Source organism: Qipengyuania sp. CAU 1752, assembly GCF_054482615.1.
On the sequence record NZ_JBTLRE010000001.1, the window covers coordinates 559,486 to 615,437 of the forward strand.

A 55,952-nucleotide genomic window follows, 5' to 3' on the forward strand; every position below is an offset into this window, starting at 1 on the left:
CTGCTGCTTGTAGAAGCGGCCAACGCGATGCTGGCGCAGCAGGTCTTTATTCCCCTTGGTGCTCCGCTGCGCTGGGGCCTGGTGCGCGGCGGCGTCGATGGGTTCGCCGAGAACAGGTGGGGGCGGCATCCCTTGTTTCCCATGGCAATTGCTCCCATTTCGTAATCAAAGGAGCGTTTAATATGAACGAAGAGCCGCGCGTCACGCGGATGGGGGGCATCGATCTGCCGACCGGAAACGATCCGGCCTCTATCCGCAAGCGGGTCGAATCAATCGAGATGGTCCTCGAGCGCAGTTTTCGCATTCCCGGTATCAACATGCCGGTCGGGCTCGATTCGATTGTCGGCCTGATCCCTGTCGTCGGCGATCTCATTACCGCGGCCATGGGCGCTTATATCGTGTGGGAAGCACGCAATCTCGGCCTGCCGAAATGGAAGCTGTGGCGGATGGGGGGACACATCGCCATCGACACCGCGCTGGGTGCAGTGCCGCTGGTGGGCGATGCCTTCGACCTCGTCTACCGCTCCAACACCCGCAATCTGAAGATTATCCGCAAACACCTGGACAAGCACCATCCGCAAACGCGGATCATCGAGGGGTAGTTTCCTCTGCAACCGCTTCGCGCTAGGGCAGCAGCCATGGCGCAAGACGTAACCTATTCAAGCTATCTTGATCTCGATCGCATCCTCTCCGCGCAGCACCCGGTATCGGGCGCGCATGACGAGATGCTATTCATCATAGTCCACCAGGCCAGCGAGCTGTGGCTCAAGCTGTGCCTGCACGAGCTGTTTGCTGCGCGCGATCACTTCATGCGTGACGAGTTGCGACCATCGTTCAAGATGCTTGCCCGTGTCGCCCGCGCGCAGACCCAGCTGATTCAGAGCTGGGACGTGCTGAGCACGATGACCCCGCATGACTACTCGCAGATTCGTCCGCATCTGGGCGGATCGAGCGGGTTTCAGTCACCGCAATACCGGATGATGGAATTCCTGCTCGGCGGGCGCAACCCCGACATGGTGAAGATGCACGAGGCGACCCCAGAGATCGCCAGAGAGCTACGCGAGGAACTGGCTCGAACCAGCCTCTACGACGAGGCGATCCGGCTGCTGGCGCGGCGCGGATTCGCCATTCCTGCCGATGTGCTGGAGCGCAAGCTCGACGATGTGTGGGTGCATTCCAAAGCGGTCGAGGCGGCCTGGGCCGAGATCTACCGCGACCCGCAGAAACACTGGGACCTTTACGAACTGGCCGAAAAGCTGGTCGATCTCGAATACCACTTCCAGCGCTGGCGTTTCGGCCACCTCAAGACGGTCGAACGTATTATTGGTTTCAAGCGAGGCACGGGCGGGACGCCGGGCGTGCCCTATCTCGAAGGCGTGTTGAAGCAGGCGTTTTTCCCCGAGCTGCTGAGCGTGAGGACCGCGATATGAGCAGCTGGAAGTCCGCGCGCCGGATCTGGGATATCTCGCAGACATTGCGCCCCGGACTACCGGTGTGGCCGGGTGATACCGCCTTCGCTTTCGAGCGAAGCTGGCGGATGGACGAGGGCTCGCCGGTCAATGTCGGCCGGATGACGATGAGCACCCATTCGGGCAGCCACGGCGATGCGCCGCTGCATTATTCGGAGACCGGGATCGATGCCGCCAGCATGGAACTCGACCCTTACATCGGCGAATGCCTGGTGATCGACGCGCGCGGTGTCAGTGGCCAGATCGACGTCGCCGACCTGCCGCACCTGGACAGCGTCGACCGGGTATTGTTCCGCACTTACGATACCTTCCCGCATGACGAGTGGCGCAGCGATTTCACGCCCATCGCGGCAGAGACTATCGAATGGCTGGCGCTGCAAGGGGTCAAGCTGGTCGGCACCGATGCGCCCTCGGTCGATCCGCAGGAATCGAAGACCATGGCCGCGCACAAAGCGGTGCTCGAACATGACATGCGGATCCTCGAAGGGCTGGTTCTCGATGACGTCGCGGAGGGGCGCTACGAATTGATTGCCCTGCCGCTCAAGATAGCCGGCGGCGATGCCGGGCTGTGCCGCGCCATCCTGCGGGAACTGGACAATGGTTGATGCTATGATTGCTAGGGCGCGCGAACTCGACGCGGCGGACGAACTCGCAACCTATCGCGAGCGTTTCGACCTGCCCGAAGGCGTCATCTACCTCGACGGCAATTCGCTCGGTGCGCTGCCCAAGGCGACGCCGGCGCGGCTCGAACAGGTCATGCGCGGCGAATGGGGCGACGGGCTGATCCGGAGCTGGAACGATGCTGACTGGATCACCCTGCCGCAACGCGTTGGCGGCAAGATTGCGCCGCTGGTCGGGGCGCAGGCTCACGAAGTGATCGTGGCCGATAGCGTTTCTGTGAACCTGTTCAAGCTGATCAGCGCAGCGCTGAAGATGCGGCCGGGTCGTAAGGTGATCCTCAGCGAACCCGGCAATTTCCCGACCGATCTTTATATGATCCAGGGGCTGGAGGGGCAGGGCCTCGCCACCCAGCGACTGGCAGATCGCGATGCCATCATCGATGCACTGGAGGAGGATGTCGCGCTGCTGCTGCTGACCCATGTCCATTACAAGTCGGGTGCGATGTTCGACATGGCGGCGCTGACCAAAGCGGCGCACGATGCCGGCGCGCTGGTGCTGTGGGACCTGTCGCACACCGGCGGCGCGCTGCCGGTTGATCTCGATGGTTGCGAGGCAGATTTCGCGGTCGGCTGCGGCTACAAATATCTCAATGGCGGCCCCGGCGCGCCGGCCTATGCATTCGTTGCCGAGCGACACCATGAGGCGCTGAAGCAACCCCTTACCGGCTGGATGGGCCATGCCGCGCCGTTTGAGTTCACCGACGCCTATACTCCCGCACCCGGCGTTGACCGCTTGCTGTGCGGTACGCCCTCGATCCTCGCCATGTCGGCGCTCGAAGTGGGGGTCGACCTAGCGGCAGAAATCGGGGTCGAGCGCCTTTGGGCCAAGTCTCGTGCGCTCAGCGAGTTCTTCCGCGAATGCCTCTCCGATGTTGGCGTCGACCTACCGCTCGTCAGCCCTGCAGACCCGATGCAATGCGGCAGCCAGCTCTCCTTCCGTCACGATGACGCCTACGCCCTGTGCCAAGCCCTGATTGCCCGCGGCATCATCGGCGACTTCCGAGCCCCCGATATCTTGCGTCTCGGCTTCGCGCCCGCCTATCTCCGCTTCGAGGACGTGGCGCGGACGGCGAATGAATTGGCTGATGTTCTGGCGACGGACGCCTGGGATACGCCTCAGTTCAAGCTGCGGGCCGCGGTAACCTAAGCCTCCAGCTCGATGTCCCAATAGAGCCAGTCCCGCCACGTCTCGTGCAGGTAATTGGGCGGGAAGCTCTTGCCGTATTGCTGCAATTGCCAGTGGGTCGGGCGGATCAGCTCGTAGTGGAGGTGCATCTGCGCCTCCTTCGGCGTGCGGCCGCCCTTCTTCATGTTGCAGGGCGCGCAGGCGGTGGCGATGTTCTCCCAGGTTGTCCGGCCACCTTGCCGGCGGGGAATCACATGGTCGAAGGTCAGGTGCTGGCCGCTGCCGCAATATTGGCAGGAGAACCGGTCACGCAGGAACAGGTTGAAGCGGGTGAAGGCGGGAAATTCGCTTGGCCGGACATATTCGCGCAGCGCGATCACGCTGGGAATCTTCATGTCGAGGCTGGGCGAATGGACCTCGCGGTCGTAGCTCTCGATGATGTCGACCCGGTCGAGAAACACCGCCTTGATCGCGGTCTGCCACGGCCACAGGCTCAGCGGGTAATAGGATAGCGGCGTGTAGTCTGCGTTGAGCACCAGCGAGGGGCACGACTCGAGACTACGGGTCGGGTCCTCCCCGGCGCTGCGGAAATTCGCCGCGCGTTCGATCAACTCGGCCTTGAACAATTCGTCCTCCCCGATTGAACTTACAGGAATCATTTACCGCGAAAAGCGTCAACCCCGAAACAAAGATGCTATCCACAGCCAGATTTTGCGAGTCGCCCTGATTTGGACGCAAACGAGTCAACCATGATCGTCACCCGTTTCGCCCCCAGTCCCAATGGCCCGCTGCATTGGGGCCATGCCTATTCGGCCATTGTCGCGCATGACCTGGCGCGGGCGGCGGGCGGACGGTTCGTGCTCCGCATCGAGGATATCGACGGGCCGCGCAGCCGCCCCGAACTGGCCGACGAATTTCGCCGCGATCTGGAGTGGCTGGGCCTCGAATGGGACGAGGTGCTGCCGCAATCGACTCGGCTGGAGCATTATCGCGCAGCGGCGGACGATTTGCTGGGGCGCGGGTTGCTTTACCCTTGCACCTGTACCCGCAAGGAAATCGAGGCGCTTGCGCCAGAGAAGGGGCCGGAAGGGCTGGTCTATCCCGGCACATGCAAAGGGCAGCAGATCGATTCGGCGAAACCGGCAGCCTTGCGGCTCGACGTCGAACGGGCGCTGGCCGAGGTGGGCGAGCTTGCATGGCACGACGCGCTGGCCGGAGAGCAGCAGGCGGATCCACGCCAGCTTGGCGATGTGGTGCTGGTGCGCAAGGACCTGCCCGCCAGCTATCATCTCGCCGCAACCCTCGACGATGCCGCCGATGGGGTGACGCTGGTCACGCGCGGGCAGGACCTGTTTGCCGCTACCCATGTCCACCGGCTGTTGCAGGCGCTGCTAGGCCTGCCGGTACCCCAATGGCACCATCACGGCCTGCTGCTCGACGACGACGGGAAAAAGCTGGCCAAGCGGCGCGGTTCGAAAGCGCTTGCCGATCATCGCGCAAACGCCGAAAATGGCCGCGAATGGGCGGATCGCCTGCGCATGGACCAATGGCCGTGTGGAATAACGCTACGGAGTACCTAACTAATAGCCATGACCTGGATCCTTATCATCGCGCTCGCTGTCCTCATGGGGCTGGTTCTCTATTCGCTGGTTCGCGGTATTATCGCCTTCCTGCGCAGCACCAAGATCGACCTCGAAACCGGCGAGGGCCACAATTCGACCGAGATGCAGTTGCTGCAGAACAAGATGATGTTCAACCGCATCAAGTACCAGGCGCTGGCAATCGTGGTGGTCGCCATCCTGCTGGCGATTTCGCAGTAACCGCGCTAGCAGCCTTGACCGATGGTCAAGCTCAACAAGATTTACACCCGCACCGGCGATGACGGCACCACTGGCTTGGTCGACGGTTCCCGGCGGCCCAAGCACGATGCCCGTATGACCGCCATCGGCATGGTCGATGAAGCCAATAGCGCGCTCGGCCTAGCCGCAGTCGCTTTGGCAGGGGGCCATCATGCCGACCTGCTGTTCCGCATCCAGAACGACCTGTTCGATCTCGGGGCGGACATTGCTACGCCGCTGGGCGAGATCGGCGGCGAGGATTTCGAACCGTCTGAAATGGTGCTGCGGATGGTTCCGGCGCAGACCCTATGGCTTGAGGAGCAGATCGATGCGCTCAACGAGTGGCTCAAGCCGCTGACCAGCTTTGTCCTGCCGGGCGGCAGCGAGGCGGCGGCGCGCATCCATGTCGCCCGCGCAACGACTCGTGCTGCGGAACGCGCGATGGCGGCACTGGCCGACAGCGAACCCGTCAATCCGGCGGCACTGGCCTATATAAACCGCCTGTCAGACCTGCTCTTCGTATTGGCCCGCGTGGCCAATAATGACGGGGCGGGGGACGTCCAATGGCTGCCCGGCGCCAATCGCTAGCATCGGGCCGCTAGCCAGTGGCTGCTAGCCCCGCTAACAGGCCCGCCTTGCTGCAACTGCGAACAGAAAGCGTATCCAGATGAAGACGATCGGTGTCATCGGCGCGGGCCAGATGGGTTCGGGCATTTCCCAGACGATAGCCTCCCACGGCATCGACGTGATGCTGGCGGACATCTCGCTCGAAGTCGCCGAGGCGTCAAAAGCTAGAGTCGAGAAAGCCCTCGCCAAGCTGGTCGGTCGCGGCAAGATTGAAATCGAAGACGCAGAGCAGGCATTGGCCCGGATTACCCCGGTGGCCGATTACGGCCCAATGCGCGATGCCGACATGATCATCGAGGCCGCGACCGAGAAAGAAGAGATCAAGAAGGCAATCTTCGAAAAAGCCGGCAAAGTGCTGAATGACGGTGCCATCATGGCATCGAACACCAGTTCGATCCCGATCACGAGAATGGCTAATTATACGGGCGATCCGGCGCGCTTCATCGGGCTGCATTTCTTCAATCCCGTCCCCGTGATGGGACTGATCGAAGTCATCCCCGGCCTCGCCACCGCCAAGCAGGTCGAGGAGCGGACCATCGCCTTCGCGGAAGCGCTGGGCAAGCAGGTGGTGCTGTCGCAGGACGAGCCAGGCTTCGTCGTCAATCGTATCCTGCTGCCGATGATCAACGAGGCAGTCTTCGTGCTCGGCCAGTCGACCGCCAGCATCGAGGATATCGACAAGGGCTGCAGGCTCGGCCTCAACCACCCGATGGGCCCGCTTGAATTGGCCGATTTCGTCGGTCTCGACACCTGTCTCGATATCATCATGGTGCTCTACAACACCACTGGCGACAGCAAGTACCGCCCGGCGCCGCTGCTGCTAAAATATGTCGAGGCCGGTTGGCTGGGACGCAAGAGCGGCAAGGGATTTTACGATTACTCGGGCGAAGCGCCCGTTCCCACACGCTAACGTTCGGAACCGGCACGGCGCGCCATCCGTTTACCCTGCAAAGGAGATTACAGATGGCCGATGCAAAGAACTTTGACGGCGAACGTCGCCAGACCGATGCGCTTGCACCCGAAAACGAGAATTCCGAACAGGTCGACAGCTATTCGCAGGCTCAGACCGTGACCGAGCAGGCGAAAGACCGCGCAACCACCATTCTCGGTACCAACAGCGAGCATGTAGAAAGCTCGATGAACGCACCCGATGCGCAGGATCTCGTCGATCACATGAAACAGATGGATAACGGCAACACGGTCGACATGTCGGCCTATGCCGGCGAGCCTAATCACGACGACAATGTCGACAAATACGGCAAGCCTTCGAAGCTCGATGGTCTGCGCGGCGACGGAACCTAGACCTTCGCGATATTCCCGTCGTTGAGGATCCACAGCCCGGCGATTAGCAGGCCAGCGCCGGCAGCAACCGCGTAGCCGATCCAGCGCATTTGTTTCTGTCGCGGTCGGTGGATCGCGTGTTCGCGCATCTTGCCGAGCGCCTCGCACGTCCGGCTGGATGCGTTGAGAGCGATCCAGATCGCTAACAACATGAACATCGTGGCAATGGCCTTGGCGAGCCAAGGCGGCTCCAGTTCGCCGAACAGCGCACGTAAACCCAGTCCGATCGCCATGGCGGCGAAAGATGTGCGGATCCAACCTGCGAAAGTCCGTTCGACTGCCATGATGGTGCGATCCTCGGCCATATCGGTCCGGTCGATGGCAAGTTCGGTATTGTTCTTTTCGTCGACGTGGCCTTCGCCCTTGTCGTAGCCACCATTGGAGCGGCGCTCTCTGCGGTTCTCGTTGCTATCTGACATCGGCAATGGGTCCTGTTGCGTTGGGGGTTCAACGTAGCAGGAGCGGCAAGGGTCCGGTCAATCCTGGATCAGGATTACTTCGCCTTTGGCCGGGTCTTCGATGATAGGCGTCGGATCGATGCCGATAGGATCGACCACCAATTCCTCTTCCGAAGCAAACTCGACGACTTCGGAGCCGGCGAGATCATATTGCATGTCTCCATCGCTGGAACCGTTTTCGGCTTGATCAGGCTGCGAGAACCCGGCTGCCTGCTCTCGGTAATCCGCGCCTTGCTGTTCCAGCTGTGCCGCAGCTTCGGCAAGTGTGCCTTCGGTATCCTCGGTGCCCACGAGACTGGCAGCCCCGATCAGCGTCAGACCGACGAACAACAGCGCACCCCAGCGGTTCTGGAATATGTAGCCCTTCATGGAGAAGCAGCTTGGCAGCGATAGGTTAATCTTGCGTGTTGTCCGCTTCGATCTTCAATCGATAGAGTATGTCGAGCGCCTCGCGCGGACTGAGCGCGTCGATATCGAGCGCAGCAATGGTTTCGCGCAAATCGTCTCTGGCTGCGGGTGCTGTGTCTTCCAGCGCTGCAGCAAACAGCGGCAATTCTCCCAGCCCGGCAGCAAGTCCCCCGGTCTCGGAGCGGCCTTTCTCCAGCTTGTCGAGCACGGATTTGGCCCGCTTGAGCACCGGAGCGGGGATACCCGCTAGCTTGGCAACGGCAAGGCCATAGCTGCTTTTTGCCGCACCCTCGGCCAATTCGTGTAGCAACACCAGCTCACCCTTGTACTCGCGCGCCCGGACGTAATGCAGGGAAAGCGATTCGCAAGTCTCCGCCAGCCGTGACAGCTCGTGATAATGCGTGGCGAAAAGGCAGCGGCAGCGCAGCGTCTCGTGAACCGCCTCGACCACGGCCCAGGCAAGCGCCAGCCCGTCATAGGTTGATGTGCCGCGGCCAACCTCGTCGAGGATAACGAAGCTGCGCTCGGTCGCCTGAGACAGGATGGCCGCAGTTTCGACCATTTCGACCATGAAGGTCGAGCGGCCGCGCGCTAGGTTGTCGGACGCTCCGACGCGGCTGAATAGCCGGTCGACCAAGCCGATCTGCGCTGTGTTCGCCGGGACGAAGCCACCAGCCTGCGCCATCAGTACGATCAGTGCGTTCTGCCGCAGGAAGGTCGATTTGCCGCCCATGTTTGGCCCGCCGATGAGCCATAACCGGTCGTTTTCAGACAGGCGGCAGTCATTGGGTACGAAGCGCTCCCCAGATTTGGAGAGCGCGGCCTCGACCACAGGATGGCGACCGGCCTCGATGGCGAGGCCCGGTTCCTCGACAATCGACGGGCGGCACCAGTCGCCCTCGGCGGCCCGCTCGGCCTGTCCGGCAGCGACATCGATGCGGGCGAGGGCTGCTGCGGTATTGGCGATGGCCTCGCGCGCGGCGTACACGGTCCCTGCCAGATCCTCGAAATGGGCTTCTTCGGCCGCCAAGGCGTGCCCGCCAGCTTCGCTGATCCGGCTCGCTTCCTCGTGTAATTGCAGTGAATTGAATCGCACCGCGCCGGCCATGGTCTGCCGGTGGGTGAAGCCGCTGTCGGGCGCCATCAGGGCATCGGCGTGCTTGGCGGGTACTTCGATGAAATAGCCGAGCACGCCATTGTGCCGGATCTTGAGCCTGTCGATGCCCGTCTCGCCGCGATAGCGGGCCTCCAGGGCGGCAATGGCGCGCCGGGCATCGCCAGAAGTTGCACGCAGTTCATCAAGCCCTGCATCGAAGCCTTCAGCGATATAGCCACCCTGGTCGCGCGAGGTCGGAGGCGCGGGAACGAGAGCGCGAGACAAGTGATCGACTAACGCGCCGTGTCCACCTAGCGCTGGCAGCAACTTGTCGAGCAAGGCGGGGAGATCGGAAGACCCGGCCAATCGGTCACGGATGCGCGATGCCTCGGCCAATCCGTCGCGGATCTGGCCGAGATCGCGCGGGCTGCCCCGCCAGGCCACCACGCGCCCAAGTGCACGAGCCAGATCTGGCACGCCGCGCATCGATTCGCGCAAATCGGCCCGCAACAGTGGATCTCCATGGAAGAACTGGACTAGCGCCAGCCGCGCCTCGATGGCTTCGCGGTCAGTTAGTGGCGCCGCAAGGTCGTCGGCCAATAGTCGGGCACCTGCACCGCTAACGCAGCGATCTATCGCGGCCATCAGGCTGCCGCTTCGTCCGCCCTGCTGCGATTCGAGAATCTCGAGTGAAACGCGCGTGGCCGCATCCATCGCCAGCCGCGTGTCGCCCTCGACCGCGACCGGGGGCAGCAGGAATGGCAGGGTGCCGCGCCCGGCGTGGTCGAGATAGCCTATCAGACCGCCGGCCGCCGCTAGCATTGCCCGCGAGAAATTGCCGAAACCATCGAGCGTCGCGACTTCGTGGATGGCCTTCAATCGCGCTTCGCCCTCGTCGCTGGCAAATTGGCTACGGGGCCGACCCGACGTCCCATCGGGTGCGTTATCCCAATCCTCCGGAGCGACGACCTCGCTTGCGCCGATGCGCGCAAGGGCCGCATCGACCGCGTGCGGAGCGCATTCTTCCAGCACCATGCGTCCGGTCGAGATGTCGCAATGGGCGATGCCGATCGCGCCGCGCAGTTCGCACACGGCAACCAGCACATTGGCCTGCCTTGGTTCGAGCAGGGCATCCTCGGTCAGCGTCCCGGCGGTTACGAAACGAACGATGTCACGCGCCACCAGCACCTTCGACACCGGCGATCCTTCGCGCTTGGCGCGGGCCTTGGCTTCGTCGGGCGTTTCGACCTGTTCGGCGATGGCCACGCGCTGGCCGGCCTTGATCAGGCGGGCGAGATAGCCTTCAGCCGAATGAACGGGCACGCCGCACATCGGGATCGGCTCCCCGCCATCTTTGCCGCGCGCCGTCAAGGCGATGTCAAGAATGTTCGCGGCAATCCGCGCGTCGTCGAAGAACAGCTCGAAAAAATCGCCCATGCGATAAAACAGCAGACAGCCTTCGGCTTCGGCCTTGAGCGCGAGATACTGCTTCATCATCGGGGTCGATTGGCCGGCCATGGTCCATGCCGTAGCGGCGCTATCCACGATTCGGGAAGCGACGCGGAGAAGCTTTCCCCCTATCGCAGCGCAAAGGCATACGGTAACGGGCGCCGTAGTCGTAAAAGGGAGCCAGCCTTGGCCGAAGAGAAGCAGACCGGATTCACCACTCGCGAGGCACTGTTTTACCACGAGACGATCCGTCCCGGTAAAATCGAGATCATCGCCAGCAAGCCGATGGCAACCCAGCGCGACCTCAGTCTGGCTTATTCGCCGGGGGTTGCTGCACCGGTCGAGGCCATTGCCGCCGATCCCGCTATGGCGGCGCGCTACACGATTCGCTCGAACCTTGTCGCCGTCATCTCCAACGGCACTGCCATCCTCGGCCTTGGCAATCTTGGCGCGCTGGCTTCGAAGCCGGTGATGGAAGGCAAGGCGGTCCTGTTCAAACGCTTCGCCGACGTCGATTCGATCGACATCGAGCTCGATACCGAGGATCCGGACAAGTTCATCGAGGCGGTGGCGCTGATGGAGCCGACCTTTGGCGGCATCAACCTGGAAGATATCGCCGCGCCCGAATGCTTCATCATCGAGCAGGCCCTGCGCGAGCGGATGAACATCCCGGTCATGCATGATGACCAGCATGGCACCGCCATCATCGCTGCTGCCGGGCTCATCAATGCCTGCCACCTGACCGGGCGCGAGCTGAAAGATTGCCGCATGGTAGTCAATGGCGCGGGCGCCTCCGCGCTGGCGTGCACGGCGCTGATCAAGGCGCTCGGCGTCCCGCATGAAAACGTCATTGTGTGTGACCGCTCGGGACCGATTTATCCCGGCCGCGAAGGTGTCGATCAGTGGAAGAGCGCACATGCCGTGCCGACCGAGGCCCGCAGCCTGGAGGAAGCGCTGGTCGGGGCCGACATTTTCCTGGGCCTGTCAGCCGCCGGCGCTCTCAAGCCGGAATGGGTCAAGGACATGGCCGATCAGCCGATCATCTTCGCGATGGCCAACCCGGTCCCGGAAATCATGCCGGACGAAGCCAAGCGGGTTCGTCCCGATGCGATTATCGCCACTGGTCGCAGCGATTTTCCCAACCAGGTCAACAATGTGCTGGGCTTCCCCTTCATCTTCCGCGGCGCGCTCGACGTGCGCGCGACTGCGATCAATGAAGAGATGAAAGTCGCCGCCGCCGAAGCGATTGCCCAGCTTGCCCGCGAACGCGTGCCCGAGGAAGTCGCTGCCGCCTATGGCATGAACCAGAAGTTCGGCACCGATTACATCATCCCCGCGCCTTTCGACCCGCGCTTGATCGAGATCGTCTCCTCCGCCGTCGCCAAGGCGGCGATGGACAGCGGGGTGGCACAAGATCCGATCGAGGATTTCGAGGAGTATCGCCTCAGCCTGAAGGCCCGGCTCAATCCGACCACCTCCGCGCTCACCCGCGTCTACGAGGAGTGCAAGGCCAACCCCAAGCGGATGGTCTTTGCCGAGGCGGAGGAAGACGTCATACTGCGCGCGGCGATCCAGTATCGCGACTTCGGCTATGGCAAGCCGATCCTTGTCGGACGCACTAAGAACGTTGTCGATCGGCTGCACATGCTCGGCGTGTCCGATCCGGACAGTTTCGACATCCAGAACTCGGCGGACTCCGAGTATGTCCCGGCGATGGTCGATTTCCTTTACAAGCGGCTACAGCGCAAGGGATATACCGAGCGTGACGTGCGCCGCATGGTGAACCAGGAACGCAACGTCTTTGCCGCGCTGCTGGTCGCGCTCGGCCATGGCGATGCGATGATTTCGGGACTTACCCGCACCTTCTCGCAGACCGCACGCGAGGTGAACCGGGTGCTCGACCCCAAGGTCGGATCGATCCCGTTCGGCATCCACATGATGATCGGCAAGAACCACACCACCTTCCTCGCAGATACCACCATCAACGAGCGGCCGAGCGCCGAACTTCTCGCGCATATCGCCAAGGAAACCGCGCAGGTGGCGCGGCGCATGGGCCATGAACCGCGGGTCGCATTCCTCAGTTATTCGACCTTCGGCAATCCATCCGGCCAATGGCTCGGCAATATTCGTGACGCGGTAGCCATTCTCGACCGCGAGGAAGTCGGCTTCGAGTACGAGGGCGAGATGGCACCCGATGCCGCGCTCAATGCAAAGGTGATGGAGCTTTATCCGTTCAGCCGCCTGTCCGGCCCGGCCAATGTGCTGGTTATGCCCGGCCTGCAATCGGCCAACCTTTCGGCCAAGCTTCTGCGCGAACTGGCGGGCAACGCCACCATCGGACCGATGCTGATCGGGATGGAAAAGCCGGTGCAGATTGCCCCGATGACAGCCATTGCACCTGACGTGCTGACGCTGGCGGTATTGGCAGCGGCCGGAGTGGTGGGCTGAGGCTGGCGCGATGTCCGGCATTGCCTGCCAGCGCCACCGCTTCGCCATTCCTGACGAGGTGCATTATCTCAACTGTGCCTACATGGGCCCGCTCTCGCATGATGTGAGCGCGGCGATGACGCAGGGTGCGCAAGCGAAGCAAGCGCCGTGGAATGTTCGGCCGCAGGATTTCTTCACCCTTTCCGAACAGTTCCGCGAACGTGCGGCGCGGATAGCGGGCGTTGCAGCCGACAATATCGCCATCGTGCCGTCGTGCAGTTACGCCTTGGCCATTGCGGCGCGTAACCTGCCGATCGAGCGAGGTCAGCAGATCGTCCTCCTTGCCGATCAGTTCCCGTCCAACGTCTATGTCTGGCGCGAACTGGCCGCGCGCGAGGGCGGCGAGATCGTAACTGTCCAGCGTGACGAGCAGACTTGCTGGACCGCCGCCGTGCTCGACGCGATCGGCCCGGATACCGCAATTGTAGCCGTACCCAATTGCCACTGGGCCGATGGACGGATCATCGATCTCGAGCAGGTCGGAGAGAAATGTCGCCAGCATGGCGCTGCGCTGGTGTTGGACCTGACCCAGTCGCTGGGCGCGATGCCGATAGATTTTGACGCGGTGAAACCTGATTTTGCCGTGGCTGCCTGCTACAAATGGCTGCTGGGGCCCTATGGCATTGGCATGCTCTACGTCGCGCCCCGGCACCATGACGGTGAACCGATCGAGCACAATTGGATCAATCGCGGCGGGGCGCAGGATTTCGCACGGCTGGTCGATTACCGTGACGACTACCAACCCGGTGCCCGGCGGTTCGACATGGGCGAGAAGTCCAATCCGCCGCTATTGGCAGGGGCGGGCGTGGCGATGGACTTCCTGCTCGAATTCGGAAACGACGCTATTGCTGAAGAGCTCGCCAGTCAGACTGAGGCAATCGCGCGCGAGGCGGACGCCATCGGCCTAGCGGCTGCTCCGCAGGGCACGCGTGCACCGCACTTCCTCGCGCTGGGGTTCCCTGGCGGAGTGCCCGCAGGGCTGACCGATAGTCTCGCTGAGCGTCACGTCCATGTCTCGCTGCGAGGGTCCTCGTTGCGTGTCACGCCGCATCTCTACAACAACGCCCGCGATCATGCCGCGCTGATCGAGACCCTGCAGGAAGCGTAGCGCCTAGGCTTCTTCGCCGAGCAACGCGCCGTCGAGCAGGCGGATCATGTCGTCCAGACCATCCTGCGCGTTCTCAAAACAGGTCTGCAGGCGTTCGGCCTCCTCTGGGTGACCGAGCTGATGCGCGTTCGCGGCCAGGGTCCGATATCCGGCAAGCCCATAATGGGTCAGTTGCATGAACTGCGCGATAATGGCTGCGTCCCGGGCCAAATCGTCGGAAAAGTCGCCTTCGAATACGCGTACCTGGGTATCGGAAACCAGGCCGGCCATGCCATCGGACTGGATGTCGCCGTCCTCGTAGGGGTGTTCGTCGCTTAACTCTCGAACTACGTCGAGTCCGTCGCTGATCCCGTTGACCCCGTTTTCAAGAGCCTCGCGCAAATCGTCGTTGGTCGCGAATTCGATCAGTCTTTCGGTCAGCGTCAGCGATTGCTCATCTGCACTGACCATGTCCTGCAGCAGCGCGGCATAGAGCGTTTCGAGATCAGCAGTCGGCATCGGGTCTCTCCATCGAAGCCCCCGCCCGGTGCAGCGTTTCGTAGAGGCGATAGTTCCCGATGGGTTTCGGGCGGTTAGCGCCGCCGGTACCTGAAGTACCAGACCTCGTGGCCGTATTTCGTGCGTGCCTTATGTTCGTAGCGGGTCTCCCGCCACCCGTCCGGGCGGTCCTGCCAACTCGACGGGCCTTTGGTGACCCACTCGAAACTGTCGGTATGCCGCCGCATGACCATAAGCGCATGGCGCAAATACACCGCGTGGTCGGTGCCAAAGCGCAGCTCGCCGCCTGGCTTGAGCTTGGCGGCGAACATCTGGACCGGCCCGTCGTTCATCATTCGCCGCTTGGCGTGCTTGTTCTTGGGCCAGGGGTCGGGGTGGAGCAGGTAGATCATCGTCAGAGACCCGTCCGGAATGCGCGAAAGAACCTCGAGCGCATCGCCGTCGTGCAAGCGGATATTGGCTAGCCGCTGTTCCTCAATCTGCGACAGGCACGAGGCGACGCCATTGAGGAAAGGCTCGGCCCCGATGAAGCCGTGGTTGGGCAGCAGGTCAGCGCGATAGACAAGGTGCTCGCCGCCGCCGAAGCCGATTTCGAAATGCAGCGGGCAGTCCTCGCCGAACAGTCCTTGCGCGGTGATCGGACCTTCGCCCGGGACTGCAATCTGCGGAAGCAAATTGTCGACCAGCGCCTGCTGGTGCCGGCGCAGGGGTTTGCCCACGCTCCTGCCGTAGAGCCGGTTGAGCGTGGTGGGGTCGCCTTGCTTGAATGCCGTCATGCCGCGCCGCTTAGAGTGCAGTGCGCCCGGGTTCAAGCCAAGGCATCCCCAAAACCACGAGCGCTGCACACAGGGGAGTCGAACGTGATCCCGGCAGGTCCAGGCAAAAAAGAACCCCCCGTCGTTGTGCGCCGGGAGGTTCTTCTTGTTCGGGCTCCGAAGACCGGAGAATTAAGCGGACTTAGGCCGCTTCGGCGTTTTCTTCAGGATCGCGCAGCACGTAGCCGCGGCCCCAGACGGTTTCGATGTAGTTCTCACCGCCGCAGGCATGGCTCAATTTCTTGCGCAGCTTGCAGATGAAGACGTCGATAATCTTGAGTTCGGGTTCGTCCATGCCGCCGTAAAGGTGGTTGAGGAACATTTCCTTGGTCAGCGTGGTGCCCTTGCGCAAGCTGAGCAGCTCGAGCATCGCATATTCCTTGCCGGTCAGGTGGACCCGTGCACCGTCGACTTCGACTGTCTTTGTGTCGAGGTTCACGGCCAGCTTGCCGGTACGGATGATCGACTGGCTGTGGCCCTTCGAGCGACGCACCACGGCATGGATACGGGCGACCAGTTCCTCGCGGTGGAACGGCTTGGTCACGTAATCGTCGGCACCGAAGCCGAACGACCGGATCTTGGAATCCATCTCGGCAATGCCAGAAAGGATCAGCACCGGGGTCTGCACCTTGGATACGCGCAGCTTCTTGAGCACGTCATAGCCATGCATATCCGGCAAATTCAGATCGAGCAGGATGATGTCGTAATCATATAGCTTGCCCAGATCGAGGCCTTCCTCGCCGAGATCGGTCGAGTAGACATTGAAGCCCTCGGTCGTGAGCATCAGCTCGATCGCCTTGGCCGTTGTCGGCTCGTCTTCGATCAGCAGTACACGCATGGGTCAGGTCCCCCTTTGCCCTATGAACCTTCGCGGTAACTCCTCGCTAAGAGGTGTTGCCGTTGATTAACCACACCAGTTCTCACCAAAAAAGGTTAACAAAGCGTTTGCGGCGTTAACGATTAGGAGGTGAGTCTTTCGGGACACACCCTCCAAGGTGTTAAATTCCGGCATAATATTCCAGAATGCGTGCAAGACTTTTCTCGCTCGAAAAAGCGATGGGACCACCCGTGTTGGCCATGATGACAACCGCAGTATCGAGCTCGGGCACCAGCCTTATCTCGGCATAGAAGGCACCGTTGCTGCCATTGTGCCAGTGTGTGCGGCGTCCCCCGAGCAGGGGCCATTCGAGGATTTCCCAGCCATAGCTGTAGCGCGCCAGGCCACCACTGATTGGCAGCGCGTCGGACGCAGCCGTGTGGACGATCTCGAATGCCTTGGCGGGGACGCCTGCCGTTTCTCCGCGCAGGCCCGCGAGGTGGAACGCGGCGTAGCGGGCGAAATCGTCGATCGACGAACTTACATCGCCAGCAGGCGCCAGCATCGGGTTTATCTCGCCGAGCATGCCAAGCGGGAGGAGTTCGCTCGGCTGGCCGGGAAATTGCAGGTGGCCGCGCGTACCTTCGGGCGTGGAGGGCGTGGAGGGCAGGCCAAAGCTGGCATCGACCATGCCGGCTGGCGTGAAGACATAGGCGCGGACGAGATCTTCCCAGCTTTCGCCGGTGGCCTGCTCAGCCATCACCGCTGCCAGCACGATCCCGGCGTTGGAATACTGGAATTTCTCTCCTGGTTCTGAAACCGGCACTTCGCGAAGCAGGTCGGATACAAAAGCGAGACGTTTCTGGGCCGCGGTTCCGGAATAGGCTGCAAAGCGATCCAGTTCGGGCGGGCCGAAATCGGCATAGGCCGGGACCCCTGCTTCGTGCCGCATCAACTGTGCAAGGGTGGCGCCGCGATACCCTTCCTGCATTTCAAGCTCGCCGAGAATCTCGCCAACCGTGGTGTCGGCCCGCAATCGCCCATCGGCGACGAGCCGCCCGACCACTGTGCCAGTCACGGATTTGACCACCGAGCCCCAGTGAAACCGGCTCGCGTCATGCAATGGCGCACCGGTCCTGGCATTGGCGAGACCAGAGACCGCTCGCGCGATTATTGCCCCATCGCGAACGACTGCCAGTGCGAGGCCCGGTGTCCCGGTCTGCTCGCGCATGGCGTCGGCTACGGCCTGCAGGTCGTCAATGCGGTGCGGAAGGACGATCTCGACCGGTTCAGGCGGTCGCATTTCGACCAGAAGGGCGGCTGGTAGCGGGGCCGCCATGCCTACGCACCCTCCGGTCAGGAGCAGGGCGAAAGATGAAAGAACAGGAAAAAGACGGCGCATGGAAAACCCCTTGAGCGAACTGTCGTGGCCAGAGTGCTATTTGCAACTACAGTTGTAGTCAATAACGAACCGTCAGCTCATCGCCGCCAGTTTCTTCTGGTGCCGGCGCTGGACACTGGAGCCGATTCCCATCGCCTCGCGATACTTCGCCACGGTCCGCCGGGCGATATCGAACCCTTCGGCCTTGAGCAGGGCCACGAGCTTGTCGTCGGACAGTATCTTGTTCGGTTCCTCGGCATCGGTCAGCGCCTTGATGCGCGCCTTGACCGCTTCCGAGCTGGCGCCTTCGCCATCGGCGCTGCCGACGCCGCTGGTGAAGAAATACTTGAGTTCGAAAGTACCGCGATCGCAATGCAGGTACTTGTTGCTGGTGACGCGGCTGACAGTGCTTTCGTGCATGTCGATCTCCTCGGCCACTTCGCGCAAGGTAAGCGGTCTCAACTCGCTGACGCCCTGGCGGAAGAACCCGGCCTGCTTCTTCACAATCTGCGAAGACACTGCGAGGATGGTCTTCTGGCGCTGGTCGAGTGCCTTGATCAGCCAGTTGGCGTCGGTCAGTTTCTCCTTGAGCCAATGGCGGCTGGCCTTGTCAGTGCAACCATCGCGCAGTTCGAGGAAGTATCCGCGGTTGACCACCAGCCGGGGCAGCGTCGCCTGGTTCAGGGCGATCTTCCAGTGACCCTGGTCGTCGCGTGTCAGCAGCACGTCGGGGACCACGGATATCGCCTCGCCGCCACCGATGCGACAGCCCGGCTTTGGATCATAGCTGCGCAACTCGGCGAGCATGTCGGCGAAATCCTCGTCGTCGACGTCGCACATCCGCTTGAGGCGGGCGAACTCGCCAGCGGCGACGAGATCGAGATTCTCGATCAACCGCTCCATGCACGGATCATAGCGGTCGGCCTCGCGCGCCTGCAGGGCGAGACATTCGGCGAGATTGCGGGCGCCCACCCCCGTGGGCTCGAGCGTCTGCACCAGGCCAAGCGCTTCTTCAACATCCAGACGCGCGACACCGAGTTCTACGGCGACATCGCGCAAATCCGCATCGAGATACCCCGCTTCGTCGAGGCGATCGATAAGATTGCGGGCGAGAAACTCCTGCGCCAGCGACCCGGTCGCCGCGCCGACCTGGGCGTGGAGATGGTCGGCCAGGGTCGTCTCGGCCGAGCGCCGGTCCTCGATAGGGGTCATGTCTTCGGCAAAGGACGCTGCGCCTGCCGCGCCCCATTCGCCGTCGCCAGTATCGCGGTCACGATCGAGCGCGTTGGGATTGACGTCCAACGGCGCATCGGTGTCGCTGAAACTGTCCGCACTCAACTCTTCAGGGGAGGGTCCAGCCTCGTCGTTCGCATCGCCTCGTTCGCGGCTAACCTCGCCAGCCTCGAGCAGCGGATTGGCTTCCAGAGCGTCGCCGATGAATGCCTCGATTTCGAGATTGGACAAGGCCAGCAGCTTGATCGCCTGCTGCAATTGCGGCGTCATCACCAGCGATTGCGATTGCCTCAGGTCGAGCCGCGGGCCTAGCGCCATGCTCTATGTCCCGCCGCGTTCCGTCATCACCAGGCGAAAAATCATCACAGGGCAAAATTCTCGCCGAGATAGAGCCGGCGGACGTTTTCGTCGGCGACCAGTTCTTGCGGTGTCCCCGCGAACAGCACCTGCCCGCCGTAGATAATGCAGGCGCGATCGACAATCTCCAGCGTCTCGCGGACATTGTGGTCGGTGATTAGCACTCCGATCCCGCGGGTCTTGAGATCCCTGACCAGGTCACGAATGTCGCTGATCGAGAGCGGGTCGATCCCGGCAAAGGGCTCGTCGAGCAGCATGATCGAAGGCTTGGCCGCGAGGGCGCGGGCAATTTCGCAGCGCCGCCGCTCGCCACCGGACAATGCCATGGCCGGGCTCGAGCGCAGTTTCTGCAAGCCGAATTCGTCGAGCAACCGGTCAAGCTCCCGCTCGCGCGTCTCGGCGTCGGGTTCGACCATCTCAAGCACGCAATTGATGTTCTGCTCCACGGTCATGCCGCGAAAAATGCTGGTTTCCTGCGGCAGGTAACCGAGGCCCAAGATGGCCCGGCGATACATCGGCAGATGCGTGACATCCTCGCCATCCATCAGCACACGCCCGGCATCTGGCCGCACCAACCCCATCACCGAATAGAAACAAGTCGTCTTGCCGGCGCCGTTGGGTCCCAGCAGGCCCAGTACCTCGCCCTTGCCCACGCTGAGCGAAATATCGGTCAGCACGGCGCGCTTGTCATAGCTCTTGGCGATGGAAACGACCTCCAGCCCGCCTTGCGGAATGGGCGGGGCAGCGTTGTTCTCGCTGGTATCGGTGTCGCTGGTCGTATCGCTGTCGAGCATGCTCATGGTGCCCCATGTAGCATCGCTCGGCGCTCGGAAAACCCCGTTTCGTCGAAAACTGGCAGGCTTCGTGCATAGACTGCCCGAAGTGGGCGGACTTGCTTGCTGCCCACCTTTCTGTGACAATCGCCGACGAATCTTGGGGGAGATAGGCGCGATGAACAAGGCGCTGCACGAGGAAAACGGCCACGAGGCCAGCGCGCATGAGCGTGACTGGCGCAAGGCCATGAGCGACAATGTCGCGTATGCATTGCTGGTCTATACCGCCTTGACGATTTTCGTAACCGTCCAGGCGATGAAGACCGAGGGCATGTCGATCTTGCCCTATCTGGCCCTTGTGGTGCTGGTGGCGGCGATCATCCCGGCCTGCCGCGCTTTCGAACGGCGCTGGCGCGACCTCGATGATAAGGCCGCCTTCGACGCGGCGCTGTCACCTGCCTTCCGCCGCGATCAGATAGTCCTGTGGTTGTTGGCAATCGGCCTGCCGATCCTGCTCACCGGCCTGTTTAAGCTCGCCTTCGCCATGATCTGACGGGAACTGGCGGCGATGCGGTCCGCTTGAACATTATGGGGGCACATTCTCTCAGATATCTAGTGGCGCTGGCGCTGGTCGCCGCGTTCTTGATTTCCGGAGGTCCCGCGCAGGCGCTGCTGCCCGCTTCACCCGCTGCAGAAGAGGGCGCCGCTCCGGTTGAAACGCAGGAGATCGACCAGGCTGCTGATGCGCAGGCGGACGAGCGAATCGCTGGTCGCATCAACGGCGTGTTTTCCGAAATCCCCGAATTCACCGATCTTCGGGCCACGGTACGCGACGGGGTTGTAACCCTGCGCGGGACCATTGCCGATACGGCCGACATTGCGCGGGCAGAAGGGATTGCCAGCCGGGTGGACGGAGTGGCGACAGTGCGCAGCGAGATCGAGCGCGACACCTCGGTCGAAGGCGGGCTCGATGCCCTCGGCGCTTTGTCCGAGCGCGTCAGCGGCTGGATCGCCTTCCTGCCGTTGATCGGGTTGGCAGCCATCGTCGCCATTGCCATTGCCCTGTTGGGACAGATGCTCGCCGGCCTCACCTCGCTGTGGAGGCGGGTCACGCCGAATGCCTTCCTGGCCGAGCTCGCGGCAAGTGCCATCCGGATGGTCTTCATCATTCTCGGGCTGGTCGTCGCGCTTGATATGCTGGGGGCGGGCGCGCTGCTGGGCGCGGTTCTTGGCGGCGCCGGCGTGGTCGGCATCGCTCTGGGCTTCGCCATGCGCGACACGATCGAGAACTACGTCGCCTCGATCATGCTCAGCCTGCGCCAGCCCTTCCGGGCCAATGATCACGTGCTGATCGACGATCTCGAGGGGCGGGTCATTCGCCTTACCAGCCGCGCCACCATCCTGATGACGCTTGACGGCAATCACCTGCGCATTCCCAATGCCCAGGTCTTCAAGGCGGTCATCCTCAATTACACGCGCAATCCGCAGCGGCGGTTCGATTTCGAATTGGGCATCGACGCTGACGATGATCCGCGTGCGGCCATGGAGCTGGCAAGCGAGACAATGCAAACCCTGCCCTTCGTGCTCGCCGATCCAGAACCGGCGGCACGGGTGGCGGCGGTGGGCGATTCGAATATCGTCATCACCATGCTGGCATGGATCGACCAGCGTGAATCGGACTGGTTCAAATCGCGCAGCCTGGCCATCGCCGCAGTCAAGGAGGCGCTGGAGGAAGCCGGGTTCGCCTTGCCTGAGCCGATCTATCGTTTGCGCTTCGATGGCCGGACCGACCCGCTGCCGATCGGGACTGCGGCCACGGTCACGCAGTCAGCCGATGATGCTGAAGCGCGGTCTCGCTCCGAACTGCCGAAGCCATCCGGACCGACCGACGCCGCAAACGACGTCCGCCCCGAAAGCGAGATTGCCCGCATGGTCGAACGCGAACGCCGCGAAGATGGCGAGCAGGGGAACGACCTGCTCGATGCAGGGCGTCCAACCGAATAGAGCCTAGTCGGCCTGCGCCTTGTCAGCCTTGGCGCGTTCGATGGCTTCGAGCACGACCTGCCGCGCCTCGGCGGCATCGCCCCATTTGCCCACGCGGACCCATTTCTCGGCTTCGAGATCCTTGTAGTGGGTGAAGAAGTGCTCGATCTGCTGGAAGATGATCGAGGGCAGGTCCTTGGTTTCACCGACATCGGAGTAATAGGGGAAGGTGGTGTCCACCGGTACGCAGATCAGTTTCTCGTCGCCGCCATGCTCGTCTTCGAGGTTGAGCACGCCAATTGGTCGCGTGCGCACCACGCAACCCGCAATGAACGGGCTGCGTGCAATCACCAGCGCGTCCAGCGGGTCACCATCGGGGCTGAGCGTGTGGGGGACGAAGCCGTAATTGGCCGGATAGCGCATCGGCGTGTGCAGGATGCGGTCGACGAACAGCGCGCCTGACGCCTTGTCGAATTCATATTTGACCGGCTCGCCCCCGGTCGGGACCTCGATGATGACATTGAGGTCGTGGGGCGGATTGGTTCCGGTAGGGATCAAGTCGATACGCATGTCAGGGCTCTCTTATTCTTGAACTGCGGCCCCTCTCCCGAACTGCGCGGGGGCTCTAGCGTGCGCAGCAGGATTGCGGAAGGGGTCACTTGCCCCTAATCGCCGCGCCCAAGAGAAGGAAACCATGTCCAAGAACACGCCCCAGGCCATCCGCGGCACCCAGGATATCTTCGGCGCAGACGCCGAGGCCTTCGCCTTCGTGGTGGAAACCTTCGAACGCGTACGCAAGCTCTACCGCTTTCGCCGGGCCGAGATGCCGGTGTTCGAAAAGACCGAGGTGTTCGCGCGATCGATTGGCGAGACCACCGATATCGTTTCGAAGGAAATGTACTCGTTCGAGGACCGCGGGGGCGAATCGCTTACCCTGCGCCCCGAGTTCACCGCCGGCATTGCGCGCGCCTATCTGACCAATGGCTGGCAGCAGCACTCGCCTTTGAAGCTGGCAACGCATGGACCACTATTCCGCTACGAGCGCCCGCAGAAGGGTCGCTATCGCCAGTTTCACCAGATCGATGCCGAGATTATCGGCGCGGCCGAACCGCAGGCCGATGTCGAGCTGCTGGCGATGGCCGACCAGATCATCCGCGAATTGGGCATCACGGATGTGACGCTGCATCTCAACACATTGGGCGACGCCGACAGCCGTGAGGCATGGCGCGGCGCGCTGGTCGAGCATTTCCGCAGCGTGAAGGACGAGCTGAGCGAGGATTCGCAAGAACGGCTGGAGAAGAATCCGCTTAGGATTCTCGACAGCAAGGACCGCCGCGACCAGCGCTTCGTCGACGATGCGCCAAAGATCGACCAATTCCTGTCGGACGATGCCAAGGCGTTTTTCGAGAGTGTCACCAACGGTCTCGATGCCGCCAGGGTCAAGTGGACCCGCGCTGAGAGCCTCGTTCGCGGGCTCGACTATTATCGTCATACGGCGTTCGAATTCATTCCCGACGAGGGTTCGGAAACCGCCAACAAGCTCGGCAGCCAGAGCACCATCCTCGGCGGTGGCCGATATGATGGGTTGATGGAAAGCCTCGGCGGGCCTGCCACGCCTGCGGTCGGCTGGGCTGCAGGCATCGAGCGGCTGGCGATGCTGGTCAACGATTGCGATGTGCCAGTTGCCGATGTCATTGTGGTGGTCGAGAACGATGTAGCCATGGCCTCGGCGTTGGGAGCGCTGCGCAAGGTCAGGGAAGCAGGCCTTGCGGCTGAGCTGGCTGCGTCAGGCAGTCCACGCAAACGGTTCGACAAGGCAGTCAAATCGGGTGCCCGCGCTATTGTAGCTTTCGACGAACGCGATGGCGAGCCGACCAGTCGGATCAAGGCCGACGACGAGACTTCAACCATGCTCGAAACCTTGCTCGGCTAATCGATGCGGATCCCTCCCGAACGCCTTGACCAGATCGCCCGCCGCTTTGCCGAACTCGAGGCGCGCATGGCGTCAGGGCAGCTTGAGGGCGACGAGTTCGTCCAGGCGAGCCGTGACTATGCCGAGCTGGAGCCCGTCGCCAAGGTTGCCGCCGAAGTGAAGGCGATGCGCGAGGAAATCGCCGGGCTGGAAGAGATGCTGGCCGACCCGGAAATGAAAGCGATGGCCGAGGAAGAGCTGTCAGCGATCCGCGACAAGCTGCCCGAGGCCGAGCGCGAGCTCGCCATCGCCATGCTTCCGCGCGACAGCGCCGATAACAAACCTGCCATGCTCGAAATCCGCGCCGGGACCGGCGGCGACGAGGCGGCGCTGTTCGCGGGCGATCTCTATCGCATGTACGAAAGGTTCGCCGCCGAACAGGGCTGGAAGGTCGAACCGGTGAGTATGAACGCATCCGAAGTCGGCGGTTTCAAGGAAGTGGTCGCCAATGTTACCGGCACCGGCGTCTTTGCAAAACTCAAGTTCGAAAGCGGCGTACACCGCGTCCAGCGCGTGCCCGAGACCGAGAGCGGCGGACGGATCCATACCTCGGCGGCTACCGTGGCCGTGCTGCCGGAGCCGGACGAGGTCGACATCCAGATCGATCCGACCGAACTCAAGATCGACACCTACCGCGCCAGCGGGGCGGGCGGCCAGCACGTCAATACGACCGACAGCGCGATCCGCATCACGCATCTTCCGACCGGCACGGTCGTCACCTGCCAGGATGCGCGCAGCCAGCACAAGAACAAGGAAAAGGCGCTGCAGGTGCTGCGAACCCGCCTCTACGACGCCCAGCGCGAAGAGACGCAAGGTGCCGAGGCCGAGGCGCGCAAGGCGATGGTCGGTTCGGGTGACCGTTCCGAACGGATCAGGACCTATAATTTCCCCCAAGGCCGCGTCACCGATCATCGTATCGGCCTGACCCTGCACAAATTGCCCGAGATCATCGCTGGCACGGGGCTGGCCGAACTGATCGACGCTCTGATGGCCGAGGACCAGGCCAAGCGACTGGCGAGTTTGAATGAGTGATGCAAATCTGGCGGTAACGGCCGGATGAAGGTGGCTGATGCCCTGCGTGAGGCGGTGCAGCGCCTGGCCAGCACCAGCGACACGCCGCGGCTCGATGCCGAATGGCTGATGGCTCATGCGCTGGGCATGTCACGCTCCGACACGCTGCTGAAGGCGCAGAAGAGCGAAGCTCCGCTGGCCTTCTCGGCCTTGGTGGATCGGCGCGTTCTGCACGAGCCGGTTGCCTACATCACCGGCGAGCAGGGATTTTACGGCCGCAGCTTCATCGTCACTCCCGACGTCCTGATCCCGCGTGGCGATAGCGAACAGGTGGTCGAGGCGGCGCTGGCCGAGATGGCCGGGCGCGCCCGCGTGCTCGATTGCGGCACCGGCTCGGGCGCGCTGTTGGTGACATTGCTTGGGGAGCGACCTGACGCGACCGGTGTCGGCATTGACGCATCACTTGCGGCGCTTCCCGTCGCCGCCGCCAACGCCGCGCGCCATGGCGTGGCCGAACGCGCTCGCATGATGCATGCGGACTGGAACGAGCCGGGCTGGGCTGATGAGCTTGGCCAGTTCGATCTCGTCATCGCCAACCCGCCCTATGTCGAGAGTGATGCCATCCTCGACACCTCGGTGCGGGCCTACGAGCCGCCCGAGGCGCTGTTTGCAGGATCAGAGGGGCTTGACGATTACCGTGCCCTTATCCCGCAGCTGTCCAGCATTATTTCGCCGGGCGGAGTCGCAGTGCTCGAAATAGGCTATCAACAGGATAATGCTGTGGCATCCATCGCGGCACAAAATGGTTGGAAAACAGAGCTGAAGCTTGATCTTGCCGGTCGTCCCCGGGCGATCATCTTCCGCAAAGGGGTTGGCAAAGCGAAAATCTCGGTCTAATCCTATGCACAAGGCCTGCGGATTGCTTCGCGCTCTCCCCGGCCTCGATCCAACATTTGCGGTGATGAGCAGGCGCTAGGGCGCTTATCAACAATGCAGATGAAGGGCTGCGCAGGGTGGCTACAACTGCCGGCGCGCAAATGTAACGCATGGCCAGGTGGCCTGCAGGGCCAAAAGGTGCCCAACAGATGAGGAAGAGTATTCCTTGAACAATAATCGTAATAACAATCGTCGCCGGGGGCGCGGCAATCGCAATCAGGGCGGTAGCGGGGGCGGCAACAGCGGCAACCGGATCGACAGCCGCGCACGCGGCAATGCGCCGCAGCTTCTCGACAAGTACAAGAAGCTGGCCCAGGACGCGCAGCACAATGGCGACCGTGTGCAGATGGAATACTATCTGCAGTTTGCTGACCATTATTTTCGGGTCATTGCCGACAACAAGGCACGCCAGGACGAGGCCCGCGTCAAGCGCGATCCCGAGCGTGGCTCCGGCCAGGACGACGATGACAGCGATGACGATGGCGAGGACAATCGCCAGCCTCGTCGCAACACCCGTTCGCGTCGCAACGAGAACGACGATCGCGGTGACGACCAGCAGGACAACCGCCGCAAGCCGGCACGTCGGCCGCGCAACGAATCACGCGACGACGATCGAGACGGCAATGTCGACCGCAATGCGGGCGATTCGAGCGACGAGACCGGCGATCATGACGAACGGCCCAAGCGCAAGGTGCGTAAGCCCCGCGCGGCTGCACCGAACGGCAAGAGCGAGGGTGCCCGCGGCGCTGAAGGCGAAATCGACGCCTCCGTGCTGCCGCCCTCGATCGCCGGTGATGATCAGTCCTCACCCGAAGTGGCCGAGAAGAAGCCGCGCCGCCGCCGTAAGCCTGATGGTGACGACGGGACCTTGACCGCGGTCGGCTGACGCCCGGCTGTCGATCGGAGCAGATCGAACTCGCATTGATGTCCAGGTTGGACCCATTGATCGACCGGTTTCCCAAGACCAGCAGTATTGTGCTGGGGGCGCTGGCTGCCACGGGTTTTCCGCCCTTGTCATTGTGGCCCCTCGCTCTGGTGGCGATGGGAATCGCGATCCGACTGGTTTGGCGTAGCGCCGGTTGGCGCGACGCGACTGTGCGCGGATGGCTGTTCGGCGTCGCACATTTCACGACCACCAATACGTGGATCGCGACTTCGTTTACCCATCAAAGCGAGATGCCGACCTTCCTTGGCTGGCTCGCGGTTCCACTGATATCGCTCTACTTGGCAATCTATCCTGGCCTCGCCGCGGGGGGTACCAAAGCGCTCACGCGGGCGGAAGGGCGGCCATGGATCTTCATCCTGGCCTTTGCCGGTCTGTGGATCGTGACAGAGTGGCTGCGGGCCTGGGTGTTCACCGGCTATGCCTGGGGACCGTTCAGCCTTGTCCTGATGGGCGGTGCCGAGCGTCCCGGGCTGGCATTGCTGCTGCCTTGGTTCGGAAGCTACGCACTGTCCGGCGTGGCGGTACTGGCCAGCGGGTTGCTGGTGAGGATGGCACTCGCCCGGCGCTATCTTGCCGCGGCTGGACTTGCCGCAGCAATCACCGCCGGGATGCTCGTCCCGCGACCTGCGCCAATCGAGGGAAGCCGTCCGTACCTGGTTGTGCAGCCCGACCTTGATCAGGGCGAACTCCACGATCCCCGCGAATATGAAGCGGCCTTCGTTACCCTGGCCGAACTGAGCGCGCGAAGAGCGGGCGACCCGGGCGGCGAAGACGCGCAGCGCCTCGTGTTCTGGCCTGAATCCGGGCTGCCCGATTATCTGCGCGAAGGCTATCCGGCGAAATATTACCGCGCCACCACGGCTGGCGGAGACCCGGCCTATGCCAAGCGTCGACTCGGCGCGATACTGGGAGCCAATACCGTCTTGATGACAGGTGCTGTCGATCTCGAGATCGAGGCCGACAAGGCCGTCGGCGCATACAACGTCGTCACGGCCCTGGACGAGACTGGCAGCATCGTCGGCTCCTATCGCAAGGCGCATCTCGTTCCCTTTGGCGAATATCTGCCGCTGCGCGGACTGCTTGAACCGCTTGGCCTGTCGCGGCTGGTGGCCGGCAATATCGATTTTCTAGACGGTCCCGGCCCGGACACGGTCGATGTCGGCGAATTCGGCCGGGTAGGGATGCAGATTTGCTACGAGATCGTGTTTTCGGGCGAGGTCGTTGACCGCGAGGACCGCCCCGACTTCCTGTTCAACCCATCCAATGACGGCTGGTTCGGGGCGTGGGGGCCGCCCCAGCATTTCGCGCAGGCACGCATGCGTGCGATCGAGGAAGGGCTTCCCATCATCCGTGCGACGACCACCGGCATCAGCGGTGTTATCGATGCCAATGGCGTGGTGCGGGCCTCGCTCGGCACGGGCATAGAAGGGCGTCTGGCAGGGCTGATCCCGCCGGCCAGGGAGCCCACGCTGTTTGCGCATCTCGGCAACAAGCTGGCGCTTGCATGGGCCGTACTTTTCCTCGCCCTGTCTGTGGTTGCCATGCGTTGGCGGCGCAGCTAGAGGGCGATATCAAGACATAAAGCTATCTTTATATCCTTCTCGAGCGAGGCCCCATGCGTAACGATTATCTGTTCACGTCCGAAAGCGTTTCCGAAGGCCATCCGGACAAGGTTTCGGACCAGATCTCCGATGCAATCGTCGACCTGTTCCTGGCCAAGGATCCCGAGGCCCGCGTTGCCTGCGAAACCCTGACCACCACCCAGCGCGTCGTGCTGGCGGGTGAGATTCGCGGCAAGGGCATCATGGACGATGACGGCAATTGGGCCGAAGGCGTCGAAGCCGAGATCGAACAAACGGTGCGCCGGGTCGTCAAGGAAATCGGCTACGAGCAGGATGGCTTCCACTGGGAAACGCTGACCTTCGAAAACCACCTCCACGGCCAGAGCCCGCATATCGCCCAAGGTGTCGATGCCGGTGCCGACGGTTCAAACAAGGACGAAGGTGCCGGCGATCAGGGCATCATGTTCGGCTTCGCTTGCAACGAGACGCCCGACCTGATGCCGGCGCCTATCGATTACAGCCACAAGATCCTGCACCAGATGGCGGTCGACCGGAAGAACGGCACCGCCCCCTTCCTCGAGCCCGACAGCAAGAGCCAGGTCACGTTGCGTTATGACCACGGCCAGCCGGTAGCCTGCACCGCGGTGGTGGTGTCGACCCAGCACGCATCGGGTTACGACGAAGGCGATAAGGATGCCGAGCTCAAGGAGTACGTCAGGAAAGTGGTGGCTGGCATCCTGCCCGACGGTTTCTTGTCAGACGAGACCAAGTGGCACATCAACCCCACCGGCAAGTTCGAAATTGGCGGACCCGATGGCGATGCCGGCCTGACCGGCCGCAAGATCATCGTCGATACCTATGGCGGCGCAGCCCCGCATGGCGGCGGTGCTTTCAGCGGCAAGGACCCGACCAAGGTCGATCGCTCGGCGGCCTATATTACCCGCTACCTGGCCAAGAACGTTGTCGCCGCCGGCCTCGCCACGCGCTGCACGATCCAGCTGGCCTATGCCATCGGCGTCAGCGAGCCGCTTTCGCTCTATGTCGACACGCACGGGACGGGTACGCAAGACGACGCGGCGCTGGAAAAGGCGATCCAGTCCATCGGCAAGCTGGGCGGCTTGACGCCGCGCGGCATCCGTACCCATCTTGGCCTCAACAAGCCCATCTACCGCCAAACCGCGGCCTACGGCCATTTTGGCCGCACGGCACAAGGCGACTATTTCCCTTGGGAACGCACCGATCTGGTCGAAGACCTCAAGGCTTCGCTGCGCTGATCTGCTAGGGCGCGGTCGATGATCGCGCCCCCGGTAAAAAACCTGAAGCGGCTCACCGAGCTCGACGCCTTGCGCGGCCTGGCGGTGCTGGCCATCGCCTGGATGAATGTCCTTATCTTCGCGATGCCGGCGCAGGCCTATTTCAATCCCATGGCCTGGGGCGGGCAGGGCGGCCTCGATATCCTCGCCTGGGCCGCCAGTTTCGTCTTTGTCGAAGACAAGTTCCGGACGCTGTTCGCCATGCTGTTCGGTGCCGGTTGCGTGATGCTGCTCGATCGCGGCGGAGCGCATCGCTGGCGCGCGCATTATGCCCGCATGGTCGCGCTGTTGGCGATCGGTTGGATCCACGCGACCTTGGTGGCCAGCAATGACATCCTGCGCGCCTACGCTCTGGCGGGGATGGTGTTTCCATTCTTCTACCGCCTGTCGAACCCGGCACTGATTGCATCGGCCATAGGGCTGGTAGCCCTCCATGTCGGTGCAGGCATCGCGATGATGGGTGTCGCCCTGTGGGACTGGTTCGCGGGGCGTCTCGGCTCCGACGCGATGCTGTTTGCCGAACGCAACTTCGGCGCCGATCCCGCCGCCATACAGTTCATGCTCGAGCAGGGGCGCGAAGGTTTCGATGAGCGTGTGACGCGGCGGGTGGCGGATTTCAGTGCACAGACTTGGGCGATCGTCGGCTCGATCCCGCTCAACCTGGCTGCGATTGTTCTCGGCATGGCGTTGTGGCGCAACGGGCTGTTGCAGCGCAACTGGCCGCTATTTCGCCTGCAACGGCTCGCCGCGCTGTGCGCTCTCGCCGCAGTGCCGGTTCTGTTTGCGCTCGCCTGGTGGGTGGCGACTAGCGGCTACCCCGGAGTGCTGGCCGGGGCGGCATCGCTGGTCCTGTCAGCGCCGTTCGACATGGCGCTGGCCGTCGCCTACGCGGCGCTGGCGATGGCGCTGTTCGCATCCGGAGGCCAGGTAACGCGCCGGCTGGCGGCGGTGGGTCAGCTGTCGCTCAGCAATTACATCCTCACCAGCGTAATCTTCAGCGCCCTTTATGCGAGCTGGGGCTTGGGCCTGTTCGGCACGGTCAGCCGCGCCACCGCTATTGCGAGTGTCGCAGTCCCGTGGACGTTCATGCTGGTCTGGTCCCCGATTTGGTTGCGGCATTTCGACAAGGGGCCGCTGGAATGGCTGTGGCGCAAGCTGGCCGGGCTGGTGCCAGCTTAGCCATGGCGGTTGTCAGGTCTTGTCCTGAAGCTCGCCATGGCGCGGTGAGGGGCGGTCGAGCGAAAGCCCGGCATTGGAAAACCGGAAGGGTGAGCGAACGCCCGGCACGCCTTCCAACTCGATTTTAAGGCCTCGTGCCTGCACTTGCGGGTCGGAGAATACTTCGTCGAGAGTGTTGATAGGTCCGGCCGGTACGCCCGCTTCGGCGCAGTGCCGGAGCAAGACCTCCCGGTCCCACGTTGCGGTTGCAGTCGCGATCATCGTATCGACTTCCGCGCGGTTGGCGACGCGAGCCTCGTTGGACGCAAAGCGCTCGTCCTCGATCAAGTCGTGGCGTTCAAGAACCGTGAGCAGCGTGCGAAACAGCTTGTCGTTTGCGGGTGCAAGAACGACCGGCCCTGTCTTGGTCGGAAACACCCCATAGGCGCTGACCTGTGCATGGGCATTGCCCATGCGGGGCGGATTCGCCCCCGTAGCGAAATAGCTCAGCGCCTGGTTGGCGAGCAATGAGACCGAACAATCGAGCAGGCTCATATCGATCCACTGGCCTTGGCCTGTGCGCTCGCGCATCAGCAATGCAGCCTGAATCGCATTGGCCGCATACAGGCCGCACGAGAGATCGGAGATCGACACGCCGAATTTCATCGGATCGCCTTCGGGTTCGCCATTCAGAGACATGAACCCGCTCATGGCCTGGATCACGAAGTCGTAACCCGGCTCGTCGCGACGCGGGCCGTCCTGGCCAAAGCCTGTGACGGAGCAATATATCACATCGGGGTTGCCACCCACGGTCGCGATGGTTTCATAGTCGAACGCATACTTGGCCAGCGCGCCCGGCTTGAAATTCTCGATGATTACATCGGCCTGACCGCAAAGCTCTTTTACCAGCGCGGCACCGTCCGGGTCTTTGAAGTCTGCGACAATGGAGCGCTTGCCGCGATTGCAGGCGTGATAATAGGCCGAAGTCCTCTCGCCATCGTGTTCGATCCAGGGCGGTCCCCAGATGCGGGTGTTGTCACCCTCCGGGCTCTCGACCTTGATCACATCTGCGCCCAGATCGGCCAAAATCTGGCCCGCCCATGGCCCGGCAAGCACGCGCGCAAGTTCCAGCACTTTCAGTCCGGCAAGCGGAGCATCAGCGCGGCGGGGTTGGGTCAACCACATGGCAGGATATCTGGCTGCATTCAGCCTAGCGCGACCTTGTAATGCGCCGTGGTACTGGCGGCGACCTCGTCGGCAGTCACTTCCGGGGCAAGCTCGATCAACTGGAACGCGCTGTCATGATCGGGACGCTGGAACACGCCGAGATTGGTGATGATCATGTCGACCACGCCGGTGCCGGTCAGGGGCAATGTGCATTCGGGGATGAATTTCGGATCGCCCGACTTGCTGGTGTGGTCCATCACCACGATGATCTTCTTGACGCCTGCGACCAGGTCCATCGCGCCGCCCATGCCCTTGATCATCTTGCCCGGGATCATCCAGTTGGCAATGTCCCCGTTCTCGGCCACTTCCATCGCGCCCAGCACCGTCAGGTCGATATGCCCGCCGCGGATCATGCCGAAGCTGGTGGCGCTGTCGAAGTAAGCGCTGTGCGGCAACTCGCTGATGGTCTGCTTGCCGGCATTGATAAGGTCAGGGTCGACCTCATCGTCATAGGGGAAGGGGCCGATGCCCAGCATCCCGTTCTCGCTTTGCAGGGTTACCTGCATGCCTTCGGGAATATGATTGGCGACCAGCGTGGGGATGCCGATGCCGAGATTGACGTAATAGCCATCTTGCAGCTCGCGTGCGGCGCGCGCCGCCATGTCGTCACGGGTCCAGCTCATTGTGGTGTTCCTTCGATGGAGGGGGATGCCGGCGATATGGGAGCAAGGAACCAGCCTTGCCCCAGCATCGCATCGAGACCCTTCGCGGCCTCCGGGCGTTTGAGATAATCGAACAATTCGTCGAAATCGGCGCGCTCGTCACCAAGCATGGCAACCAGGCACCGTTCGGCCGCTGCTTCGGCGCGCCGGGTCTGCTTGCGATCTTCGGGGTAGCGCAACAACAACAGGCGATCCTTTTCAGCAGGATCCAGCGCGCTGTCGCGCAACCAGGCGCGGACATCACCAGCACGGTCGGCAGTTAGCGCCGTGCTCCAGGCCACTTCCACGCCAGCACCGCGCAATTTTTGGAGCGCGTCCGCCAGCGCAGGGCGAGCGGCGGTCCGCGTTGGATCGAAGGAGCCTTGCGCGGGGTCGAGGTCGATCAGGACCAAACTCTCGGCAAACCGGCACGGTGCCCGCTTGGGGGCAATCAGATCCGGCCCGGCCAGCAGTGCGGATTGGCGGCTCTTGCCGTTGCCTGCTCGCTTCCCGGCCTGTGCCAAGGCATAGTCTGCAAAGGCTGCAAAGGTCGCTTCGTGCGACCCTTCGTTGGATTCGCCTGGGGCAGGGAGCGATGCCACGCCGGAAAGTCGGACGATCCAGGCATCGCTACTCATTCCGATCTTGCGCAAGGCCGACGACGTGCCCGGCAGAAGATCGGGCGGCGGTCTTGCCTCATCGCCCGATTGCGAAGGGGCACCTGTTCCAGTCGTCAACACCCCGGCTGCTGCGAGCGGGATTGCAGCAGCGCAACCTGTCAGGCCCAGGGCCAGAAACAGGGCGGAAACGAGGGTACGCGGCGCCGTCATCGCCCGGTCAGGCCGCCTCTCTTTCGCGGGTAGTGCGAAATTCGATTCTCTTGTCGTAAGGTGCGCCTACGATCATGCGCTGGACGAATACGCCGGGCAGGTGAATCGCGTCGGGGTCGAGCGAACCGGCGGGCACGATTTCCTCGACCTCGACAACACAGACCCTGCCGCAGGTCGCGGCAGGCACGTTGAAATTGCGTGCGGTCTTGCGGAACACCACATTGCCGGTCTCATCAGCTTTCCATGCCTTGACGATGGCCAGGTCGGCAAAGATACCGCGCTCGAGGATATAGTCCTCGGGCCCGTCCCCGGTGTCGAACTGCTTGACCTCCTTGCCCTCGGCGACCTGCGTTCCGACCCCGGTCTTGGTGTAGAAGCCTGGAATCCCCGCGCCGCCGGCGCGCATCCGTTCGGCCAGCGTCCCCTGCGGGCAGAATTCGACCTCGAGCTCGCCGGACAGGAATTGCCGCTCGAATTCCTTGTTCTCGCCGACATAGGAACTGATCATCTTGGACACCTGCTTGGTCCGGAGCAGCTTGCCGATCCCTTCATTGTCGATGCCGGCATTGTTGCTGGCGAAGGTCAATTGTTTGACTCCGCTGTCGCGGATTGCGTCGAGCAGCCTTTCGGGAATACCGCATAGGCCGAACCCGCCGCTGGCAATCAGCATGTTGTCTCTCAGCAACCCGTCGAGGGCTGCGTTGGCATCGGGATAGAGTTTCTTCATGGCTCTCCGCGCTCGATAGCAAGTTGGAACAGCCCTTTAGTCCGATGTTCCAGTGCTGTCACGCTACGGTATCGGTCAACCGTCAGGTCCAGCTGGCCTAGCCTTCCTTCGTGAACCAGAAGAGACGAATCAGTTGCAAAAATGACTGCGGCCACAGTCACTTGCTGCATATTAGTTGCGCTCTATGCAACTGACATGCGCCTTTTCGCACTTGCACAATTTTGCCCCACCCAGCATATCGGGCGGGCCTTTCAGGCATCCTCTCCCAAACTTTCAAGCCCGGTTGGTTCGTCCAACCGGGCTTTTTTCTTGCGCCGTGCGCGATGGCTTCGGGACGCGCAAATCTCCTTTCGCATTTGCAAGCTGAGCCTGCGGTTCCTAGCTAGGTTTTCCGACAGCAATTACGATATGCGAAAAGGACCAAGGCGAATGGCGGAAGCGGACAGCGCGGTAGACGACAAGCAGGTCCGGCTCCAGGTCGCCGCCGCCCGCCAGGAGGAAAGCGGCCAGGGCATAGCCCGGATGCCACGATCGGCATTCAAATCGCTCGGGATCACCGAAGGGGACGTGGTCGAGATCGAAGGCAAGCGCCCGACCGTCGCCATTGCCATGGCCGCCTATACCGAAGACCAGGCGCTGGAGGTAGTCCGGCTCGACGGACTCCAGCGTGGCAATGCCGAAGCGGCATCGGGCGAACACGTCATCATCCGTGCGGTAGAGGTACGTCCGGCAACGAGGGTCGTATTTGCGCCGGCCAGTCGCGAGATCCGGCTGCAGGGACCGACCCAGGCATTGAAGCGCAACTTCTTTCGCAAGCCGCTGGTGGCCGGCGATCTTGTCGCCACAACCGGGCAACAGCCGGTGCAGAACATGCCGCCCGAAGTGCGCCGCATGTTCAATGCGCCCGCCTACGCCCTGACCCAGATTCGCCTGCGTGTCGTGTCCACTGTCCCCAAGGGCGTGGTTCACATCGACGAGAATACCGAGGTCGAGCTGCGCACCGAGTTCGAGGAGGCGAAGGTCGGCCGCGCGGTTGTCAATTATGATGATGTCGGCGGGATCGACGATACCATCCAGCAACTGCGCGAAATGGTCGAACTTCCGCTGCGCTATCCGGAATTGTTCACCCGGCTCGGCGTTGATCCGCCCAAGGGCGTTCTGCTGCACGGTCCTCCGGGAACGGGCAAGACTCGCCTGGCACAGGCTGTCGCCAATGAAAGCGATGCCGATTTCTCGATCATCAACGGCCCGGAGATCATGGGTTCGGGCTATGGCGACAGCGAGAAAGCGCTGCGCGAAGTGTTCGAGAATGCGGCCAAGAATGCGCCCGCCATCATCTTCATCGACGAGATCGATTCGATCGCGCCCAAGCGCGACCGGGTTTCGGGCGAGGCCGAGAAGCGGCTGGTGGCGCAATTGCTGACGCTGATGGACGGGCTCGAATCGCGCGCCAACGTCGTGGTCATCGCCGCCACCAACCGGCCCGAGGCCATCGACGAGGCGCTCCGCCGTCCCGGCCGGTTCGACCGCGAAATTATCATAGGCGTGCCCGACGAGACCGGGCGCCGCGAAATCCTCAGCATCCATACCCGCGGTATGCCGCTGGGTGACGCGGTCGATCTCAAGGAACTCGCGCGCATGACCTACGGCTTTGTCGGGGCCGATCTTGCCGCGCTTGCGCGCGAGGCGGCGATCGACGCAGTGCGCCGCATCATGCCGCGGATCGACCTCGACGCGCGCGAGGTGCCGCAGGATGTGCTCGACGAACTATGCGTCGAGCGGGACGACTTCCTGTCGGCGCTCAAGCGGATCCAGCCCTCCGCAATGCGCGAGGTGATGGTCCAGGTACCCAATGTGGGTTGGGACGATATCGGCGGGGTCGACGATGCCATCGAGAAGCTGAAGGAAGGCATCGAACTTCCGCTCAAGAACGAGGAAGCCTTCCGCCGCCTTGGCATTCGTCCGGCCAAGGGCTTCCTGCTGTTTGGCCCGCCCGGAACCGGCAAGACCTTGCTGGCCAAGGCCGTGGCGAAAGAGGCCGAGGCCAATTTCATCTCCATGAAGAGCAGCGACCTGCTGTCGAAATGGTATGGCGAAAGCGAGCAGCAGATCGCCAAGATGTTCCAGCGCGCCCGCGCCGTGGCGCCGTGCGTATTGTTTATCGACGAGATCGACAGCCTCGTGCCCGCGCGCGGAACGGGGCAGGGCGAACCACAAGTCACAGGTCGGGTCGTCAACACGATCCTGGCCGAGATGGACGGGCTGGAGGAGATGCAGTCGATCGTCGTCATCGGGGCGACCAATCGCCCGGCACTGATCGACCCTGCCCTGCTGCGCCCCGGCCGGTTTGACGAGTTGGTCTATGTCGGCACGCCCGACCTCAAGGGCCGCGAGCAGATCCTGGGGATACACACCGACAAAATGCCGTTGGCCAGCGATGTCGACCTGGCAAAATTGGCAAAGAAAACCGAACGGTTCACCGGTGCCGACCTCGAAGACGTGGTCCGCCGCGCGGGGCTCAACGCGCTGCATCGTGCCGGTGCCGAGGTGCAAGAGGTCGCTGAGGAAGACTTTGTCGAAGCGCTGAAGGATTCCCGCGCGACCGTGACCAGCAAGATGGAAGAAGAGTACAAGAAAATGCGCGGCGAGTTGAAAAAGCGCGCGGCCACCGTGCAGCCGATCGGTTTCATCCACGAAGGCATGGTTGAGTCGGTCCGCGATCGCAAACACGGCCCGTCGGAAGAGTAGGGGGCTAGGGCTCGTCGGCCTTGGGGTGCCCGTGCGGAACCTCGAGCCGGTGGCGGATCAGGGCTTCTTCCTGGTTCTCGCGCAGCCAGGCCAGCATGTGTTCGCGTAGATCACAGCGCAGCTTCCAAAGGTCGCCGATGGCGGACGAACTGACCGACAGGCGTAGTTCCACGCTTTCCGGATAGGCATTGGTCATCAGCAGCACGGCGGTCCGCTGGTCCCACAGCGGGTGCTGGGCGACATACCGTTCAAACTCCGCCCTGATGGGGCCGACATCGGCAATCGGATCGAGATGCAGGAACACAGGGCCGGTCAGCATTTCGCTCTGGCGCGACCAGTTCTCGAAGCTTTCGTCGAGGAAGCGGCTGGTCGGCACGATGATCACCCGCTCGTCCCAGGTGCGCACGGTGATGAAGCTCATGCGCATTTCTTCGACACGGCCGGTGTGGCCGTCGACCATCACCAGGTCGCCAATCCGCAAGGGCTCTGTCAGCGCCATCTGCAACCCGGCAATCAGGGACTTGAGCGCCGGTTGTGCCGCTGCACCTACTGCCAGAGCGGCAAGACCGGCCGATGCCAGCAGCGTGGTGCCGATATCGCGCACGCCCGGAATGCCGAGCATCATCAGGCCGACGGTGATAAAGACGATGGCGAAGGTCGCACTACGTGACAGGATCGCGATCCGCGTCTTGCGGCTGCGCATCGTCGCGACGTCGTCATTGTAGCTCTCGAGCCTATATTCGAGGGCGGCGGTGAACGCCTTGACCAGCGTAAAGGCGATCCAGCCCAGGAGAGCCGGACGGACGAAACGCGCAATCGGCTCCCAGACAGAGGCCAGCATCGTGTTGGCCTCGGCCACCAGCGTAACCGCAATGGCGATCAGCGCCCATTTGACGGGCTTCTCGATCTTCTTGATGACCATTGTGTCGACCGGGGTCGACGATGCGCGGGCGAGCTTGTGAGCGAGGGTGAAGGCCATCCGCCAGGCGAAATAGGCGACAATAACGGCGACGGTCAGGATCAGGGCGGATTCGCCGATCTGCATCCATTCGACGTGCCAGTTCCGCGGATCGTATCGTTCGAGCATGGTATTCCACCTATTTGGGATGGGATGGGCTTTCAACCTTGCCGGCGAATTGGTGACCTAATGCGCCGCGTCCCAACTGGGGCCGGTTCCGATCTCGATCCCCAGCGGCACCGATAACTCGACCGATGGCAAAGCTGCCTCAGCCATGACCCGCTCGATCACCGGGCTGGCTGCGGCCACATCTCCCTTGGGCAGTTCGAAGACGAGTTCATCATGGACCTGCAGCAGCATCCTGACATGGCCCAGTCCGGCATCGGTCAATGCCGCATCCATGCGCGCCATGGCACGTTTGATGATATCGGCGCTGGTGCCTTGAATCGGCGCGTTGATCGCAGCCCGCTCGCTGCCCTGACGTTCGGCCTGGTTCTTTGAACTAATGCGCGGGAACCAGGTCTTGCGACCGAACAGGGTCTCGGAATAACCGCATTCGCGGACCCGCTCGAGCGTTTCCGCAATATAGCGCTGGATGCCCGGAAAGCGCTGGAAATAGGTGTCGATCATGGCCTGTGCCTCGTCGGCTTCGACCCCCAGCCGTCCTGCAAGCCCCCACCGCGAGATGCCATAGAGGATAGCGAAGTTAATGGTCTTGGCCTGAGCGCGGGTATCGCGGTCGACCGTGCCATACATCTCGCGCGCGGTACGGTTGTGAATGTCCTCGCCTGAAGCAAAGGCGTCCTTGAGCGTATCGACATCGGCCATATGCGCCGCCAGCCTCAGCTCGATCTGCGAATAGTCAGCGGCCAGCAGGACATTGCCTTCATCGGCCACGAAGGCTTCGCGGATCTGCCGTCCGATCGGGGTCCGGATGGGAATGTTCTGCAGATTGGGATCGGTTGAACTGAGCCGGCCGGTCTGCGCGCCGACCAGTGAATAGCTGGTGTGTACCCGCCCGGTCTCGGGGTTAATGGCGGCTTGCAAGGCATCGGTATAAGTCGACTTGAGCTTGGTCAGCTGGCGCCATTCGAGCACCTTGTCGGCAATCTCGGCCCCGCCTGCCGAGAGCTTCTCCAGTACGGCCTGGTCGGTCGAAAACTGTCCGCTCTTGCCCTTGCGTCCGCCCTTGTGGCCGAGCTTGTCGAACAGGATATCGCCCAATTGCTTGGGACTGCCAACAGTGAATTCCTGTCCGGCAAGGCCGTGGATTTCGCCTTCGAGGCGAGCGGTTTCGTGGGCGAATTCCTCCGACAGCCTGGCCAGCCGCGCGCGGTCGACCTTGATGCCGCGCCGCTCCATCCGGGCGACTACGGGGATCAGCGGGCGGTCGACCCGCTCGTACACGCGGGCCGCGTTCTCGGTAGTTAGCCGGGGCTTGAGGAACTGGTGCAATCGCCAGGTTACGTCGGCATCTTCGGCAGCATATTCGGTCGCCTTGTCGAGCGGGACTTCGCCAAACGGTATCTGCTTCTTGCCGGTGCCGCACATTTCCTTGAAGGTCAGGCAGGTGTGACCCAGGTGCCGCTCGGACAACTCGTCCATGCCGTGCCCACCGACCCCGGCTTCGCCGCGCCCGGCATCCAGAGCGAAGCTCAATATCATGGTGTCGTCGATCGGCGCGACCGCGATACCGTTGCGCGCCAGCACGTTAAGATCATATTTGATATTCTGCCCGATCTTCAGCACCGCGTCGCTTTCGAGCAGTGGCTTGAGCATGACCAGCGCGCGCTCCATCGGCAATTGCTCGGGCCGCTCGGAGAACATGTCGCTGCCGCCATGGCCGAGCGGGATGTAGCAGGCCTCGTTCGGTCCTGTTGCAAGGCTGACCCCGACCAGGTCACACAGCATGCAGTCGAGCGAACTGGTCTCGGTATCGACCGCTATGGTTCTCGCCGTGAAGCATTTTTCGATCCAGTGGGCGAGGCGTTCTTCGCTCTGGACGGTTTCATAGGCGCTGCGGTCTACAGCCGGAAATTCGGGCAGGGGCTGACGATTGCCCTCGGGCGTGCTTGCCACGCCCTTGGTGCCGGCGGTCGCCGGCCCCAGATCATTGCGGCGTTCGGGACTTCCCGATCCTGCATCGAGCCGGCGCAGCAGCGAAGTGAAGCCATGCTTTTCGAGGAAGGCTGCCAACGGTTGCGGCGGGATCTTCTCGATCTTCATATCGTCGATCGCGATCGGCAGCGGGCAATCTTCGCGCAAGGTGACCAGCACCCGGCTCAACTCGGCGTCGGCCCGGTGTTCGAGCAGCCGTTCCTTGAGCTTGGATTTTTTCATGCCATTAGCGGCGTCGAGCGCGGCGGTGAGTGAGCCATGCTCCTGGATCAGCTTGGTCGCGGTCTTGGGGCCGACGCCATAGATGCCGGGAATATTGTCGACGCTGTCACCCATCAGCGCGAGCACGTCGCCGACGAGCTCCGGGCCGACACCGAACTTCTCCTCGACTTCCGCGGTGCCGATCCGCGCGCTCTTCATCGTGTCGAGCATATCGATCGCGCCAATGCCGTCGCCGCCGGGACCGACCAATTGCATCAGATCCTTGTCCGACGAAACGATGGTCACGTCCCAACCCCTTTTCGCCGCATCGCGGGCGTAGGAGGCAATCATGTCGTCGGCTTCGACGTTCTCTTCCTCGATCAGCGGCAGGCTGAAGGCGCGCGTGGCATCGCGGATCAAGGGAAACTGCGGCACCAGGTCGTCGGGCGGAGGAGGACGGTTGGCCTTGTACTGGTCGTAGATCTCGTTGCGGAAAGACTGGCTCGACTTGTCGAGAATCACGGCTAGGTGAGTCGGTCCCTCGGCCTTGTCGAGATCATCGGCCAGCTTCCACAGCATCGTCGTATAGCCGTAGACCGCTCCTACCGGAGTGCCTTCGGGATCGGTCAGTGGGGGAAGCCGGTGATAGGCGCGAAAGATATAAGCCGAGCCATCGATCAGGTAGAGATGCTGTTTGTCTGCCATGAACCCCTGCTAGCAGGGCCGCCAAGGCAGGGCAGCGAAAAAATGCTCTTGTGAGATCATGGCAGAAAAACGGCGGAAATCAGGCGGCCACGATAAGAAAAAGGCATAAATAAGGCGAATTGTGGCGAATTCGCTTGCGCTGCCACATTGCCGCCACTATTTATCAAGGCAGAAGCTGGACCCTTGCGGGAAGGTTTCGCCGCCCGGGCATCATGCCTGGGGGATCCACTCGCTAGAGTAAGGAATATTTTTATGCGTAAGATCATTCTCGCCGCTGCTGTTGCCGGCGCTGCCCTGACCATCTCGGCTTGCTCGGAACAGACCGAAGAAGCCACCGAAGCTGCTGCCGATTCGGCTGCTGCTGACATGGAATCGGTTGCTGACGACGTGTCGGCTGACGTTGAAGGCGCTACCGCCGACGCTGAAGCTGCTGCTGAAGGCGCTGCTGTCGACGCTGCAAACGAAGTCGAAGCTGAAGCCAACGAAGCTGAGTAATCGCTTCTAGCTTCGGTTTTGCCGAAACGAAGAGGGCGGTGCCGTTAGGCGCCGCCCTTTTTCTTTGTCATCTATCTGCAATGCGCTAGCCACGAGGCTGGCGCGGCCGAGCCTATTCGCCGCCGTAATTTGCCCCGGCGTATTGCCGGTTGTCGGCCCCAGTGGAATATCCATCATAGAGCGCGCGGGCGATCGAGGCGATCTTGGCCTCACGCTGGCCTCGCGTACCTTGGCCGGTGACATAGATTGCCACCGCAAAAGCGCGGCCGTTGGGCATCTTGATGATGCCGACATCGCTTGACGTATTGTTGAGCGAACCGGTCTTGTGCAGCACTTGCGCGGATGACGGGATCATGGCCGGTATGCGCCGCGTACCAGTGCGGGTCCGGCTCATCGCGCCGAGCAGCACCTGTCGACTCTCCGCCGAAAGAAAGCGGCCCTGGTACAAGCCCGATAGCAGATCGACCATTGCTTTCGGCGTCGCGCTGTCGCGCAGATCGATATGCTTGGCCGGGTCAAACTCTCCGTCGTCGCGAACGAGGGTCGCAATATCGCGATCGATGCTGAATTCGCGGATACCGTTGCGCCGGGCCCATTCGTTGACTGCAGCCGGACCTCCGACGACCCGCAACAGGGCGTCAGTCGCAGGATTGCTGGAACGGGTGATCATGATCTCGATCAGGTCTATCGCCGGCATATAGCTGCCCTTGCGAACGGGAGCGGCGGCGGAAGAAAACTTCGCCGACTGGACCGGCACCATCAGCGGATATTCGCTGGTCAGGCTCCACCGGCCTCGCTCGACCCCTTCAAGGAAAGTCGCTGCGATCGCAATCTTGCTGGTGCTGGCCATGGGGAAGCGCTGATCCCCGAGAATGGAGATTTCCTCGCCGCTGACGAGGTCGATGGCGGCGACGCCAATGCGTCCATCAGAGCCATCCGCAAGCCGCGCAATGCGTTGCGCAAACGGGCTTTCGTAGCGCGCTTCGAAGCTTTTCGGCGCACGAACATCGGTGCCGAAGGTCCGATCAAAAGCAGCTTCAAGCGCGTTCGACTGGGCGTTGGCAGCCGGAGCCACCAAGGTGGCGGCAAATGCCGATGCTGCCGCAGCAAGCCTGAAAATGCGCGTCGTCATGTTGCTATCGTTAGACCCCTCATGGTTTTCAGGAGATTAATGGCGGGCGGACGATCACGCAATTGCAAATGTGGCAGGCTGTGACCCCCCTGCGACCGGTCGCACCGGCAGGAAGGTCCAGCCCGCCAAGGCATCAGGCAGCCTCAATGGATTTGGCGATCCTTTCTATCGGTTCGCCCGTCATTGTCTTGCCGATCTCGCCGACCAAGCGTTTTTCGAGCTCGCCGTGATAATGTCTGCGCATTTCACCCAAGGTCTTGGGGTCGGCGATGATCAGAAGATCGTCCATATCATTGGCGATGGCCTTGCTGTTGAGCCATTCCGCAACCGCTGCACCGTGGGCAAGCTCTTCGAGCTGGGTGCGGCCGTGGCGCTGGCCGATGTCATCCTGGTGGCGCACGCCAGCCGAATAGTTCGAGGCCTTGAGGTCGGGTTCTTCGACAACTTCAAGCCGCGGGTCCAGCGGCTGCCCGACATTCTTCATGACGATGAATCGCTCTCCATCCACGACTGCGACATGGGCGTTGTGGGGACATTTCATATACGTGTTTCCTCCTTGGTTACTGACTACAACGAACGAGCGGGCAAAATGTTGCGTCGATGGCGAAGGCAAAGCCTTCGAATGTGCTACGAGGACTGATTGCACTTGGCGGACCGCGATAGGCTGTCTGTCGATTGGCGCTTCGCCTTGCGCCGCCTACACATTCAGGTGCAAGGCCTGATCAAGACACAATACGGGGACGCAGTTCAATGAATTCGACAGTCTTTCGCGGCGCCGCCGCTACGCTCCTGCTCGGCGTTTCGAGCATGGCTTTGGCCCAGGCGCCGGGTAGACCGACCATCGTGCAGCCAGGCGCACCGGGCGAACAACCGCGACTTATCAGCGCCGAAGACGCGACCCGGCTCGCCGACACCAGCTACGCTCCCGGCGACGTGAAGTTCATGCAGGGCATGATCGTCCATCACCGGCAGGCAGTCGAGATGGCCGAGCTGGTCGATGGTCGCACGAATAACACTGATATCGTTGCGCTGGCCGGTCGAATCCTGGCCAGCCAGGCCGATGAGATCCGCTTCATGACCGACTGGCTCGAAGCGCGCGGCGAAACGGTGGCGATGCCGGCAAAGCCTGCTGCGCAGGGCGAACATGCCGGGCATCGCGATGCCCATGCCGGTCATGGTGACATGAAGGGCATGGCCAGCCCGGCCGAGATGACTGCTCTGGCGAAGGCAAATGGCACCGCCTTCGATCGTCAATTCACCGCATTGATGATCCGTCATCACCGGGGTGCACTCGACATGGTGAATGACCTGCATGACGAACCCGGAACGGCCTACGACCCGGTGATGTTCGAATTCACCAATGATGTCGTGAGCGACCAGGAAGCGGAAATCGAGCGGATGAACGTGCTGCTGGCAGGGCTTTCCACCGATCCCCGCGCGACTCTTTCAGCCGGCTTCCGTGATGCCGGTGAAGCGGTACTCAACCTGCGCAAGGTCGTATCGCTGGCCAAACCCACGGGCTTCTTCGATCCCGCCAACCCGGCAGGACTGCAGCCTGAAAAGCCTAAGAAGGACAGCGGCAAGGACGATGCGGATACTGCAAAAGCAGCCACCAAGTCCGAGGCCGAGGACGGCGAGAAAGATCCCTCCAAGCCAAGCTTCGCAAAGCGCGGTTCGCTGCTCAGCTTTGCCAATACCGACATCGCCTTTTCGGGCGACCTGATGGTCGCGGGCAATTACCATGGATTTAATGCTTACCGCTTGGTTGAAGACGGCCAGCCTGAACTTGTCAGTTCGGTGGTGTGTCCCGGCGGCCAGGGTGACGTCTCTATCGTCGGCGATATCCTGCTGATGAGCGTGCAGGACAGCCGCGCGCGGATCGATTGCGGCCTGGGCGGAGTGCAGGGGCGTGTCAGCCAGGACCGGTTCCGCGGTCTGCGCATATTCGACATCTCCGACATCACTCGGCCGAGGCAGGTCGGCATCGTCCAGACCTGCCGCGGCAGCCACACCCACTCGATTGTCTCGGCTGACGATCGCCGGATCGTGGTCTACAACTCGGGCACGTCCTATGTTCGCGAGGAAGAGGAACTGCCTGGCTGTATCGGCGATGTCGCTGGCGACGAGCGCACCGCGTTGTTCAGCATCGATGTCATCGAAATCCCGTTGGCCGATCCTTCTAAGGCACGCATCGTCGACAGCCCTCGCGTGTTTGCCGATTACGAGACCGGCAATATCGCCGGCCTTTGGCGCGGCGGCGATCACGGGGAAGGGACGCAGGACACCAACGAAACCAACCAGTGTCACGATATTACCGTTTTCCCGGCCAAGAATCTCGCGGCCGGTGCCTGCTCGGGCAACGGCATCATCTTCGACATTTCCAACCCGCTTGCCCCCAGGCGGATCGACGATGTGACCGACAAGGGTTTTGCTTATTGGCATTCCGCCACGTTCAACAATGACGGAACCAAGGTACTGTTTACCGACGAATGGGGCGGTGGCGGGCGCCCGCGATGCCAGGCCGGCGACCCGGTCAATTGGGGGGCCAATGCAATCTACGAAATCGTCGATGGCGAGCTGGCATTCCGCAGCACCTACAAGCTGCCCGCGCCGCAGGGCGACAAGGAAAACTGCGTCGCACACAACGGATCGATCATACCGGTCCCGGGGCGCGATATCTTCGTCCAGGCCTGGTACCAGGGCGGGGTCAGCGTGATCGACTTCACCGATGCCACCAAACCGGTCGAGATCGCCTATTTCGATCGCGGCGCGGTCGACAAGGACCAGCTTATCACCGGTGGTTACTGGTCAGCCTATTGGTACAAGGGTCGCATCTACGCCAGCGAGATTGCCCGCGGGCTGGACGTATTCGCGCTCGAACCCAGCACCTTCCTCACCGCCGAGGAAATCGCCGCAGCAGAGGCCGCGATCTATCCGGGCGGGGTCTTCAATCCGCAAACCCAGACCCAGGTAACCTGGCCCGATGAAGTGGTCGCCGCCGCAGTCGCCAGCCGCAAGGGCGGCTAGAACCAGGCCCGTATGCCCGCAAGCAGAGCGAAGCCGTGCGTATCCTCGCCATTGGCGCGAGCGATATCCGCGGTTTCGCCCAGCTTGGCTTCGTAGCCGACGCCAATATAGGGCGCGAATTCACGGGCAATCTCGTAGCGCAGGCGAAGCCCGGGCTCGACCTTGGTCAGGCCCGCACCCAGTTCGCGCTCGGGAATATCCTGCGCCGAAAATTCCAGCTCAACCCGCGGTTGCAGGATCAGCCGTTGGGTAATCTTCTGGTCGTACTCGCCCTCGACTCGCGCGGTCAGGTCGCCGCGGTCGGACAGGAACAGCGCGCCGTCGACGTGGAACATGTAGGGCGCGAGGCCCTGTACGCCCAAGACGAGGTGACTACGCGTTTCGGGCTCTAGATCGAGCCGGGCGCCTGCCTGCAGGTCAAAAAATGGACCGATGGCGCGGCTGTAGAGCAGCTGTACCTCGGCATCCTCGACGCCGTGGCCAAATTCGCCTTCGCCTTCCGACTTGACGAATGCGCGGTTGAGGTCGCCACCATACCAGCCCTGGACATCCCAGGTGTAACCTTCCTCGCCGTCACTGAAGCGTGTCTCCAGCCGCTCGACCATGATCGTGCCGGTGGTCATGCCGCCGTTCTCCCTGGCAAGCTGCCGGCGCGCAGGGGCCATGGCTTGCTCTCCCCACAGTACATCGGCAGCGTGGCGTGGTCCTTCGAATGCACGCGGGGGCGGGGGCATATCGGTGACCGCAGGCGCGCCATGGCCCATTGCCGCGTGGTCGACCGCGTCATCCTGCGCCGCTGGCTCATTCGCGCCATGCCCCATCGCGCTGTGGTCCACCTTCTCGACCGGTTCGGCAGCGGGTTGAGCCGGAGCCATCTGGTGCCCTGCATGGGGGTCGATGGCGGGCTTTTCCGACGTAGGTGCATGACCGGCGTGGGGATCGGTTGCCGGCTTGGCCGGGGCGGGCGCATGCCCAGCGTGCGGGTCCGGGGCCGGTGCTTGTGTCGGGGCAGGGGTGGGCGCAGGCGTGTGACCGGCATGATCGTCATGCGATTGGGCCGACAGTGGCGATGCGAGCGCGAGCGTAAGCGCGACGAGTGGCAGGCGCATCAGCTTTTCTCCGGAAACGGGCGAACTGTTACGACCTGCATCATGCCGGCGTGCATGTGATAGAGCAGGTGGCAATGAAAGGCCCAGTCGCCCGGCTCGTCGGCGGTCAGATCGAAGGTGGCCGAACTGCCCGGCTGGACCACCAGCGTGTGCTTGCGGGGCTGGTGCATGTTGTGCTCGCCGCCATTGACCAGCTCGAAGAAATGACCGTGCAGATGGATCGGGTGCGCCATCATCGTATCGTTGACCAGCTTCACTCGCACCCGCTCGTTATAGGCAAAGCGGATCGGATCGTCGGTGACGGAAGTGAACTTCTTGCCATCGAACGACCACATGTAGCGTTCCATGTTGCCCGTCAGGTGGATCTGCATGGTCCGCTCTGGCATCCGGTGCGGGTTCATCTTCTTCGACTTGAGATCGGTGTAACGCAGCACTCGGTGATCGACCTTGTCGAGGCCGAGGCCGGGGAAATCCATCCGGTCGACCGGCATGGGCGCGATCATGTCGACGCCCGGGCCCACGGTTACGTCAGGTGGTACGAGGCTCTTGTCGCGCATGGAGTGGTCCATGCCCTCCATTCCCGCCATCGCACCCATCCCCATGTCGGCCATTGTCAGTGTCACCGGTTCGCGCAGCGGCGGCGGCGAAGCCTTGTGTCCGGGATGCGCGGTCAGGCTGGCAACGCCCATTCCCGACCGATCCATCGCCTCGGCGACCAGCGCATGGCTGCCATCGGGCGGTGAAACGACTACGTCGTAAGTCTCGGCCACTCCGATCTGCAATTCGTCCACCGCGACATCTTGGACGTCCTGGCCATCGGCCTGGATCACCGTCATCGGCACGCCCGGAATACGCACGTTGAAGAAGGTCATGGCCGAACCGTTGATGATGCGCAGGCGCACCTTTTCGCCCGGCTTGAACAGGAATTCGAGATTGTCTGCCGGGCCATGGCCGTTGATCAGGAAAGTATAGGTCTCGCCTGTCACGTCGGAGATATCGCGCGGGTTCATCCGCATCTTGCCCCACATCCGGCGATCCTCGCCCGACATCTCGCCTTCGGTGGCGGTCTGCATCTGGCGGTTGAAATAATGCTCGCCGACCTTGAGCTTGCGCATGATGGTGTGGGGGTGGAGCGGCGTGAATTCGCTGAGCAGGACCACGTAATCGCGGTCGAACCGCTCGTCCGAGCCGTCCTTGGCCTCGATCACCACCGGACCATAGTGGCCCATCTGTTCCTGCAGGCCGGAATGGCTGTGCCACCAGTAGGTGCCGGCCTGCCGGACGGGGAATTCATAGCTGAAGGTTTCGCCCGGCCGGATGCCGGGGAAGCTGACGCCTGGCACACCGTCGAACTGGAACGGCAGGAGCAGGCCGTGCCAATGGATCGAACTGTCCTCGTCCAGGTGGTTGGTGACATTGAGCCTGACGTCCTGCCCTTCGCGCAGGCGGATCAGCGGGCCGGGGATCATGCCATTGACCGCAATCGCGTGACCGCTGCGCCCGCCGGTGGCAAAGCGCGCATGGCCGATCGACAGATCGATCTGTTCGCCGGACAAGCTGCCGATGCCCTTCTTCGCCTCGCGCAGTGAACCGCCCTTGGCCCACGCTGGAGAGGGCAGGGCAGATGCCGCGGCGAGCGCTGCCGAACTGCTGATAAGGCTCCGGCGTGACAGCATCGGAGATCGTGACTTGATGATATGCGTCATGTGAGGCTATATATACCCCCCTAGGGTATTTAGGAAGGGGTCTTTTGGACCATGTCTGACACCATACCATCGCCTGATCAGGCCACCGTAAACCGGTTGCAGCGCATCGCCGGCCAAGTTCATGGCGTGGCGCGGATGATCGAGGAAGACCGCTACTGCATCGATATTCTGACCCAGCTTGCAGCCGTGAAATCGGCGTTGGGCAAGGTCGAAAGCGCCGTCTTGAAGAAACACGCCGCGTGCTGCGTGAACGAGGCGATTGCCAGCGGCGATGAAACCGAGCAGCGCGAGAAATTCAACGAATTGATCGAGTTGATCGAGAAAAGAAAATAACGGGAGACCACATATGAAGACCTTCAGGACCTTCGCCGCATGTTCGGCTGCTGCTCTGACGGCGGCGATACCGGCGGCTTCGACGGCCCAGACGACGGCCGACACCACGGAAAAGCATGCCCATGTGATGCACTCGCCAGAAGCAGTGCTGACAGCTTACCGGGATGCGCTGGTCGCGCTCGATCTCGAAGCGGCAGGCATCAACTTCGCCGAAGATTCGAGCATCTTCGAGAACGGCAAGCCCGAGGGCAATTGGGCCAATTACGCCGAGAAACACCTGGGGCCGGAACTGGGCCACTTCCACAGCTTCACCTTCCCTGCCTACGATGTCGATCTGCGGCAGGACGGCCACTATGCCTTCGGCGAAGAACGCTACACCTATCGCATCGAACTGCATGATGGGCGTATCGTAGAGCGCGAAGGCGTAGCGACGAGCGTGCTGCACCACACCGATGATGGCTGGAAAATCATTGTCTATCACAGCTCGGGCAGGCCGCCGAAGCGGTCGTGACATGAGCTTGCGACTGATCCGGGAGTCCGAACGCGTCTGGCTCCTGCTGCTAGCTTGCATCCTTGCAGCGGTGGCAGGGAGCATGGCGATGGCCCATGGCACCGAGAAGCATGGCGAGGAAACCAAGGCGGCAGCGGCGGAGATGCCGGTGATCCCTGCCACTGGCGCAGAAGCGATGGACCACTCCGCCATGGCTCAGCAGGATATGGTCGAGCATGGCGAGGTTCTGGTCGACGAAATCGCGGAGCCTGCTGCGAAGGGTTCCTTCTGGGCCAATATTCACCCGGCAACGGTCCATTTTCCAATTGCCCTGTTCATCGTCGCAGGCATGGTTGAAGCACTCAATATGCGGCGGCGACGCGAACGCCTGAGCGCTGCGGTGGATGTGATGGTGGTTGCCGGCGCCCTCGGTGCGGTGATCGCCGCCACGTTTGGCTGGGTTCACACCGGCCTGTGGCTGGGCGGCGACGCGGCCATGAATTGGCACCGTTGGATCGGCACGGGCCTGGCCCTTGTCGGAGCGCTAGCCGCTTGGCTGGCCATCAGGGACGGGGGCCGGACGGGTCTCAGGATTGCCCTGCTGCTCCTGGTCGCAGGGGCGGCAGTGCAGGGATATCTCGGCGGAGAAATCTCTCACGGGGTCGGCCATCTGGGCTTCTAGCCGAACAAATCTGGCGGGGGCCGGACATTCGGCCCCCGCCAGATGTCATTTAATCGCCGACCTCGACGTTATCGCGAATTTCCGGCGTTACAGGCTTCTCCAGCGCCTTCTTGGCTTCATCTAGGAGCTCGGGCGTCAGTTCGGCCGTGCGCGGCGGGAGTGGAGTGCCATCGCCCTGCTTGCCGTTACGCTCGATATCCTCGAGCAGCAGTTTCATCATGGCGATCTCCTTGACCTGCGCCTTGATGATGTCGTCGGCCAGCTTGCGAACGCGCGGATCGCTGATGTCGCCTTTTCGTGCATTGTTAATCGCGATCGAGTGATGCGGGATCATCGACTGCATGAATTGTTCGTCACCGATCAGGACCTGCTGGCGATTGATGGTCAACAAGCCGACAAAGGCGATGGCCGCTCCGACCAATACCATCCATTTCTTGGTCGCATCGTCATACATCTTCCACATGAAGGCGAGCATGATGGCGACCATCGAAGCGCCAGAAACCAATGAAGCCATGAGGCGGTTCAGGCTGAAGGTCAGGTGGCTGCCTTCGTAAACCAGCTGGTGCATCAGCACGAACATCACTGCCGTTGCAGTGGCGATCATGGCGAAAAAGGTGGTCCAGCTGCCTGAATGCTTGGAGCCGGAATGGGAACTGTGTTCAGTCATTGCGCTTTACTCCCCTGTATTGCTGGCCTCAAAACACCCCCCGGGGGTATCGGGTTCCAAGAATTTGCCCAAGGCTTGGACAAAGGGGGGAATGATGCAGCGGCTTGATCGGCCCGAAAATTGGCTCGCGCTGATGGGCTTTCTCATCGCTTTCGCATGGGAAATGTTGCAGATGCCGTTCTTCCAGACGAACGATCTGAGCAGCTGGCAGCAGACCAAGAATTGCGCGCTTGCATCGTTTGGCGATGCCGGGATTATGGTCTTTGCCTATCTTGGCGCGCGCTGGATTTCGAACGACCAATATTGGCTTCACGCCGTCCGCCCGGCGCCCTTGGTGACCTATCTCGCTACCGGCCTGGCGATCACGCTGGCTGTCGAGCTGCTCGCCGTGCGCGTGCCGTGGGGGTGGGAGTATAGCGCGCTCATGCCGAAATTCGCGGGGGTGGGCCTGGTCCCGATCGTGATGTGGATCGTTGTCCCCCTGGCGGCACTGGCGCTGGCTGCGCGGCTCACCCAAACCAGAGGATTGCTCAAATGATACTTCAAATTGCGATTGCCGTGCTTGCCGTCATGCTGGCCGGGGCGCAGCACTTGCTCGTGATGGGCAAGACATACAGCGCCGTACAGGCGACGATTTGGCCGCGCTGGGCGCGTTTCCAGGGCGTCTTGCTGGCAGCCACACTCGGCCAGTGCATCGCGGCGCTGATCTTTGCCGTGGCCTATCAGCTTTCCCATGCTGCCGGGCTCGGCGGGTTCGAGAAGGTCGCATTTCCGCCGTTCCTCAACCTGTTTTCCTTCTCGATGGTCAATTTGACCACCCTCGGGCTCGGTGACCTCGTGCCGACCGTCCAGCTCAAATTCCTGGCCGGGATAGAGGCTATGACCGGCTTCCTGCTGATTAGTTGCTCTGCCTCGCACGTGTTTCAGGTCATGAAGAACGACTGACCAAAGAAAGGCCCGGCGGAATCGCTTCCGCCGGGCCTGCTTGTGTCATTGGATGACGCTCTGGGCTTAGAAGCCCATGCCGCCGCCCATGCCGCCCATGCCGCCCATATCGGGCATGCCGCCACCGGACGACTTGTCTTCCGGAATTTCCGAAATCGTCGCTTCGGTGGTGATCAGCAGGCCGGCCACCGAAGCTGCATCCTGCAGCGCAACACGGACGACCTTGGTCGGGTCGATCACGCCGGCCTTGACCAGGTCTTCATAGGTGTCGGTCGCAGCGTTGAAGCCCTGCGTTTCGTCGTTTTCGCGCAGCAGATTGCCCGAAACGACCGCGCCATCATGACCGGCATTGGTGGCAATCTGACGCACCGGAGCGATGATCGCCTTGCGGACGATGTCGATCCCGCGGGTCTGGTCGTCGTTTTCGCCCTTCATGCCCTCGAGCGCCTTGGTGGCGTAGAGCAGAGCGGTACCGCCGCCCGGGACGATGCCTTCTTCGACCGCAGCGCGGGTCGCGTGGAGCGCATCGTCGACACGGTCCTTGCGTTCCTTCACTTCGACTTCCGAAGAGCCGCCAACCTTGATCACGGCAACGCCGCCGGCCAGCTTGGCCAGACGTTCCTGCAGCTTTTCCTTGTCGTAATCGCTGCTGGTGTTGTCGATCTGGGTGCGGATTTCGTTGACGCGGGCCTTGATGTCGCTCTCGTCACCGGCACCGTCGACGATGGTGGTGTTGTCCTTGTCGATGGTGACACGCTTGGCTTCGCCGAGCATGCCCAGGGTGACGTTTTCGAGCTTGATGCCGAGGTCTTCGGAGATCATCTCGCCCTTGGTCAGGATGGCGATGTCCTGCAGCATGGCCTTGCGGCGATCGCCGAAGCCCGGTGCCTTGACCGCAGCGACCTTGAGGCCGCCGCGCAGCTTGTTGACGACCAGGGTCGCCAGCGCTTCGCCTTCGATGTCCTCTGCGATGATCAGCAGCGGACGGCCCGACTGGACGGCCGCTTCGAGGATCGGCAGCATCGCCTGCAGGTTCGACAGCTTCTTCTCGTGGATCAGGATGTACGGGTTTTCGAGTTCGACCGTCATCTTTTCCGGGTTGGTGATGAAGTAGGGGCTGAGGTAGCCGCGATCGAACTGCATGCCTTCGACGGTCTCGAGTTCGAATTCGAGGCCCTTCGATTCGTCGACGGTGATCACGCCTTCCTTGCCGACCTTTTCCATCGCTTCGGCGATTTTCTCGCCGACTTCACGATCGCCATTGGCCGAGATGATGCCGACCTGGGCGATTTCAGCCGAACCGGCGACGTCCTTCGAACGCGCCTTCAGGTTCTCGACGACCTTGGTAACGGCAAGATCGATGCCGCGCTTGAGATCCATCGGGTTCATGCCGGCAGCAACCGACTTCATGCCTTCGCGCACGATCGCCTGGCCGAGCACGGTGGCAGTGGTGGTGCCATCACCGGCAAGATCGTTGGTCTTGCTGGCAACTTCGCGCAGCATCTGCGCGCCCATGTTCTCGAACTTGTCCTTGAGTTCGATTTCCTTGGCGACGGTAACGCCGTCCTTGGTGATGCGCGGTGCGCCGAAGCTCTTGTCGATCACGACGTTGCGGCCCTTGGGGCCGAGGGTGACCTTGACGGCATTGGCGAGCGTATCGACGCCCCGCAAAATGCCTTCGCGCGCTTCGCGGCCGAACTTTACGTCCTTGGCAGCCATTGTGTTTCTCCTGGAATTCGGTGGGTATCTGAAAAAGCGGTGCGATCAGCGGATCAGGAAATGATCCCCATGATGTCGCTTTCCTTCATGATCAGCAGGTCTTCGCCGTCGACCGAAACTTCGGTGCCGGACCACTTGCCGAACAGCACGCGGTCGCCAGCCTTGACGTCGAGCGGGGTGATGGTGCCGTCTTCAGCCTTGGCGCCAGAGCCAACCGAGACGATTTCGCCTTCGCTTGGCTTTTCCTTGGCGCTGTCGGGAATGATGATCCCGCCGGCGGTCTTTTCTTCGGCTTCGATGCGACGGACCAGAACGCGGTCGTGCAGGGGACGAAATGCCATTTATATGACCTTTCAATGAGGTTGAACATATTGGCACTCTCTGATCGAGAGTGCCAGCAGAGGGCATTTGGGTGCGCCCTTGCTTCGAGTCAACAAGCGTTCAGGAATATTTTCGAGCTGGCGGCCAGCGCGAGAAGCGGGGGTGGCCATGCGGGTTCATTTTCCCTACCCGCTGCCACCGAAGATCGCGTTCGATCCGCCGATTGCAAGGGCTGACTTCGTCAATGCTCAAAGACAATGCGGATCTGCGCCGACAGATCGATGGGATAGCAAGTGACACAGAACGAAGCCCTCGCCAATGCGCTCACCGTGCCAGAACAGATCCTCTACTGGCTCAAGCTGCACGTAGTTGAAATTGCCGGTGCCTTCGCGGTGCTGGTGATCGGCCTGCTGCTGGCCGGCTTTCTCAGCCGCTGGGTCGAGCGCAGCCTGACGCGCTCTCCCCGGTTCGAGCCGACGGTGGCGATATTCCTGTCCAACATGGTCAAATACGCGCTGTGGGCGCTGGTGCTGGTTACTGTCCTGTCGCAGTTCGGGGTGGAGACAACCAGCATCCTTGCAGCGCTGGGTGGCATGGCGCTGGCCATCGGCCTCGCTTTGCAGGGTACACTCAGCAATGTCGCTTCAGGGGTGATGATCCTGGTCCAGAAGCCCTTCAAGGTCGGCGAAGCTATTCAGGCCGGCTCGATCACCGCGGTGGTCCAGAATATCGGCCTGTTCACGACCGAGCTGAAGCAGTTCGACGGGCTGTTCGTGATGGTCCCCAATTCCGAGCTCTGGAACAAGCCAATCATCAATTTCCACCGCCACCCGGTACGTCGTTTCGAACTGGTCGTGGGTATCGGCTACGGCGACAGCATGGAGCAGGCGCGCGAGGAATTGCTGGCTCTGGCGAGCGCAGACGAGCGGGTTTTGGCCGATCCGGAACCCGTCGCCTTCGTCAATTCGCTCGACGACAGCTCGGTCGGTATCGGCCTCAGGGTCTGGTGCAACACCGGCGATTTCGTCGCGGTCTCGTGGGACCTGACCGAAAAGGCCAAGGCCCGGTTCGATGCGGTCGGTATCTCGATCCCCTTCCCGCAGCGCGAGGTCACACAGAAAGCGGCGGCTTGATAGCGGTTGCTGCTGGCCGGGTGGTCAGTTGCAATCGCTCACGTGCGTTCCAGCGCCAGATCAGCAGCAGGGCGGCAATTGTCAGGCCGGTGGCCAGGCCGATCCATACGCCCATGCCACCAAGCGGCGAGGCAAACCCGAGCCACATCGCCACGCCGAAGCCGGGTAGCCAATAGCTGAAGATGGCAATCCACATCGGCACCCGGGTGTCCTGCAAACCGCGCAGCGCACCTGCCGCTACCGCCTGCAATCCGTCAAACAGCTGAAACGCCGCGGCGACCATCAGGTAGCGTGTGGCAAAGCCGACCAGCACCGCGTTGCGGGCCGCTTCAGGATCGACATAGATCGACAGCAGGGTTTCGGGCGCGAGCACCATGGCAAGCGCGGTCGTTGCCATGAAGCCGGTGCCCATGATGATCGCGCTCCAGCCTGCCCGCTTCATTCCCTCGCTGTCACGCGCACCATAGAAATAGCCGACCCGGATCGTCGCAGCCTGGCCGATGCCAAACGGGATCTGGAAAGCTAGTGCGGCCACTTGCAAGGCGACGGTATGCGCCGCGAGCTGCGCGGCCCCGATATTGCCCATCAGGAATGCCGCAGCGCCGAAAATGCCGGCCTCGGCCGTCACGGTCAGCGCGATTGGCGTGCCGATCCGGACGATCTGTGCGAAGCGCTGCCAATCGGGTGACCACCAGCGTCCCAGCACGTGATAGCGGTGCAAACGGCGATCAAGCCGGATGGCGATAATATAGGCAGCCAGCGTCACCACCGAGGTGATGATTGTCGCGACTGCCGCCCCTTTCAGACCCAGCTCGGGAGCGCCGAGATTGCCGAAGATGAAAGCATAATTGGCCAGCGCGTTGACGAAGATACCTCCGGCGGTGATCGCGGTAGCAAAGATTGGACGACCGAGCGCGGAAACGAAATTGCGCAGCACGCTGGCCAGGATCATCGGCACCAGCGACCAGATCAGCAACAGATTGTAGTCGCGCCCCAGCTCGATGATCAGTTCGTCCTGCCCTGTTGCGCGTGAAATCGGTTCGAGCAACAGGCAAACGCCCATCCCCAGAATGCCCGCAAACACCGAGAGCCACAGCGCCATGCGCGTGGCCCGCCGGACCGGACGCAGGGCCGACGCGCGTTCGCCCAGTTCGGCAGAGATAAGCGGCGCCACCGCACCGGTGAGCGACGACAGG

General features: G+C 62.3%; 55 protein-coding genes (2 of these 55 only partly in view). 30 read left to right on the plus strand and 25 right to left on the minus strand.

From position 1 onward, the window contains the following. The 5 genes in view from ACXYL9_RS02705 to kynU are tightly spaced (at most 36 nt apart) and all read left to right on the plus strand, a layout consistent with a single transcriptional unit that may run on beyond the window. Positions 1 to 165: the end of an ABC transporter substrate-binding protein gene (locus tag ACXYL9_RS02705; protein ID WP_459038050.1), read on the plus strand. The gene continues 1,305 nt to the left of window position 1, outside the view; the window shows 165 of its 1,470 coding nt (coding positions 1,306-1,470); its start codon lies off the left edge, out of view; the stop codon is at positions 163 to 165. 17 nt (positions 166 to 182) lie between these two features. Beyond that, positions 183 to 602 (plus strand): DUF4112 domain-containing protein, encoded by a 420-nt coding sequence (locus ACXYL9_RS02710; RefSeq protein ID WP_459038051.1) that lies wholly within the window; start codon positions 183 to 185, stop codon positions 600 to 602. Positions 603 to 638: 36 nt separating this feature from the next. After that, complete coding sequence (locus tag ACXYL9_RS02715) at positions 639 to 1,430, plus strand: tryptophan 2,3-dioxygenase (protein ID WP_459038052.1); 792 nt, start codon at positions 639 to 641, stop codon at positions 1,428 to 1,430. Further along, positions 1,427 to 2,074, plus strand: coding sequence for an arylformamidase (gene kynB / locus ACXYL9_RS02720; RefSeq protein WP_459038053.1), 648 nt, complete (start codon positions 1,427 to 1,429; stop codon positions 2,072 to 2,074). The genes ACXYL9_RS02715 and kynB overlap by 4 nt, the downstream gene beginning before the upstream one ends. Before the next feature lie 4 nt (positions 2,075 to 2,078). After that, positions 2,079 to 3,296, plus strand: a complete 1,218-nt coding sequence (kynU, locus tag ACXYL9_RS02725) for a kynureninase (RefSeq protein WP_459039843.1) — start codon at positions 2,079 to 2,081, stop codon at positions 3,294 to 3,296. On the opposite strand, the gene ACXYL9_RS02730 is transcribed toward kynU, so the two are convergent. Next, a complete protein-coding gene (locus tag ACXYL9_RS02730; RefSeq protein WP_459039844.1) occupies positions 3,293 to 3,901 on the minus strand; it encodes an HNH endonuclease in 609 nt (202 codons plus the stop codon). The genes kynU and ACXYL9_RS02730 overlap by 4 nt on opposite strands. Positions 3,902 to 4,024: 123 nt before the next feature. Between ACXYL9_RS02730 and gluQRS the strand changes: the two genes are divergently transcribed. The 5 genes from gluQRS to ACXYL9_RS02755 all read left to right on the plus strand — a co-directional run bounded on the left by gluQRS (position 4,025) and on the right by ACXYL9_RS02755 (position 7,042). Then, entirely contained in the window at positions 4,025 to 4,855 is an 831-nt protein-coding gene (gluQRS, locus tag ACXYL9_RS02735; protein WP_459038054.1) for a tRNA glutamyl-Q(34) synthetase GluQRS, read from the plus strand. A gap of 9 nt (positions 4,856 to 4,864) precedes the next feature. Then, positions 4,865 to 5,095 (plus strand): hypothetical protein, encoded by a 231-nt coding sequence (locus tag ACXYL9_RS02740; protein WP_459038055.1) that lies wholly within the window; start codon positions 4,865 to 4,867, stop codon positions 5,093 to 5,095. A gap of 21 nt (positions 5,096 to 5,116) precedes the next feature. Next, the gene (locus ACXYL9_RS02745) at positions 5,117 to 5,701 is read left to right on the plus strand and encodes a cob(I)yrinic acid a,c-diamide adenosyltransferase (RefSeq protein ID WP_459038056.1); all 585 of its coding nucleotides are present in this window, start codon (positions 5,117 to 5,119) and stop codon (positions 5,699 to 5,701) included. Between the two features lie 79 nt (positions 5,702 to 5,780). Then, positions 5,781 to 6,650 (plus strand): 3-hydroxyacyl-CoA dehydrogenase NAD-binding domain-containing protein, encoded by an 870-nt coding sequence (locus ACXYL9_RS02750; protein WP_459038057.1) that lies wholly within the window; start codon positions 5,781 to 5,783, stop codon positions 6,648 to 6,650. Positions 6,651 to 6,703: 53 nt separating this feature from the next. Next, complete coding sequence (locus tag ACXYL9_RS02755; RefSeq protein WP_459038058.1) at positions 6,704 to 7,042, plus strand: hypothetical protein; 339 nt, start codon at positions 6,704 to 6,706, stop codon at positions 7,040 to 7,042. On the opposite strand, the gene ACXYL9_RS02760 is transcribed toward ACXYL9_RS02755, so the two are convergent. From ACXYL9_RS02760 to mutS, 3 genes are read right to left on the minus strand one after another with little or no spacing between them, the layout of a single operon-like run. Beyond that, on the minus strand, positions 7,039 to 7,500 hold the full coding sequence (locus tag ACXYL9_RS02760; RefSeq protein WP_459038059.1) for a YidH family protein: 462 nt from the start codon (positions 7,498 to 7,500) through the stop codon (positions 7,039 to 7,041). The genes ACXYL9_RS02755 and ACXYL9_RS02760 overlap by 4 nt on opposite strands. Before the next feature lie 57 nt (positions 7,501 to 7,557). Beyond that, positions 7,558 to 7,908 (minus strand): hypothetical protein, encoded by a 351-nt coding sequence (locus tag ACXYL9_RS02765; RefSeq protein WP_459038060.1) that lies wholly within the window; start codon positions 7,906 to 7,908, stop codon positions 7,558 to 7,560. A 25-nt stretch (positions 7,909 to 7,933) separates the two neighbouring features. Then, positions 7,934 to 10,561 (minus strand): DNA mismatch repair protein MutS, encoded by a 2,628-nt coding sequence (gene mutS / locus ACXYL9_RS02770; RefSeq protein ID WP_459038061.1) that lies wholly within the window; start codon positions 10,559 to 10,561, stop codon positions 7,934 to 7,936. 117 nt (positions 10,562 to 10,678) lie between these two features. On the opposite strand from mutS, the gene ACXYL9_RS02775 reads away from it, so the two are divergent. Then, a complete protein-coding gene (locus ACXYL9_RS02775) occupies positions 10,679 to 12,940 on the plus strand; it encodes an NADP-dependent malic enzyme (RefSeq protein ID WP_459038062.1) in 2,262 nt (753 codons plus the stop codon). 10 nt (positions 12,941 to 12,950) lie between these two features. Next, positions 12,951 to 14,087, plus strand: coding sequence for an aminotransferase class V-fold PLP-dependent enzyme (locus ACXYL9_RS02780; protein WP_459038063.1), 1,137 nt, complete (start codon positions 12,951 to 12,953; stop codon positions 14,085 to 14,087). Positions 14,088 to 14,090: 3 nt separating this feature from the next. Here the strand turns inward: ACXYL9_RS02780 and ACXYL9_RS02785 are convergent, their stop codons facing one another. From ACXYL9_RS02785 to lptB, 6 genes are all read right to left on the minus strand, one after another. After that, the gene (locus ACXYL9_RS02785; protein WP_459038064.1) at positions 14,091 to 14,585 is read right to left on the minus strand and encodes a DUF892 family protein; all 495 of its coding nucleotides are present in this window, start codon (positions 14,583 to 14,585) and stop codon (positions 14,091 to 14,093) included. Positions 14,586 to 14,659: 74 nt separating this feature from the next. Then, entirely contained in the window at positions 14,660 to 15,361 is a 702-nt protein-coding gene (gene trmB / locus ACXYL9_RS02790) for a tRNA (guanine(46)-N(7))-methyltransferase TrmB (protein ID WP_459038065.1), read from the minus strand. A 181-nt stretch (positions 15,362 to 15,542) separates the two neighbouring features. Continuing rightward, the gene (gene ctrA / locus ACXYL9_RS02795; protein ID WP_459038066.1) at positions 15,543 to 16,238 is read right to left on the minus strand and encodes a response regulator transcription factor CtrA; all 696 of its coding nucleotides are present in this window, start codon (positions 16,236 to 16,238) and stop codon (positions 15,543 to 15,545) included. Positions 16,239 to 16,398: 160 nt separating this feature from the next. Continuing rightward, positions 16,399 to 17,556: a serine hydrolase domain-containing protein gene (locus ACXYL9_RS02800; RefSeq protein ID WP_459038067.1), complete on the minus strand. Its 1,158-nt coding sequence runs from the start codon at positions 17,554 to 17,556 to the stop codon at positions 16,399 to 16,401. Positions 17,557 to 17,691: 135 nt separating this feature from the next. After that, positions 17,692 to 19,149: an RNA polymerase factor sigma-54 gene (rpoN, locus tag ACXYL9_RS02805; RefSeq protein WP_459038068.1), complete on the minus strand. Its 1,458-nt coding sequence runs from the start codon at positions 19,147 to 19,149 to the stop codon at positions 17,692 to 17,694. Between the two features lie 44 nt (positions 19,150 to 19,193). Further along, entirely contained in the window at positions 19,194 to 19,988 is a 795-nt protein-coding gene (gene lptB / locus ACXYL9_RS02810; protein WP_459038069.1) for an LPS export ABC transporter ATP-binding protein, read from the minus strand. 151 nt (positions 19,989 to 20,139) lie between these two features. Between lptB and ACXYL9_RS02815 the strand changes: the two genes are divergently transcribed. Continuing rightward, positions 20,140 to 20,514 (plus strand): hypothetical protein, encoded by a 375-nt coding sequence (locus ACXYL9_RS02815; RefSeq protein WP_459038070.1) that lies wholly within the window; start codon positions 20,140 to 20,142, stop codon positions 20,512 to 20,514. A gap of 62 nt (positions 20,515 to 20,576) precedes the next feature. Continuing rightward, complete coding sequence (locus tag ACXYL9_RS02820) at positions 20,577 to 21,965, plus strand: mechanosensitive ion channel domain-containing protein (RefSeq protein WP_459038071.1); 1,389 nt, start codon at positions 20,577 to 20,579, stop codon at positions 21,963 to 21,965. A gap of 3 nt (positions 21,966 to 21,968) precedes the next feature. On the opposite strand, the gene ppa is transcribed toward ACXYL9_RS02820, so the two are convergent. Continuing rightward, positions 21,969 to 22,514, minus strand: a complete 546-nt coding sequence (gene ppa, locus ACXYL9_RS02825; protein WP_459038072.1) for an inorganic diphosphatase — start codon at positions 22,512 to 22,514, stop codon at positions 21,969 to 21,971. A gap of 124 nt (positions 22,515 to 22,638) precedes the next feature. On the opposite strand from ppa, the gene hisS reads away from it, so the two are divergent. The 7 genes from hisS (at position 22,639) to ACXYL9_RS02860 (ending at position 30,863) form a co-directional block, all read left to right on the plus strand. Next, a complete protein-coding gene (gene hisS / locus ACXYL9_RS02830) occupies positions 22,639 to 23,877 on the plus strand; it encodes a histidine--tRNA ligase (RefSeq protein WP_459038073.1) in 1,239 nt (412 codons plus the stop codon). A 3-nt stretch (positions 23,878 to 23,880) separates the two neighbouring features. Further along, complete coding sequence (gene prfA / locus ACXYL9_RS02835; protein ID WP_459038074.1) at positions 23,881 to 24,948, plus strand: peptide chain release factor 1; 1,068 nt, start codon at positions 23,881 to 23,883, stop codon at positions 24,946 to 24,948. Between the two features lie 24 nt (positions 24,949 to 24,972). Then, positions 24,973 to 25,824, plus strand: coding sequence for a peptide chain release factor N(5)-glutamine methyltransferase (gene prmC, locus ACXYL9_RS02840; RefSeq protein ID WP_459038075.1), 852 nt, complete (start codon positions 24,973 to 24,975; stop codon positions 25,822 to 25,824). Between the two features lie 205 nt (positions 25,825 to 26,029). After that, the gene (locus tag ACXYL9_RS02845) at positions 26,030 to 26,749 is read left to right on the plus strand and encodes a DUF4167 domain-containing protein (RefSeq protein WP_459038076.1); all 720 of its coding nucleotides are present in this window, start codon (positions 26,030 to 26,032) and stop codon (positions 26,747 to 26,749) included. A 38-nt stretch (positions 26,750 to 26,787) separates the two neighbouring features. Next, entirely contained in the window at positions 26,788 to 28,371 is a 1,584-nt protein-coding gene (lnt, locus tag ACXYL9_RS02850; protein ID WP_459038077.1) for an apolipoprotein N-acyltransferase, read from the plus strand. 53 nt (positions 28,372 to 28,424) lie between these two features. After that, positions 28,425 to 29,645 carry a methionine adenosyltransferase gene (metK, locus tag ACXYL9_RS02855; protein WP_459038078.1) on the plus strand — a complete coding sequence of 407 codons (1,221 nt, stop codon included), beginning with the start codon at positions 28,425 to 28,427 and terminating at the stop codon, positions 29,643 to 29,645. Between the two features lie 18 nt (positions 29,646 to 29,663). Beyond that, positions 29,664 to 30,863, plus strand: coding sequence for a DUF418 domain-containing protein (locus tag ACXYL9_RS02860; protein ID WP_459038079.1), 1,200 nt, complete (start codon positions 29,664 to 29,666; stop codon positions 30,861 to 30,863). Between the two features lie 12 nt (positions 30,864 to 30,875). Here ACXYL9_RS02860 and ACXYL9_RS02865 read toward each other — a convergent pair whose 3' ends face one another. From ACXYL9_RS02865 to ACXYL9_RS02880, 4 genes are read right to left on the minus strand one after another with little or no spacing between them, the layout of a single operon-like run. After that, complete coding sequence (locus tag ACXYL9_RS02865) at positions 30,876 to 32,027, minus strand: CaiB/BaiF CoA transferase family protein (RefSeq protein ID WP_459038080.1); 1,152 nt, start codon at positions 32,025 to 32,027, stop codon at positions 30,876 to 30,878. 20 nt (positions 32,028 to 32,047) lie between these two features. Next, positions 32,048 to 32,692 carry a CoA transferase subunit B gene (locus ACXYL9_RS02870; protein ID WP_459038081.1) on the minus strand — a complete coding sequence of 215 codons (645 nt, stop codon included), beginning with the start codon at positions 32,690 to 32,692 and terminating at the stop codon, positions 32,048 to 32,050. Next, the gene (locus ACXYL9_RS02875) at positions 32,689 to 33,540 is read right to left on the minus strand and encodes a hypothetical protein (protein ID WP_459038082.1); all 852 of its coding nucleotides are present in this window, start codon (positions 33,538 to 33,540) and stop codon (positions 32,689 to 32,691) included. The genes ACXYL9_RS02870 and ACXYL9_RS02875 overlap by 4 nt, the downstream gene beginning before the upstream one ends. A gap of 7 nt (positions 33,541 to 33,547) precedes the next feature. Beyond that, a complete protein-coding gene (locus ACXYL9_RS02880; protein WP_459038083.1) occupies positions 33,548 to 34,267 on the minus strand; it encodes a CoA transferase subunit A in 720 nt (239 codons plus the stop codon). 429 nt (positions 34,268 to 34,696) lie between these two features. Here ACXYL9_RS02880 and ACXYL9_RS02885 point away from each other — a divergent pair, with 429 nt between their 5' ends. Further along, a complete protein-coding gene (locus ACXYL9_RS02885) occupies positions 34,697 to 37,015 on the plus strand; it encodes a CDC48 family AAA ATPase (protein ID WP_459038084.1) in 2,319 nt (772 codons plus the stop codon). A 4-nt stretch (positions 37,016 to 37,019) separates the two neighbouring features. Here ACXYL9_RS02885 and ACXYL9_RS02890 read toward each other — a convergent pair whose 3' ends face one another. Then, positions 37,020 to 38,102: a mechanosensitive ion channel family protein gene (locus ACXYL9_RS02890; RefSeq protein WP_459038085.1), complete on the minus strand. Its 1,083-nt coding sequence runs from the start codon at positions 38,100 to 38,102 to the stop codon at positions 37,020 to 37,022. A 57-nt stretch (positions 38,103 to 38,159) separates the two neighbouring features. After that, complete coding sequence (gene polA, locus ACXYL9_RS02895) at positions 38,160 to 40,997, minus strand: DNA polymerase I (RefSeq protein WP_459038086.1); 2,838 nt, start codon at positions 40,995 to 40,997, stop codon at positions 38,160 to 38,162. Between the two features lie 252 nt (positions 40,998 to 41,249). Between polA and ACXYL9_RS02900 the strand changes: the two genes are divergently transcribed. Beyond that, the gene (locus ACXYL9_RS02900) at positions 41,250 to 41,492 is read left to right on the plus strand and encodes a hypothetical protein (protein ID WP_459038087.1); all 243 of its coding nucleotides are present in this window, start codon (positions 41,250 to 41,252) and stop codon (positions 41,490 to 41,492) included. A gap of 112 nt (positions 41,493 to 41,604) precedes the next feature. On the opposite strand, the gene ACXYL9_RS02905 is transcribed toward ACXYL9_RS02900, so the two are convergent. Together ACXYL9_RS02905 and ACXYL9_RS02910 are read right to left on the minus strand one after the other, a co-directional pair. Then, on the minus strand, positions 41,605 to 42,624 hold the full coding sequence (locus ACXYL9_RS02905) for a serine hydrolase (RefSeq protein ID WP_459038088.1): 1,020 nt from the start codon (positions 42,622 to 42,624) through the stop codon (positions 41,605 to 41,607). Between the two features lie 133 nt (positions 42,625 to 42,757). Beyond that, positions 42,758 to 43,165, minus strand: coding sequence for a baeRF12 domain-containing protein (locus ACXYL9_RS02910; protein WP_459038089.1), 408 nt, complete (start codon positions 43,163 to 43,165; stop codon positions 42,758 to 42,760). A 209-nt stretch (positions 43,166 to 43,374) separates the two neighbouring features. Here ACXYL9_RS02910 and ACXYL9_RS02915 point away from each other — a divergent pair, with 209 nt between their 5' ends. Further along, positions 43,375 to 45,651 carry a DUF305 domain-containing protein gene (locus tag ACXYL9_RS02915; protein WP_459038090.1) on the plus strand — a complete coding sequence of 759 codons (2,277 nt, stop codon included), beginning with the start codon at positions 43,375 to 43,377 and terminating at the stop codon, positions 45,649 to 45,651. Here ACXYL9_RS02915 and ACXYL9_RS02920 read toward each other — a convergent pair. Both ACXYL9_RS02920 and ACXYL9_RS02925 read right to left on the minus strand, forming a co-directional pair. Continuing rightward, the gene (locus ACXYL9_RS02920) at positions 45,648 to 46,760 is read right to left on the minus strand and encodes a copper resistance protein B (protein ID WP_459038091.1); all 1,113 of its coding nucleotides are present in this window, start codon (positions 46,758 to 46,760) and stop codon (positions 45,648 to 45,650) included. The two genes, ACXYL9_RS02915 and ACXYL9_RS02920, sit on opposite strands and share 4 nt — an antisense overlap. Next, positions 46,760 to 48,466 carry a copper resistance system multicopper oxidase gene (locus ACXYL9_RS02925; protein WP_459038092.1) on the minus strand — a complete coding sequence of 569 codons (1,707 nt, stop codon included), beginning with the start codon at positions 48,464 to 48,466 and terminating at the stop codon, positions 46,760 to 46,762. Before ACXYL9_RS02925 ends, ACXYL9_RS02920 begins: the two co-directional genes overlap by 1 nt. A gap of 51 nt (positions 48,467 to 48,517) precedes the next feature. Here ACXYL9_RS02925 and ACXYL9_RS02930 point away from each other — a divergent pair, with 51 nt between their 5' ends. The 3 genes from ACXYL9_RS02930 to ACXYL9_RS02940 are packed head-to-tail and all read left to right on the plus strand — an operon-like array spanning position 48,518 to position 49,971. Further along, positions 48,518 to 48,799 (plus strand): metal-sensitive transcriptional regulator, encoded by a 282-nt coding sequence (locus ACXYL9_RS02930; protein WP_459038093.1) that lies wholly within the window; start codon positions 48,518 to 48,520, stop codon positions 48,797 to 48,799. 13 nt (positions 48,800 to 48,812) lie between these two features. After that, positions 48,813 to 49,310, plus strand: coding sequence for a YybH family protein (locus tag ACXYL9_RS02935; protein WP_459038094.1), 498 nt, complete (start codon positions 48,813 to 48,815; stop codon positions 49,308 to 49,310). Position 49,311: 1 nt separating this feature from the next. Beyond that, the gene (locus tag ACXYL9_RS02940; protein WP_459038095.1) at positions 49,312 to 49,971 is read left to right on the plus strand and encodes a DUF2231 domain-containing protein; all 660 of its coding nucleotides are present in this window, start codon (positions 49,312 to 49,314) and stop codon (positions 49,969 to 49,971) included. Between the two features lie 49 nt (positions 49,972 to 50,020). On the opposite strand, the gene ACXYL9_RS02945 is transcribed toward ACXYL9_RS02940, so the two are convergent. Continuing rightward, complete coding sequence (locus tag ACXYL9_RS02945; RefSeq protein WP_459038096.1) at positions 50,021 to 50,638, minus strand: DUF305 domain-containing protein; 618 nt, start codon at positions 50,636 to 50,638, stop codon at positions 50,021 to 50,023. 91 nt (positions 50,639 to 50,729) lie between these two features. Here ACXYL9_RS02945 and ACXYL9_RS02950 point away from each other — a divergent pair, with 91 nt between their 5' ends. Both ACXYL9_RS02950 and ACXYL9_RS02955 read left to right on the plus strand, forming a co-directional pair. Next, on the plus strand, positions 50,730 to 51,176 hold the full coding sequence (locus ACXYL9_RS02950; RefSeq protein WP_459038097.1) for a hypothetical protein: 447 nt from the start codon (positions 50,730 to 50,732) through the stop codon (positions 51,174 to 51,176). Then, entirely contained in the window at positions 51,173 to 51,583 is a 411-nt protein-coding gene (locus ACXYL9_RS02955; protein ID WP_459038098.1) for an ion channel, read from the plus strand. Before ACXYL9_RS02950 ends, ACXYL9_RS02955 begins: the two co-directional genes overlap by 4 nt. A 66-nt stretch (positions 51,584 to 51,649) precedes the next feature. On the opposite strand, the gene groL is transcribed toward ACXYL9_RS02955, so the two are convergent. Further along, complete coding sequence (groL, locus tag ACXYL9_RS02960; RefSeq protein WP_459038099.1) at positions 51,650 to 53,302, minus strand: chaperonin GroEL; 1,653 nt, start codon at positions 53,300 to 53,302, stop codon at positions 51,650 to 51,652. Positions 53,303 to 53,355: 53 nt separating this feature from the next. Further along, entirely contained in the window at positions 53,356 to 53,643 is a 288-nt protein-coding gene (groES, locus tag ACXYL9_RS02965) for a co-chaperone GroES (RefSeq protein ID WP_459038100.1), read from the minus strand. Positions 53,644 to 53,916: 273 nt separating this feature from the next. On the opposite strand from groES, the gene ACXYL9_RS02970 reads away from it, so the two are divergent. Next, entirely contained in the window at positions 53,917 to 54,756 is an 840-nt protein-coding gene (locus ACXYL9_RS02970) for a mechanosensitive ion channel family protein (protein WP_459038101.1), read from the plus strand. Here ACXYL9_RS02970 and ACXYL9_RS02975 read toward each other — a convergent pair. After that, on the minus strand, positions 54,734 to 55,952 hold the 3' portion of the coding sequence (locus ACXYL9_RS02975) for an MATE family efflux transporter (protein WP_459038102.1). The gene runs 203 nt beyond the window's last position; only the last 1,219 of its 1,422 coding nucleotides appear in the window; the start codon falls outside the window, past its right edge; its stop codon occupies positions 54,734 to 54,736. The two genes, ACXYL9_RS02970 and ACXYL9_RS02975, sit on opposite strands and share 23 nt — an antisense overlap.

Coding starts and splice junctions, on each gene's coding strand:
- ACXYL9_RS02710 (WP_459038051.1), top strand. CDS start 183: ATGAACGAAGAGCCGCGCGTCACGCGGATGGGGGGCATCGATCTGCCG.
- ACXYL9_RS02715 (WP_459038052.1), top strand. CDS start 639: ATGGCGCAAGACGTAACCTATTCAAGCTATCTTGATCTCGATCGCATC.
- kynB (WP_459038053.1), top strand. CDS start 1,427: ATGAGCAGCTGGAAGTCCGCGCGCCGGATCTGGGATATCTCGCAGACA.
- kynU (WP_459039843.1), top strand. CDS start 2,079: ATGATTGCTAGGGCGCGCGAACTCGACGCGGCGGACGAACTCGCAACC.
- gluQRS (WP_459038054.1), top strand. CDS start 4,025: ATGATCGTCACCCGTTTCGCCCCCAGTCCCAATGGCCCGCTGCATTGG.
- ACXYL9_RS02740 (WP_459038055.1), top strand. CDS start 4,865: ATGACCTGGATCCTTATCATCGCGCTCGCTGTCCTCATGGGGCTGGTT.
- ACXYL9_RS02745 (WP_459038056.1), top strand. CDS start 5,117: ATGGTCAAGCTCAACAAGATTTACACCCGCACCGGCGATGACGGCACC.
- ACXYL9_RS02750 (WP_459038057.1), top strand. CDS start 5,781: ATGAAGACGATCGGTGTCATCGGCGCGGGCCAGATGGGTTCGGGCATT.
- ACXYL9_RS02755 (WP_459038058.1), top strand. CDS start 6,704: ATGGCCGATGCAAAGAACTTTGACGGCGAACGTCGCCAGACCGATGCG.
- ACXYL9_RS02760 (WP_459038059.1), bottom strand. CDS start 7,500: ATGTCAGATAGCAACGAGAACCGCAGAGAGCGCCGCTCCAATGGTGGC.
- ACXYL9_RS02765 (WP_459038060.1), bottom strand. CDS start 7,908: ATGAAGGGCTACATATTCCAGAACCGCTGGGGTGCGCTGTTGTTCGTC.
- mutS (WP_459038061.1), bottom strand. CDS start 10,561: ATGGCCGGCCAATCGACCCCGATGATGAAGCAGTATCTCGCGCTCAAG.
- ACXYL9_RS02780 (WP_459038063.1), top strand. CDS start 12,951: ATGTCCGGCATTGCCTGCCAGCGCCACCGCTTCGCCATTCCTGACGAG.
- ACXYL9_RS02785 (WP_459038064.1), bottom strand. CDS start 14,585: ATGCCGACTGCTGATCTCGAAACGCTCTATGCCGCGCTGCTGCAGGAC.
- trmB (WP_459038065.1), bottom strand. CDS start 15,361: ATGACGGCATTCAAGCAAGGCGACCCCACCACGCTCAACCGGCTCTAC.
- ctrA (WP_459038066.1), bottom strand. CDS start 16,238: ATGCGTGTACTGCTGATCGAAGACGAGCCGACAACGGCCAAGGCGATC.
- ACXYL9_RS02800 (WP_459038067.1), bottom strand. CDS start 17,556: ATGGCGGCCCCGCTACCAGCCGCCCTTCTGGTCGAAATGCGACCGCCT.
- rpoN (WP_459038068.1), bottom strand. CDS start 19,149: ATGGCGCTAGGCCCGCGGCTCGACCTGAGGCAATCGCAATCGCTGGTG.
- lptB (WP_459038069.1), bottom strand. CDS start 19,988: ATGAGCATGCTCGACAGCGATACGACCAGCGACACCGATACCAGCGAG.
- ACXYL9_RS02815 (WP_459038070.1), top strand. CDS start 20,140: ATGAACAAGGCGCTGCACGAGGAAAACGGCCACGAGGCCAGCGCGCAT.
- ppa (WP_459038072.1), bottom strand. CDS start 22,514: ATGCGTATCGACTTGATCCCTACCGGAACCAATCCGCCCCACGACCTC.
- hisS (WP_459038073.1), top strand. CDS start 22,639: ATGTCCAAGAACACGCCCCAGGCCATCCGCGGCACCCAGGATATCTTC.
- prfA (WP_459038074.1), top strand. CDS start 23,881: ATGCGGATCCCTCCCGAACGCCTTGACCAGATCGCCCGCCGCTTTGCC.
- prmC (WP_459038075.1), top strand. CDS start 24,973: ATGAAGGTGGCTGATGCCCTGCGTGAGGCGGTGCAGCGCCTGGCCAGC.
- lnt (WP_459038077.1), top strand. CDS start 26,788: ATGTCCAGGTTGGACCCATTGATCGACCGGTTTCCCAAGACCAGCAGT.
- metK (WP_459038078.1), top strand. CDS start 28,425: ATGCGTAACGATTATCTGTTCACGTCCGAAAGCGTTTCCGAAGGCCAT.
- ACXYL9_RS02860 (WP_459038079.1), top strand. CDS start 29,664: ATGATCGCGCCCCCGGTAAAAAACCTGAAGCGGCTCACCGAGCTCGAC.
- ACXYL9_RS02865 (WP_459038080.1), bottom strand. CDS start 32,027: ATGTGGTTGACCCAACCCCGCCGCGCTGATGCTCCGCTTGCCGGACTG.
- ACXYL9_RS02870 (WP_459038081.1), bottom strand. CDS start 32,692: ATGAGCTGGACCCGTGACGACATGGCGGCGCGCGCCGCACGCGAGCTG.
- ACXYL9_RS02875 (WP_459038082.1), bottom strand. CDS start 33,540: ATGACGGCGCCGCGTACCCTCGTTTCCGCCCTGTTTCTGGCCCTGGGC.
- ACXYL9_RS02880 (WP_459038083.1), bottom strand. CDS start 34,267: ATGAAGAAACTCTATCCCGATGCCAACGCAGCCCTCGACGGGTTGCTG.
- ACXYL9_RS02885 (WP_459038084.1), top strand. CDS start 34,697: ATGGCGGAAGCGGACAGCGCGGTAGACGACAAGCAGGTCCGGCTCCAG.
- ACXYL9_RS02890 (WP_459038085.1), bottom strand. CDS start 38,102: ATGCTCGAACGATACGATCCGCGGAACTGGCACGTCGAATGGATGCAG.
- polA (WP_459038086.1), bottom strand. CDS start 40,997: ATGGCAGACAAACAGCATCTCTACCTGATCGATGGCTCGGCTTATATC.
- ACXYL9_RS02900 (WP_459038087.1), top strand. CDS start 41,250: ATGCGTAAGATCATTCTCGCCGCTGCTGTTGCCGGCGCTGCCCTGACC.
- ACXYL9_RS02905 (WP_459038088.1), bottom strand. CDS start 42,624: ATGACGACGCGCATTTTCAGGCTTGCTGCGGCAGCATCGGCATTTGCC.
- ACXYL9_RS02910 (WP_459038089.1), bottom strand. CDS start 43,165: ATGAAATGTCCCCACAACGCCCATGTCGCAGTCGTGGATGGAGAGCGA.
- ACXYL9_RS02915 (WP_459038090.1), top strand. CDS start 43,375: ATGAATTCGACAGTCTTTCGCGGCGCCGCCGCTACGCTCCTGCTCGGC.
- ACXYL9_RS02920 (WP_459038091.1), bottom strand. CDS start 46,760: ATGCGCCTGCCACTCGTCGCGCTTACGCTCGCGCTCGCATCGCCACTG.
- ACXYL9_RS02925 (WP_459038092.1), bottom strand. CDS start 48,466: ATGACGCATATCATCAAGTCACGATCTCCGATGCTGTCACGCCGGAGC.
- ACXYL9_RS02930 (WP_459038093.1), top strand. CDS start 48,518: ATGTCTGACACCATACCATCGCCTGATCAGGCCACCGTAAACCGGTTG.
- ACXYL9_RS02935 (WP_459038094.1), top strand. CDS start 48,813: ATGAAGACCTTCAGGACCTTCGCCGCATGTTCGGCTGCTGCTCTGACG.
- ACXYL9_RS02940 (WP_459038095.1), top strand. CDS start 49,312: ATGAGCTTGCGACTGATCCGGGAGTCCGAACGCGTCTGGCTCCTGCTG.
- ACXYL9_RS02945 (WP_459038096.1), bottom strand. CDS start 50,638: ATGACTGAACACAGTTCCCATTCCGGCTCCAAGCATTCAGGCAGCTGG.
- ACXYL9_RS02950 (WP_459038097.1), top strand. CDS start 50,730: ATGATGCAGCGGCTTGATCGGCCCGAAAATTGGCTCGCGCTGATGGGC.
- ACXYL9_RS02955 (WP_459038098.1), top strand. CDS start 51,173: ATGATACTTCAAATTGCGATTGCCGTGCTTGCCGTCATGCTGGCCGGG.
- groL (WP_459038099.1), bottom strand. CDS start 53,302: ATGGCTGCCAAGGACGTAAAGTTCGGCCGCGAAGCGCGCGAAGGCATT.
- groES (WP_459038100.1), bottom strand. CDS start 53,643: ATGGCATTTCGTCCCCTGCACGACCGCGTTCTGGTCCGTCGCATCGAA.